Raw genomic sequence first — 56968 nt, forward strand, 5'->3', positions numbered from 1 at the left:
GGCCGGACCGACGACCAGGTCAAGATCCGCGGCTTCCGCATCGAGCCGGGTGAGGTGGAGGCGACCCTGCTCCGCCACCCCGACGTCCGCGAAGCCGTGGTCGTCGCCCGGCAGGACGACGGCCACCGGCGGCTGGTCGCCTACGTCGTGCCCGCCGCGACGACGGACCTGCGGTCGTGGCTGGCCGAGCGGCTGCCGGACTACCTGGTGCCGTCGGCGTTCGTCGGACTGGACGCCCTTCCGGTCACCTCCAACGGGAAGGTCGACCGCAGGGCCCTGCCCGCACCCGACCTGGCGGCCGACGCCGCGACCTACCGCGCTCCGCGCACACCGGTCGAGCACCGGGTCTGCCGCATCTGGGCGGACGTGCTCGGGGTGCCGCGCGTCGGGCTCGACGACAACTTCTTCGAGCTGGGCGGCGACTCCATCCTCAGCATCCGGGTCGTGTCCCGGCTGCGCGCCGAACTGGACGCCCCCGTGTCGCCGCGGGTGCTGTTCAGCTCGCCCACGGTCGCCCGGCTGGTCGAGGCCGTCGCCGCCGAGACCGGCGCGGGCGAGGACGTGATCCCGCGCGTTCCCCGTGGCGGTGTCCTGCCGCTGTCGTTCGCCCAGCAGCGGCTGTGGTTCCTCGACCAGTTCGAGCCGGGGAGCACCGACTACCTGTCGCCGTCGCTGCTGCGGCTGCGCGGCGCCCTCGACGTCGAGGCGCTGCGCACGGCCCTGACCCTTCTGGTGGCGCGGCACGAGTCGCTGCGCACCACGTTCGACGCCGTGGAGGGGCACGGGGTCCAGGTCGTCAACCCGCCGCACGACGTCGAGCTGCCGGTGCTGGACGTGGCGGGGGGCGAGGACGGGCTGGCGGAGGCGCTGGAACGGGAGAGCACCCGGCCGTTCGACCTCGGCCGCGGTCCGCTGCTGCGCCCGCTGCTGCTGCGCGTCGCCGCCGACGACCACGTGCTCCTCCTGCTGGCGCACCACATCATCACCGACGGCTGGTCCAACGGCGTGCTGACCAGCGAGCTGAACGCGCTGTACCGCGCGCTGCGGGCGGGCGAGGACCCGACGCTGCCCGAACTGCCGGTGCAGTACGCGGACTTCGCCGTGTGGCAGCGGGAACGGCTGACCGGACCGCTGCTCGACGAGCAGCTCTCGTACTGGCGGGACCGCCTCACCGGCGTTCCGCCGCTGGAGCTGCCGACCGACCGGCCCCGGCCCGCGGAGCGCACCAACCACGGCGCGATCCACGTGTTCACCGTTCCCGCCGAGGTCGCGCGCGGGCTCAAGACCCTGGCCCGGCAGCAGGACGGCACCCTGTTCATGGCGCTGGTCGCCGCGTGCCAGGTGTTGTTCGCCCGCTGGTCGCGGCAGGACGACGTCGCGGTGGGCACCGTGGCCTCCGGCCGGGAACGCGCCGACCTGGCCGGTCTGGTCGGGTTCTTCGTCAACACCCTGGTCCTGCGGTCCACCGTGGACGGCGACCGCACGTTCCGCGAGTTCCTCGCCGACGTGCGGGCCACCGCCCTGGACGCGTTCGCGCACCAGGACGTGCCGTTCGAGCGCGTGGTGGACGAGCTGCGACCCGAGCGCGACACCAGCCGCACCCCGCTGTTCCAGGCGATGGTGGTCCTCCAGAACACCCCGGAACCCGCACCGGACCTGCCCGGCCTGAGCGTCGAGGACCTGCCGCTGCCGGTGGTGGCGTCCAACTTCGACCTCACCGTGGAGTTCCAGGAGACCGAGGACGCCCTGCACGGAGCGGTCAACTACAACACCGACCTGTTCGACGCCGCGACGGTCGAGCGGATGGCCGGACACCTCGGCGTCCTGCTCGGCGGCGTGGTCGCCGATCCCGACCGGCCGCTCGCCGACCTGCCGCTGATGGACGCCGACGAGCGGCGGCACGTGCTGCACGCGTGGAACGACAGCGCCCACGCCGTGCCGGACGCCACCCTGCCGGCGTTGGTCGAGGCACAGGTGGCGCGGACGCCGGACGCCGTCGCGCTGGTGGACGGCGACGAATCCCTGACCTACGCGGACCTCAACGCCCGCGCCAACCACGCGGCGCACGCGCTGATCGCGCGCGGCGTCGGCCCCGGCCGCTACGTCGCCATCTCCCTCCCGCGCTCCGCCGACCTGGTCGTTGCGGTGCTCGCGGTCCTCAAGTCGGGCGCCGCGTACGTGCCGGTCGAGCCGGACCAGCCCGAGGACCGGGTCGCGTTCGTGCTCGACGACGCCCGCCCGGTCCTGGTGCTGGACGACCCGGAACCGCTGCGCGCCACCGACGGCCGCTCGGCCGAGAACCCCGGTGACCACGACCGGACCGGACCGCTGACCCCGCACGACCCGGCGTACGTGATCTACACCTCCGGGTCCACCGGCCGCCCCAAGGGCGTGGTGGTCGAACACCGGTCGGTGGTCAACTACCTCGCGTGGGCCTGCGAGGTCTACCCCGGTCTGCGGGGCTCGGCGGTCCTGCACTCGCCGGTCTCGTTCGACCTCACCGTCACCACCCTGCTGGGTCCGCTGCTGGTCGGCGGCCGGATCGCGGTCGACGACCTGGACGAGGACGCCGCACCGGCGGAGCGGGCCGCGTTCCTCAAGGCCACCCCCAGCCACCTGACCCTGCTGGGCACCGTCTCCCCGGACCTCTCGCCGACCTCCGACCTGGTCGTCGGCGGGGAGCAGCTGCTCGGCGCGGCGGTGGACGAGTGGCGGCGGGCCAACCCCACCGCCACGGTGATCAACGAGTACGGCCCCACCGAGACGACCGTGGGCTGCATGGAGCAGCGGATCGAACCCGGAGCGCCGCTGGACCCCGGACCCGTGCCGATCGGCCACCCGGCCTGGAACACCCGCCTCTACGTCGTGGACGCCCAGCTGCGCCCGGTGCCCGTCGGGGTGCCCGGCGAACTGTGCATCGCCGGGAGCGGGCTGGCCAGGGGGTACCTCAACCGGCCCGGCCTGACGGCGGCGCTGTTCGTCGCCTGCCCGTTCGGTGCGCCGGGGGAGCGGATGTACCGCTCCGGCGACCTGGTCCGCAGGCTCGGCGACGGCCGGATCGAGTACCTCGGCCGGATCGACGACCAGGTCAAGATCCGCGGGCACCGCGTCGAACCGGGCGAGGTCGAGTCCGCGCTGCTCCGGCACCCCTCGGTGACCGAGGCCGCCGTGGTGGCCAGGGACACCGGCCAGGGCCACGCCCGCCTGGTCGCCTACGTCGTCACCGACGAGCACCAGCGGGCCGCCGACCTGCGCGCGTTCCTCGGCGAGCACCTGCCCGCGTACATGGTGCCCTCGGCGTTCGTGCCGCTGCCCGCGCTGCCGGTGACGGCCAACGGCAAGCTCGACCGGGCAGCGCTGCCCGCTCCCGAGCCGACCGCGGAGGACGGGGCGGGCCACGTGCCGCCGCGAACCCCCGTGGAGGAGGCGCTCGCGGAGATCTGGGCGAGCGTGCTGGGCGCCGACCGCGTGGGCGTCCGGGACAACTTCTTCGAGCTGGGCGGCGACTCCATCCTCGTCATCCAGGTCGTCTCCCGCGCCCGGAAGGCGGGCCTCGCCCTGACCACCAAGAACCTGTTCCGCAACCAGACCATCGAGGCGCTCGCGCCGGTCGTGACCGAGGTCGAGACCGGACCCGCCGACACTGCGGAGGTCGTCGGCGACGTTCCGCTCACCCCGATCCAGCGGTGGTTCTTCGAGACCCGCGCGGTCGCCCCGCACCACTTCAACCAGTCGATGCTGCTGGAGCTGACCACCGACCTGGACGAGGGTGCGCTCGACCGCGCGCTGACCGCCGTGCTCGCCCACCACGACGCGCTGCGGCTGCGCTTCGCACACGTCGACGGCGAGTGGCGCCAGCACAACGCCCCGGTCGAGCCGGGTGGCGTGCTGGAGCGGCACGACCTCACCCCGATCGCGGAACCGGAGCGGCAGGCGCACCTGGTGAAGATCGCCGACGAGGTGCACGCGGGCTTCGACCTCGCCACCGGTCCGCTGCTGCGGGCCGTGCTGTTCCACGCCGACGACAGGCCGTCGCCGCTGCTGTTCCTCGCCGCCCACCACCTCGTCGTGGACGGCGTGTCGTGGCGGATCCTGCTCGACGACCTCGACACCGCGTACCGGCAGGCCGCTCGCGGCGAGGACGTGGAGCTGGGCGCCAAGTCGACGTCGTTCCGCGAGTGGGCGGAGAAGCTCGACCGGCACGCCGCCGGGGGAGCGCTGGACCACGAGCTGGACCACTGGGCGGCGGCGCTCGACGCGGCGCCCCTGCCCGTGGACCACGAGCGGCCGACACCGGGAACGCCCGCGGCGACGGTGCACGTGGTGCTGGGGGCGGAGGACACCGACGCCCTCCTGCACGACGCCCCCACCGCCTACCGCACGCGGGTCAACGACGTCCTGCTCGCCGCGCTGGCCCGTGCCCTGTCCCGGTTCACCGGGCGGCCGACCGTGTCGCTCGACATGGAGGGCCACGGCCGCGAGGACGTCCTCGGCGCCGACCTGTCCCGCACGGTCGGCTGGTTCACCACCCTCTACCCGGTCGGGCTCACCGTGCCCGACCAGGAGCGGCCCGCGTGGCGCGACCTGGTCAAGGCGGTCCGGAGGCAGCTGCGCACCGTTCCCGGCAACGGGTTCGGGTTCGGGGCGCTGCGCCACCTCGGACCGCCGGAGGCGCGGCGGCGACTGGCCGGACCGGGACCGCAGGTGGTGTTCAACTACCTCGGCCAGTCGGGCAGCACCGCGGAGCACGCCGACGGCGGGCTGTACCGGGACGTGCTCGACCCCGTCGGGCAGGACGGCGACCCGACGGACCGGGGACCGCACCTCCTGGAGGTCGTCGGCGGTGTCGCCGCCGGGGAACTCCGCTTCACCTGGTACTACCAGCCGGACCGGCACGAGGAGGCCACCGTGCGGCGGGTCGCGGAGGACTTCCTCGACGCGCTGCGCGGCATCGCCGCGGACTGCCGGGGCGACCGGTGACCGGGTCGCTGTCGCGCAACCGCGACTACCGGCTGCTGTGGGTCGGGCAGGCGCTGTCCGAGGCGGGCGCCAGCGCGTCCATGATCGCGCTCCCGCTGCTGGTGCTCACGCTGACCGACTCCGCGGCGGCGTCCGGCCTCGTGCTGGGCGTCGCCGCGGCGGCCCAGCTCGTCGTCGGTCTGCCCGCCGGAGCGCTGGTCGACCGGTGGAACCGCAGGACGGTGATGCTGGTCTGCGAAGCGGTGCAGGCGGTGGCCGTGGGCTGCCTCGTGGCGGGCCTGTGGTGGGGCGTCGCGGGCGTGGAGCACGTCGTGGCGGTCGTCGTCGTGCTCGGTGTCTGCCGCGCGCTGTCCGAGCCCGCGGAGGAGGCCGCGCTGCCCGCCATCGTGCCCGAGCGGCAGCTCTCGGACGCGGTGGCCATGAACGCGGCGCGCGGCTACCTCGGCCAGCTCTCGGGCACCGCGCTCGGCGGGCTGCTGTTCGGGTTCGGCCGCTGGCTGCCGTTCGCGGTGGAGGCGGTGACGCACGTGGCGACGTTCGTGTCGCTGCTGTTCATCCGGATCCCCGCCCGCGAGCGGGAACCCGCGCCGGTGAGCCGTTTCCACCGAGAGGTCGGCGAGGGGCTGCGGTGGGTGTGGACGCAGCCCGTCGTGCGGGTGGTGGCGTTCTGCGCGGTGGGCCTCAACCTGTTCTTCCAGGCGTTCTACCTGCTGATGATCGCCATCGCCCACCAGCGGGGCGTGTCCGCGGGCGAGATCGGCGTCATGGGCGCCATGCTCGGCGCGGGCGGCATCCTGGGCGCGCTCGTGGCGCCCCGCCTGCACCGCGCGCTCCGGCCGCACCTGTCGATCGTCGTGGTCTTCTGGGTGATCACCGCTCTCATCCCGCTGGCTCTGGTCGTGGACCCCGGCATCCCGACGGGCGTGCTGTTCGCGGCGGCGGCGTTCCTGGCCCCGACGGCGAACACCACCATCACGACCTACCAGCTGCTGCTCACGCCGGACGAGCTGCGCGGCAGGCTGAGCAGCGTCATGGGCGTGGCGCTCGGCGTCGCCGCCATCGCGGGACCCGCGGTGGGCGGTGCGCTGGTGGAGTGGCTGACGCCGACGCAGGCGATCCTGACGTGCGCGGCGGGCACGGCGGTGTTGACGGTGTTCGCCACCCTGAACCCGACGTTGCGCAGGTTCTCGCGCGAGGAGCCCGCGGCCGCCGTTGCGGAGTCGGAGGTGTAGCGGCGATCGGGTGACATCGTCGTGCGGGGGTTGGCCGGACCGTCGGGAGGGTAGCCGGACTCGTGGCCGTGACCGAGGACGCAGGCCCACGCGGGTGCTGGAACCGGCGAGGTGGTCCGGTCCGACGGTGCCCGGTGGGGCGAACTGGTGCGCGAGGAGTGCCCGCGCCACCGCTGTCGGACGCCGAGGACCGCGGAGAAGGTGGTCGGTCACCCGGTCGCCGGGTGTTCGGCAGCTCGCACCTGACCGGTGGTTTCGCGGGCAGGCGCGGTACGCGCGGGTCCGGTCGGAGACCGGACGTCCGCACGCGCCGCGCCAGGCGATCACGTCGCGCCGCGGCGGCGTGGCCTCGGTGATCGGCGGCCTGCTCGACGAGGCGGAGCGCGGTTTCGAGATGGTCGAGAACAAGCAGGAGGACCGCGAGAGGGTCGTCCTCACACCCTGACGGCCCGGCGACCGCACGCGACGTCGCCGGGCGGCCGCTGACGAGCGAGGTGGACCCCGTGCACGAACCAGACCTGATAGCCGTAGGAGTGCTGTCCGACGAAGGACTGCCGGAGCAGGTGATCACGATGATCGCCGACGAGCTGCCCGGCATCCTCGCCACCGGGGTGGACGGGCGGACGCGGTGGCGGGTGGAGCACGAGGTGGTCCAGCTCCCGCTGGACGAAGACGGTGACATCCCGATGCGCGCGCTGTCGCGGCAGCGGCGGCAGGACCGGGGCTGGGACCTGCTGGTCCTGGTCACCGATCTGCCCCGCCGCGCGGGAACGCGACCGGTCGCCGCCAGCGTCGACGTCGACCACGGTGTCGCGATGATCTCGCTGCCCGCGCTCGGGGCCGTCCTGGTGCGGCGGCGGGCGCGGGCGTTGCTGGTCCGAGTGGTGCGGCAGCTGGTGTCGCGACGGCTCGGGATCGACGGAGACCACGACGGACGGGGGGCGGCGGCGAGGTTGCGCGAGGCGCTGGCCCCCACGGAGCGGCTGCCCGATGACCGCGAGTCGTCGGCGACGCACGTCGCCCTGGTCGGACTGCGCGGCAGGCTGCGGCTGCTGGCCGGGATGGTGCGGGACAACCGACCGTGGCGGCTGGTCCCGCACCTGGCGGGCGCCACGGCGGCCGCGGCCGGGACCGCCGCCTACGGCATCATCACCAGTTCGTTCTGGAAGCTGGCGGACGCGCTGCCCCCGCTGCGGCTGGCCGCGATCACGGTGGTCACCATCCTGATCATGACGGTCTGGCTGACGGTGTACAACCACCTCTGGGACCGGCCTTCCGAGGCTGGCGAGCGACGCAAGGCGCTGCTGTACAACGTCTCCACGGCGACCACGCTGGCGATCGGCGTGGCGTTCATGTACGCGATCCTGTTCGTGCTGGCGCTGCTCGCCGCGGGCGTCCTGATCGACAGCGGCTACTTCGCCCAAACCCTGGGCCACCCGGTCGGTGTCGGTTCGTACCTGAACCTGGTGTGGCTGTGCAGTTCGGTCGGCATCGTCGCCGGTGCGCTCGGGTCGAGCCTGGAGGACGAGGAAACCGTCCGCAACGCGACCTACGGCCGCCGCGAGCGGGAACGCCGGGAACGACACCGGCGCCAGCGGGGACACCGGAGGTCCGAGGACGGCAACCAGGGCAGCTGACGGTCGTCACCCAGCCGCGTCGGACGTGGCGGCGGGTCCCCTCACCGTCGGGTCGGGTCCTCGGTGGACAGTGCGCGGCGCCAGTGGTCCGCGACGGTGCGGCGCAGTCGTTCGGTGTTCACGGCGTCGCCGTCGAGCAGGCGTTGCAGACCGATGCCCCGCAGCTGTCCGACGATCGCGACGGCGACGTCGTCCGGGTCGGCCTCGGGGCGGACCGTGCCCGCCGCGATCCCGGCGGCGACGTCGGCGCGGAGGTCGCTCCGGAAGGCCTCGTCGCGCCGGCGGAAGGTCTCGGTGAGTTCCGGCGCGGTGGACGCCTCGGCCCACAGCACCAGGAACGCCCTGTTGGTCACGCCCACCTCGGCGAGCTTGCCCACGTAGCCGTCGACCAGCGCCAGCAGGCGGTCCAGACCCGGCTCGCGGCCGTCCATGCCCGGCACGAAGCCGCTCTGCGTGGCTAGGGCGAGCGCCTCGACCAGGGCCTGCTTCGACCCGAAGTGGTGGTTGACGATCCCGCGGCTGTACCCGGCGCGTTCGCCGACCCCGGCGAGGGTGAGCGAGCGCAGGCCGGACTCGACCACGAGTTCCGCGGCGGCGGTGATCAGCGCGGACTCGGTCCGCTCGCGGCGTTCCCGCTGGGTCAGCCTTCCGGTGCTGCTGTCGACGGTCATGGCACCAGTGTAGGGCACTAACTTGCGTGTTGGTTGACAAGTATGTGAGGCTGGCGCTCCCTGGAGACCCGAGGAGAACCCGTGAACGACCTGACCGACCACGCCCTGGACGTCCTGCTCGCCGAGGACCCCGGCGGCCCCGTGGTGATGCTCAACCTGCTGCGCTTCCAGCCCGACGGCGGGCGCGAGACCTACCAGCGCTACATCGAGGCGGTGGCCGCGGGCATGGGCGCGAAGTACGGCCTGTCGGTGGACTACCTGGGCGAGTGCGGCCCGGCCCTGGTGGCCGAGGAGGGCCAGGCGTGGGACGCGGTGGCCCTGGTGCGCTACCCGAGCAGGCGGGCGTTCGTCGAGATGGCGCGCGACCCCGAGTACCTCGCGGTCGCCCACCTGCGCGACGAGGCGCTGGTGGAGTCCGTGCTCCAGGCGACGGTTCCGCGGGAGGGGTGAGCGTGGCGCACGCGGTGTTCGTGCACGGCAACCCCGAGACGGCCGCGGTGTGGGGGCCGCTGCTGGCGGAACTCGGCCGGGACGACGTGACGTGCCTGTCGCCACCGGGGTTCGGCGCACCGCTGCCGGACGGGTTCGGCGCGACGGCGGGGGAGTACCACCGCTGGCTGGTCGGTGAACTGGAGGCGTTCGCGGGTCCGGTCGACCTCGTCGGGCACGACCTGGGCGGCGGTCACGTGGTCCGGGTCGCCATGAGCCGTCCGGACCTGCTGCGCAGCTGGGCCAGCGACGCGATCGGGCTGTTCCACCCCGACTACACCTGGCACTACCTGGCCCGGCTCTGGCAGACGGCCGGGGTGGGCGAGGTGGACGTGGCGCGGCGGTTCGGCGCGTCCGCGGCCGACCGGGTGGCGACGCTCGTCGGCCGGGGCATCAGCCGCGCCGTGGCGGAGCGGATCGCGCCCGAGCAGGACGCGGCGATGGGACGCGCCGTCCTGGCGCACCACCGCTCCTCCGCCCAGCCCGCGATGGCCGACCTCGGCCGGACCCTGCCCGCCGCGGCGGCACGGCCGGGGCTCGCCGTGCTGGCCGGTGCCGACACCCTGGGCGGCACGGACGGCCAGCGCCGCGCGGCGGCGGCGCTGGCCGGGGCCGAGGTGGGGGTCCTCGACGGGCTAGGGCACTGGTGGATGGTCCAGGACCCGGCCCGCGCCGCCGAGGTGCTGACCTCGTTCTGGGCGTCGGTGCCGGACCGGCGGTCGACCGCCGACGGCTCGACTACCGGCCGCGCAGCCTCGGCGACACCAGGCCCGCGGTGCCGAGGGCGATCACCAGCACACCCAGTACGAGGGAGATGACGGGCAGCACGGCCGCCTCACCCGCCGAGACCATCCGCACGGTCGTGCTGACGGTCACGATGACCCCCACGAGCAGGCTGAGCCAGCAGGCGCGGGCGCTGGTGGGGACGACGTGCCACCGGGAACCGCCGTTCACGAGTACCTCCCTGGAGCGATGACCACTGCTCCCGGCGAGTTGCCGCCCGCGCCGCCGCCGAAACCCGACTCGTCTCGAATGGACCGACTACCGGGTCGTGACCACGATCTTCCCGGTCGCCTCGCCCGCCTCCATCCTGGTGTGGGCCTCCACGATCCGGTCGAACGGGTACACCCGGTCGACCGGGACGACGGCGCTGCCGTCGGCGACGGCGTCCAGGAACTCCTGGAGGACCTCGGCAGGCAGGTCGCTCGCGTCGCCGCCGTACGCGCTGAGCCGCACACCCCGCGGCAGGTAGCCGATGGGGTAGAAGTCCGGCACCGTCCACTCGTTCGACAGCATCCCGGCGAAGCACACGACCCCGCCCACCCGCGTCGCGCGCAGCGTGTCCGGGAGGGTGGGCGTGCCGACGAGTTCCAGGGCGGTGTCGACGCCCTCCGGCAGCACCGCGCGGACCTGCGCGGCGACGTCGCCGTCGTCGAGGAGCACGTGGTCCACGCCGAGGTCGGTCAGCGCCCGAGCCTTGGCGGGGTTCCTGGTCGTGGCGAACACGGTCATGGCGCGCCGCTGGGCGAGCACTGCCACGGCCATGCCGACCGACGACGTGCCGCCCCTGACCAGGATGGACTGTCCATCCCGGACGCCGAGGCCGACGGTCATCGAGCCGTGGGCTGTCTGGAGCATCTCCGGCACCGCCCCGAGCGTCGACCACGGCAGGTCGCTGCGGAACCGGAGCACCTGCGTCGCGGGCACGCACGTGTACTCGGCGTACCCGCCGTCGAACGTGCGGCCCATGCCGCCCATCATCGCGAACACCTGCGCGCCCACCGGGAACTCGCCGCCGGGGCAGCGCTCCACCACGCCCGCCGCCTCGATGCCGAGCACGCGGGGGAACGTGACGCCCTCCGCGAGACCGAGCCTGGTGTGCAGTTCGGACCGGTTGAGGCCGAACGCCTCGACCCTGATGAGGACCTGACCGGGTTCCGGTTCGGGGACCGGGAGTTCCCGGACGGCCAGCGCCTCCGGCGGGCCGGGGGCGTCGAGCACGATCGCGCGCATGGTGCGGTGTCCGTTCATCGTGGGGACGTGGACATGCCCAGTGCGATGTCCACGATCATGTCCTCCTGGCCGCCGACCAGGCCGCGCCTGCCGACCTCCACCAGGAGTGCGCGGGTGTCGACGCCGTGGAGCAGCGCCGCCGCCTCCGCGTGCCGCAGGAACGAGCCGTAGACGCCGGCGTACCCGAGGGTGAGGGTCTCGCGGTCGACCCGCACCGGGCGGTCCTGGAGCGGGCGCACCAGGTCGTCCGCCGCGTCCTGCAACGCGAACAGGTCGCAGCCGTGCCGCCAGCCGTGCAGGTCGGCGACCGCGACGAACGCCTCGACCGGGCAGTTGCCCGCGCCTGCCCCCTGCCCGGCCAGCGAGGCGTCCACGCGGAACGCGCCCTCCCGCACCGCCACCACGGAGTTCGCCACCGACAGCGACAGGTTCTCGTGCGCGTGGATGCCGATCTCCGTCTCGGGGCGCAGCACCTCGCGGTAGGCGCGCACCCGGTCGCGGACCCCGTCCATCGTCAGGCGGCCACCGGAGTCCGTGACGTACACGCAGTGCGCGCCGTAGGACTCCATCAGCCTCGCCTGCTCCGCGAGCTCCGGCGCGGAGGTCAGGTGGCTCATCATCAGGAACCCCGCCACGTCCATGCCGAGTTCGCGCGCGGTCGCGATGTGCTGCGCGGAGATGTCGGCCTCCGTGCAGTGCGTCGCCACCCTCACCGACCGGACGCCGAGCGCGTGCGCCTCCCGCAGGTGCGCCACCGTGCCGATCCCCGGCAGCAGCAGCGTGGTCAGCCTGGCGCGCCGGACGTTCGCCGCCGCGGCCTCGATCCACTCCAGGTCGCCGTGGCTGCCCGGCCCGTAGGTGAGGCTGCTCCCGCCGAGGCCGTCGCCGTGCGACACCTCGATGCCGTCGACCCCGGCGGCGTCCAGCGCCGCCGCGACCCGCCCGACCACGTCCGGGTCCATCCGGTGCCGCACGGCGTGCATCCCGTCCCGCAGCGTCACGTCCTGCACGAAGACCCCGGTCACGACGCCGCCATCCGCTCGGCCACCCGCAGCGCCGCCGACGTCATGATGTCGAGGTTGCCCGCGTAGGCGGGGAGGTGGTGGGCGGCACCCTCGACCTCCAGGAACACCGTCACCTGGTGGGTCGCCCGCGCCCCGCCGGTCAGCGTGCGCACGGGCTGCCCGTCCGGGACCGGGGTGATCTGCACCGGCCGCGTGAGCCGGTACCCCGGCACGTACGCGGCGACCCGCTCGACCATGGCGCCGACCGCGGCGCGCACCACGTCGTGCGCGCTCGGGTCGGGGGCGTCCACCAGGCACAGCACCGTGTCCCGCATCATCGGCGGCGGCTGCGCGGGTGTGAGGACGATGATCGCCTTGCCGCGCGCGGCCCCGCCGACGGCCTCGATCGCGCGCGCGGTGGTCTCGGTGAACTCGTCGATGTTCGCGCGGGTGCCGGGTCCGGCCGACCGCGACGCGATCGAGGCGACGATCTCCGCGTACGGCACGGGGACCACCCCGGACACGGCGGCGACCACCGGGATGGTGGCCTGGCCCCCGCACGTCACCATGTTCACGTCGACCGCGTCGAGGTGCTGCTCCAGGTTGACCGACGGGACCACGAACGGGCCGAGGGCGGCGGGCGTGAGGTCCACCATCCTCTTGCCGTGCGGTGCGAGCAGCCGGGCGTTGGTGCGGTGCGCCTCGGCGGAGGTCGCGTCGAACACGATCCCGATGTCGGCGAACCCGTCCACGGCCAGCAGCCCCTCGACGCCGCGGTGGGTGGTCGCGACCCCCATCCGCGCGGCGCGGGCGAGACCCTCCGACGCGGCGTCGATGCCGACCACCACCCCCACGTCGAGGGTCTTCGACAGCCGGGTCACCTTCACCACGAGGTCGGTGCCGATGTTGCCCGAGCCGATGACGGCCACCTTCATGCCCGGTCCTCCCGCGTCGTGAACGAGGCGCTGACGTCGCCGAGACCGGTCAGGTGCGCCCGGAAGGCGTCGCCGCCGCGGACGGCGACCATCGGACCCAGCGCTCCCGACAGCACCACCTGCCCGCCGAGCAGCGGCGACCCGGTCTCGCAGGCCGTCACCGCCAGCCACCGCAGCGCCGCCAGCGGATCGCCGAGGCAGTCGGCACCGGTGCCCCGCGAGACCACCTCGCCGCCCCGCGTCATGACCATGCGCGTGGCGACCGGGTCGAACTCGGCGAGCGGGACCTTGGCGCGACCGAGGACGAAGAGCCCGCTGGACGCGTTGTCCGCGATCGTGTCGCCGAGCGTGATGTCCCACCCGGCGATCCGGCTGTCCACGACCTCCAGCGCGGGCGAGGCGTAGGCGACGACCCCGGCGAGGTCCACGTCCGGGTCGTCCACGTCGTCCGACAGCACGAACGCGACCTCGGCCTCGATCCGGGGTTGCAGCAGCAGGTCCAGGGGGATCGGCCAGTCCTCGGTCATCGCCATGTCGTCGAGGAGGACCCCGAAGTCGGGGCTGTCCACGCCGAGCTGCGTCCGCACGGCCTCGGACGTCAGACCGATCTTGCGGCCCACCACCGCCGCCCCCGCTGAGCACCGGGCGGCGGTCACCAGGCGCTGCACCTCGTAGGCGGTGACGACGTCGGCCGCGCCGATCAGGTCGCGCACCGGGGCGCACGGCACCCGGTCGCGGTGCGCGCCGAGGAGCAGGTCGGCCGCCAGCCGCTCCATCACGTCACGACCTCCAGGAACGCCTGGTCGATCTCGCGGTGGGTGTGGTTGATGCCGCGCGCCGCCTGGTCCATCGTCCAGGTGATCGGCCGGAAGTCCGGCCCGGTGCGGTAACCGCCGGAGAAGACCTCGTTGCGGTTGCCGGACGGGTCGAAGAAGTAGATCGTCCCGCCGCGGGTGATGCCGTGCCGGGTGGGCCCGAAGTCGATCGGCACGTCGTCCATCGACATCACGTCGCCCGCCCGCAGCAGCGCGCTCCAGTCGTCTACCTCGTAGGCGAAGTGGTGCAGCTTCCCGTTGGCGCCCTTGACGAACGCGATGTCGTGCGGCTGGTCGCCGCAGTACATCCACGACCCGACCAGGTCGGAGTCCTCGTCGCCCGCCACCAGCCGCTCGGCGGGCCGGAACCCCAGCGCCTCCTGGAAGAACCGCTCCAGCAGCGCCGGGTCCTCGGTGGTGATGAGCGCGTGGTTGATCCGCGGCACCCCGATCCCGCGCAGCCCCCGCGGCCACGGGTCGGGGTTGAGCTTGCCGACCTTCGTGCCCAGGTGCTCGACCTCGGAGTAGAGCTCCAGCACGTGGTCGGACGGCAGCGTGACGCGCAGCCCGTCGCCCACGCCCGCGTTGTCCCCCTCGGACATCCGCTCGCAGGTGGCGCCGAACGCGCGCACCCGGTCCTCGACCGCGTCGAGCGTGCCGTCGCCGGTGACCTTGTAGCCGAACTTGACCAGGCCGACACCGCCCTCCTCCAGGACGACCGAGTGGTGGTCGTCCTCGTCCCACGACTTGAGGTAGACCCGGCCGCCCTCCTCGTGCACGACGTCCATCCCGAGCGTCTCCCGGTAGTGCCGCCGCGCCTGCGCCAGATCCGTGACGCGCACGTGCACGTACCCCAACCTGATGACCGCCATGGTCACCGTCCTTCCTCGTCCGCGAGCGCTGTGCTGACCAGAACCGCGCGCAGCGGTGCGGGACCGAGGTCGACCACGACGTCGGTGACGGGCTCGGCGCGGCAGGGCAGGCACAGCCCCGCCGCCCGCTCGGCCGCGTCGAGGACCGAGTCGGCGACCGGGTGCGCGTAGCGCACGCGCCCCTCGACCAGCCGGGCCTTGCACGCCCCGCAGCCCCCGCGCCGACACCGGTACGGGCTCCGCCAGCCCGCCCGGCGCAGCGCGTCGACCACCGACTCACCGGTCCGCGCCTCGGCGCGGACGTCGTGCGGCACCACGGTGACGCTGGGCATCGCGTTGGCCTCCCGACCGCTTGTTGCGCAAAGTTCCACTAGTTCGGCAAGTGTATGACCAGCTCTGCCGATTGTTCAAGTCTGAACTTCCTAGAATCTTCCAGATTCTTGTGGAACTATCGAGCGATGGGTGAGAACAACGACGAGATCGGCCGGACCGTCGCCGTCGGCGGCGTGGCGACCAACTACCACGACCTCGGTGGAGGGCCGCCGGTCCTGCTGGTCCACGGGTCCGGTCCAGGGGTCTCGGCGTGGGCGAACTGGCGCACCGTGCTGCCCGAGCTGTCCCGGCACCACCGCGTCGTCGCGCCCGACGTCCTCGGATTCGGCTACACGCAACGACCTCCGGACGTCGCCTACGGCCCCGACGTCTGGCTCGACCACCTGCTCGGCTTCCTCGACGCGCTGGACCTGCCCGTGGTCTCCGTGGTGGGCAACAGCTTCGGCGGCGCGCTGGCGCTGCGCCTGGCGGCCAGGGCCCCGGAGCGGGTCGACCGGCTCGTCCTCATGGGCAGCGTCGGCGTCCCGTTCGACCTCACGCCCGGTCTCGACGCCGTCTGGGGGTTCGAGCCGTCGCTCGACGCGATGCGCGACCTCATGCGGGTGTTCACCCACGACGGGGCCGCGGTGGGCGACGACCTCGCGCGCCTGCGCCTCGACGCGGCCACCCGCCCCGGCGTGCACGAGGCCTACTCCCGCATGTTCCCCGCTCCCCGGCAGGACGGCGTCGACGCGATGGCGCTCGACGAGGAGGTGATCGCGGCCCTGCCGCACGAGACGCTCATCGTCCACGGCCGCGACGACCGGGTGATCCCGATGGCCACCTCGTTGCGGCTGCTCGACCTCATCGACCGCTCGCAGCTGCACGTGTTCGCGCGGTGCGGCCACTGGGTGCAGATCGAGCACGGCGCGCGGTTCGCCGCGCTCGTGGAGGGCTTCCTGGCGGAGGGGTCAGGCGCTGCGGCCCGGTGACCGCGACGGCTCGGAGATCCGGACCAGGTCGGCCCGGTGCTCCACCAGCGCCTTGGCGAGCGCGCCGTGGTCGCGGGTCGTGATCGCCCTCGCCAGGCGCGCGTGCACCTCGACGTTGCGGTCGATCACCTCGCACACGTCCGGGCCGGAGAACTCGGCCCGGACCAGCGTGCCGCGCACCAGGGTCACGATCGACTCGTACATGCCCGCCAGCACCGGCACGCGCGCCGCCCTCGCGACGGCGCTGTGGAAGCGCATGTTCGCCTCCAGGTAGGCCCTCGCGTCCTCCCGCGCGTTCCGCAGCTCCTCCAGCGCCCACGCGAGGTCGCGCGCGTCCTCCGGCGTCGCCCGTTCCGCCGCCGTGCTCGCGAAGCCGTCCTCCATCAGCGACCTGGCCTCGAAGAGGTCGACGGCGTCCACGAGCAGACCGCGGAACCACAGGTCGATCACGCCCAGCCGCACCTGCGGGGGCGGCTGGGAGATGAACACCCCGCCCTGCGCGCCCGGTTTGACGTGCACCACGTCCCGCTCCCGCAGGATCCGCAGCGCCTCGTTCATCGCGTTGGCGCTGACGCCGAAGCGCTCGATCAGCTCCGTCCTGAGGGCGAAGCGCGCGCCCGAGTCCAACCGCCGCTCCAGGATCTCCTGTTCGAGGTCGGCGGCGATCCGTTCGGGGATGGACGACATGGCCGGAGTCTCCCACAACCGCGGGTCCGGGCGGTCGAGGTCGTCCGTGTCGTGGGGCGTCGGGAGCCGCGGATCGGCCGTGCGGTGGGATGGCGGTCGGCATCGCGGTGCGAGGGGGAGGAACACATGACTGACGCGTCGGCCGAGGGGCACGGGGTGCGCGGCGCTGTGGTCGGGTGCGCGGTCTACGTCGACGGTGAGCGGCTGCCGGGGGAGTGGACCTACCGGGGCGCGGCGGCCGAGGTGCGCCGGCGGGGGACCGGGTTCGTGTGGCTCGGGCTGCTGGAGCCCACGGCCGAGCAGGTGCGGTCGGTCGCCGAGGTGTTCGGGCTGCCCGCGCGGTCGGTGCGCGACGCCGTGGCCGGGTACGTGCGGCCGAAGGCGGCGCGGTACGGGGACGTCACGTTCCTGGTGCTCAAGACGGCGCGGCACGTCGCCCACCCCGCACCCGGCGGTGGCGGGGAGATCGTGGAGACCGGCGAGGTGATGGCGTTCCTCGGGAACGACTTCGTCATCACCGTCCGGCACGGGGCCCATTCGAGCCTGCACGGGTTGCGGGAGGAGCTGGAGGCCTCGCCCGAGCGGTTGGCGCTGGGGCCGTCGGCCGTGCTGCACGCCGTCGCGGGGCACGTGGTGGACAGCCACGTCGAGGTCGTGTCGGCGTTCGAGGGGGACATCGACGCGATCGAGGCGCTGGTGTTCGCGCCCGGCGTGCTGGTGGGGGCCGAGCAGATGTACCTGATGAAGCGCGAGGTCGTGGAGCTGAACCGGTCGGTCACGCCGCTGGCCGTCGTGCTGCGGGAAGCGGTGGAGAGCCCGGAGGTGGTGGGGGAGGTGCGGGAGGGGTTCCGGGACCTGCTCGACCGGCTGGCCGTGGTGTCGGAGCGGATCGAGTCGTTCGACCAGCTGCTGACGAGCCTGCTGTACGCGACGCTGGCGAGGATCACGCTGCGGCAGAACGACGACGTCCGGAAGATCACGTCGTGGGCCGCCATCGTCGCGCTGCCCACGATGGTGTTCGGGTTGTACGGGATGAACTTCGAGCACATGCCAGAGCTGGGGTGGGAGTACGGGTACCACGGGGTGCTGGGGTTCGTGGCGGTGGGGTGCCTGGTGCTGCACCGGACGTTCAAGCGGAACCGGTGGTTGTGACCGCGCGGAGGATCAGGTCCGTCAGGTCGTCCAGGTAGGTCGGTTCCACCGGGAAGCCCCGGACGCTCAGGCGCCAGTAGACCGGCGCGGCCAGGAGGTCCTGGAGCAGTTCCAGGTCCACGTCCGCGCGCAGTTCGCCGCGCTCCACCGCCCGGTGCAGCATCACGGCCGAGCGCTCGCGCCTCGGTGTGCCGATCATGTTCTTCATGAACGCGCACAGCTCCGGGTTGCGGGTCGCCTCCGCCGCGAGGTCGGGCATGATCCTGGAGAAGCTGGGGTCGGTCAGCCAGGTGAGCACGCTGTCCAGCGCCTCGCGCAGGTCTCCCCGCAGTGAGCCGGTGTCCGGGGTCGCGGCCAGCGCCACGCTGAAGTCGGCCAGCACCGCCATCGCCATCTCCTGCTTGGAGGGCCAGCGGCGGTAGAGCGCGCTCTTGCCCACGCCCGCCCGCTTGGCGACCGACTCCATCGACAGCCTCGCGTAGCCCTGCTCGGCCCACTCGGCCAGCACGGCGTCGGTGATGGCCTTGGTGACACCGGGTTGCAGCAGGGCCGCCCCGGTGGGCGCGCGACGGGTCATGCGAAGAGTGTAGCGACGAGACGGTGCCGTCCCGTCCTGTGCTACGTTGGTCGGGACGCTACCGTCTCGTCCTATTTAGGAGATCGTCAGATGACACCCCAGGAACTCGTCGCCCACGCCACGGAGCTGCTGCTGAAGGGCGACACGGCCGCCTTCGCGGACCTGTGGGCCGAGGACGGCGTGCTGGAGTTCCCGTTCGCCCAACCCGGTGCCCCTCGGCGGCTGGACGGTCGCGCGGCCGTGCGGGAGTACCTGAAGGGGTACCCGGACGTGCTCGACATCCGCGAGATCCCCGAGCCGGTCGTGCACGTGACCACCGACCCGGAGGTGGTGGTCGCGGAGTTCACGGCCAACGGGGTCGTGGTGCCGACCGGCAAGGCCTACTCGATGTCGTACATCGCGGTGATCACCGTGCGGGACGGCGAGATCCGGCACTACCGCGACTACTGGAGCCCGGCCGCCGCCGCCGACGTCCTGAGCGGCGCCGGGGAGACCGCGGGCGCGTTCGCCGGGAACGCCGATGTCTGAGGTCCTGGTGCTCGGGGCGACCGGCACGACCGGCTCGCGGGTCGTCGAGTTCCTCCAGCGCCGAGGTACCCCGGTCCGGCGGGCCACGCGCACGCCCCGGGAGGCCGGGCAGGTCCGCTTCGACTGGGCCGACCGGTCCACCCACGCGGCGGCGCTGTCCGGGGCGTCGGCCGTCTACCTGGTCGCGCCCATCGGGGTGGTCGACCCCGTGCCGGTGGTGGAGCCGTTCCTCGCCGACGCGCTGGCGGCGGGGGTGCGGCGCGTGGTGCTGCTCAGCTCGTCGGCGATGGAGGAGGGCGACCGGCCGCTCGGCGCGCTGCACTCCCTCGTCCGCGCCGAGGTTCCGGAGTGGACGGTGCTGCGGCCGTCCTGGTTCATGCAGAACTTCACCGGTGCCCACCAGGTGGGAGCGGGTGTGCGGACGGGGGAGATCGTCAGCGCGACGGGCGGTGCCAGGGTCGCGTTCGTCGACGCGGGCGACATCGCCGCCGTCGCCGGGCACGCGCTGACCGACGCCGTGCCGCACAACACCGACCACGTGCTGACGGGGCCGGAGGCGGTGAGCTACGCGGAGGCCGCCGAGATCATCGGGAAGTGGACCGGCACCCCCGTGCGGCACCGGTCGCTCAGCACGGAGGAGCTCACCCGGCACCTCGCGGCGTCGGGGCTGCCCGCCGAGTTCGCCGCGTTCCTCGCCGCGCTGGACGAGGACGTCCGGGGCGGGTCGGAGGACCGGGTCACCGACGCCGTCGACCGCGTGACCGGGCGGCCCGCCCGCGCGTTCCGCGAGTTCGTGGAGGCGGAGGTCCCCCGACCCGGCCGTGCCTAGCCCCCGCGGGGTGTGGATAACGCCGCTCCGGAACCTCAGGATTCGTTGTGGGACAACGAAATCCGGAGGCTGATGTGGACGAGATCACGGTGGGCGACGTCGTGGTGGCGCGCGTGGAGGAGATGCACGGGCCGGTGGGCATGACACCGGACCAGTTCTTCCCCGGCTCGCCCGAGAAGGCGTGGCGGGACCGGCACGACCTGCTCGTGCCGGACCACCTGAACCCCGCCGACAACGTCGTGCAGGTCGCGATGCAGACGTGGCTGCTGCGCAGCGGGGGCCGCACGATCCTGGTGGACACGGGCGTCGGCAACGACAAGTCGCGGCCCGCCGTCGCCTGGTGGGACCACCTGGACCTCGACTACCTCGGGAACCTCGACCGGGCGGGCGTGCGGCCGGAGGACGTGGACGTCGTGGTGAACACGCACCTGCACGTCGACCACGTCGGCTGGAACACCCGGCTGCGCGACGGCGAGTGGGAGCCGACGTTCCCGAACGCCACGTACCTGGTGCCGAAGGCGGACTTCGAGTTCTGGAACCCCGCGAACAACCCCGCGGTCGCGGGCGGGGTCAACGAGAACGTGTTCGAGGACAGCGTCGCGCCCGTGCACGCGAACGGGCAGGTGGTGCTGTGGGAGGACGAGCACCGGATCGACGCGAACCTGACCCTGGAGGCCGCACCCGGCCACACGCCGGGGTCGAGCGTGCTCAAGCTCCGCTCCGGCGGCGAGCAGGCGCTGTTCGCGGGCGACCTGGTGCACACGCCGTGGCAGGTGGCCGAACCCGACCACAACAGCTGCTTCTGCGAGGACGCCGCGGGGTCGCGCCGGACGCGGCGGCACCTGCTCGCCTGGGCGGCCGACCAGCGCGCGCTGGTGCTGCCCGCGCACATCAGCGGCCACAGCGCGTTCACCGTCGAGCACCGGGGTTCCTCGTTCGCCATCTCCGGGTGGGCCCCGTTCCCGCGGTACGGCGCGTGATGGGCACCCCGGTGGTGCGCACGACCTCGGGGCCGGTGCGCCGCCGGAGAGCCGCGCACGGCACGGAGTTCCTCGGTGTGCCGTACGCGGCACCCCCGGTCAGCGCGCTGCGGTTCGCCCCGCCCCGGCCGCACGAGCCGTGGACGGAGGTCCGGGACGCAGGCACCACGCCGTTCAGCCTGGTGCTGGACCAGCAGCCCGCCGACGCCGTGCGCGGCGGGATCGACCTGCTCATCGGCACCAACCTCCACGAGGGGAGCCTGTACCTGCGGCCCGCCGAGGACGTGCCGACCCTCGCGGCCCGCTTCCACGAGCGACCGGACGACGTGGTGCGGCGGCACCGGGCCGAGCGGCCGAACGCCGCGGAGTGGGAGCCGCGGACCGCCGTCCTGGGCGAGGGCCTGCTCGGCGCGGGAACGCGGCGCCTGGCCGACGCGCACGCCGCGACCGGCTCGCCGACGTTCGTCCGCGAGTTCACCTGGCGGTCCGACGCCCTAGACGGCCGGTTCGGCGCGGGCCACGTGGTGGAGCTGCCGTTCGTCTTCGACCGCGTCGACCTGCCGTCGCCGCACGGGCCGAACGCCCTGCTCGGCACGACCGCCCCACCCGCCGACCTCGCCACCCGGACGCACCGGGCGCGGGTGGACTTCGCCACGACCGGCGATCCGGGCTGGCCCCGGTCCGAACCGGGCAGGCGGGTGGTGCGGCGGATCGGCTCGACCTGGGACCTGGTCGGCCAGCCGCACCACCGCCCGGTGGCTCGACGACGACCGCTCGACGTTCCCCACGGGGACGCGGGCACACCGACGATCGCGGCGGCCGAGGTCGTCGGGCCGGTGACCTCCGGGGGTGTGCCCGCCCTGGTGGACCCCTGCGCCGCGCGTGGCCTCGGTGTCCAGGTGCGGACCCGGCCCGGCACCACCGTCGAGGAGCCGGGTGAGGACCGAGAGCCTCGTCGGTGGTCGTGGTCCGGACGAACCGGTGGCCGATTCCCGTGCCGGGAGTCGGTCCCGCGCACCGACGTCGGTGCGCTCCTAGCGCTGGGCCAGGTCGGGTACCTCGGCGATGAGCGACTCGGGCGCGGACAGCCGCCACGCCTCGAACACGAGTTCCGTGAGTTCGTCCACCTCGATCCCGTCGAGGTGGACGACCACCCAGCCGAACCCGCCCGAGGTGAACTGCGGCTCGAACACGTCCGGGCGTTCGGCCACGAGGGCGAGTTGTTCGGACACGGTCTGCTTCAGGCCGACCGTGCGCGTGCGCGGCCAGTGGTAGCCGAACCGCTTGCCGCTCACGCTGAACGAGCTGTACTGCTCGCCCTCCGCGCGCGTCACGTCGACGAGCCCGCCGACGACCTCGAAGAACTCGTCACTGTCCACAGCCACCGCGACCCCCAAAGTACTGGGAGCGCAGTATAGGCCGCCGCGTCAGGGACGCTGGAAGCGCTGGAAGAACTGCCACATCAGGGAGTTCGCCGAGATCTCCCGCGTGGTGGAGCCGTTGCCCGCCGACCCGGTCGGCGAACCGGGCCACGTGTGCCCGCCGTCGGAGACCGAGTAGAGGACGACCTCCACGCCCGCCCCGCAGCCGGTGTAGGCGGACCGGCCCACGTGCGCGGAGACCTGCGTGGTGGTCGGGCTCGCGCCGCAGCCGCCGAGCACCGCCCACCGCTGCTGCGCCGCGGGCACGGAGTACCGCCACACGTCGCCGCCGCCGCCCGCGTACGGGTTGGTGGCGTCCTGCTGACCGTGGAACGCGATCACGGGCACACCGCGCCCCGGTTGGCAGGAACCGGCTTCCGGCCGGGAGGCGTCCTGCGGGTCGGGACGGCCCGCGCGCAGCCCGGCCACCGGCGCGACGGCGGCGATCCGGTCGGGACGGGCGCAGGCGTAGGCCGAGATCATCCGGCCGCCGCCGGAGTACCCGGTGCCGTGGACGCGGGTCGTGTCGGCGCACAGGGGACCGGCCAGGGTGGCGACGACCTGGTCCAGGAAGGCCACGTCGTCCCGAGCGCCCGCGGGAGGGGAGCCGACACCGGGCACGTTCCACACGTACCCGCCGCCGCTGGGGATCGCGCCGCTCGGCGCGACCACGAGGTACCGGTCTCGGTCCGCCGCGGCCTTCATGTCGCTGTAGGCGAGCTGGCCCGCGCCCGTTCCGGTGCTGCCGTGCAGGTTCAGCACCAGGGGGAGGGTGCCGTCGGCGCCCGCGGGCACGTACGCGGTGACCTGGTAGGTGGTCCCGGCGAACGTGACCGGCAGGATCCGTTCGCCGGGACCGACGGCGCGCGTGCACCGCGCCGAACTCCCCGGCAGCACCCAGTTCTGGTTGGTCTGCCCGTTGCAGGTCCAGATCTGCAACGGGGTCCGGTCGGCGCTCGACTGCCCGGTGGCGTCGAGGCACTTCCCGGTCTCGGGGTTCACCAGGGTGCTCCCGTTCGCCGTCCACCGCTGGTGCTCGTTGCCCGCCAGGCAGGTCCAGAGCTGCACCCCCGTGCCGTCGGCGTTGATGCCGCCGTTGACGTCCAGGCACCCGCCCAGCGCCCGGACCGTGCCGTCCGCGCCGACGGTCCACTGCTGCGCGCTGCCGCCGTCGCACGGGTAGAGCTGCACCCTGGTGCCGTTCGCCGGGTTGGCGCCCGCGACGTCGACGCACTTGCCCCCGAGACCGGTGATCGGGCCGACCCGCGCGCCACCGCCCCCGCCGCCCGCCGGAACGGTGAACTCGCCGCGGTTGAGCACGCGGGGGGAGAAGTACGACGCCTGCACGGCGGCGTTGTTGTTGTACGCCGGGTCGGTGAGCCACTCCGCCCACACCATCCACCACGCCCAGCGCGGCTGCGCGTCCATCAGCGCCGGGCTCGGCACGCGGCCGACCTCGGCCAGTGCGATCGGCTTCCCGCCCGCCACGGCGAGCATCGCCTGGTAGTCCGACGCGCTCGGGTCGTACTTGGCCCACACGTCGAGGCTGGCGACGTCCACGTAGGACGCTCCCGGCCAGTACTCCCCGATCGAGCCCATGTTCACGTCCTTGACGTTCCACACCCACACCAGGTTCGTGAGGCCCTGGGTCCTGGTGTAGAAGTCGTGGGCGATCTGGTAGAGCTTGCGGCTGCCCGCCGCGCCGGGCTTGCCGCCCCACCACGACCAGCCGTCGTTCATCTCGTGGATCGGCCGCCACAGCACGGGAACGCCCGCGTTCTGGAGCTGGCGCAGGTAGGGGACGGCCTCGTTCAGCCGGTTCTTGTACGCCGTGTTGAGCGCGCTGCCGTCGGTGACGATCTGGCTCCACTGGCCCGCGTCGAGGCTGGAGTTGATGTCGTTGGCCCAGTCGCAGGTGGACCCCTTGGTGGGCGGGCAGAGGTGCCACGTCAGCGCGACCACGGAGCCGCCGCGCCACTGCCGGATCGCCTCGTCGACCATCGACTGGCGGTGGTTCACGTCGTCCGGCAGGAACAGGAAGTCACCGCCCCACAGCCCCGGCGTCTGGCCGGTGATGCCCTGGGCGACGCGGGTGTACTTCGTCGGGTCGGAGTTGGGTTCGCGGTTGTGCTGGCCGGACAGCGTGTACCGGCCGGAGATGCCGGACAGGTAGTCGATCAGGGCCGCGCGGGTGGAGGCGGGGAACGCCCGCGCCGACAGGGGGGTGAGCAGGGACGTGACCAGCAGGAGCACGGCGACGGTCGCGAACCGCCGCCGGACCGGTGGTCCTCGGTGTTCTCCGGGGTTTCGCTGGGTGGAGCGCATGGGACGGCCTCCTTGGTTCACAGGGGGTGGTGACCGTGTTGCTTAACCGGATAAGCATCTGGACCATAGGAGCATTCTCGCTGTCTGTCAACGTTTCATGACTCAGGGTTGATGTCACGAAGAGTCCTGTTGCTTAACCGTGAAAGTGACGTATCGGCCAGCGGCCGCTGGGCCGAACGGCGTCGTCCTGGTCGGCGGGGATCTCCGGGGCTGGTCGACCTGGCGGTTGACGGCTGTGACGCCGATCACTTAACTTCGTCGTGCCAGCGGAATTGAAACGTTTTAATCGATCGGGTCCCTGCCCTCGACATCCCGCGGAGCCCAGCATGCGACGCGCACCAACCGCACGGCGAGGACGTCTCCACGTCCTCGTGGCGAGCCTCGTCCTCCTCCTGATCTCCACCACCCTGGCCGGGCCGACCGCCTCGGCCGCCGCCATCCCCGTCAGCCTCGGCGGAGCCCACTGGGTCTGGTTCCCGGAGGGCAACCCCGCCGTGTCCGCCCCGGCGGGCGACCGGTACTTCCGCCGGACGTTCACCGTTCCGACCGGCGCGGTCGCGGAGGCCCAGTTCGTCGTCACCGGCGACGACACGGTCGACGTCTGGCTCAACGGCACGCCACTGGCCTCCTCCGCCCGCGAGGTCGACTCGTGGACGAAGGCCCTGCACGTCGACCTGCGGTCCGCGCTGACCACCGGCGCGAACACGCTCGCCGTCGTGTCGCGCAACTCCTCCGCAGGGCCTGCCGGCCTGCTCGGACGGGTGCGCGTCGTCACGGCGGGCGGCACGGTCGACCTCACCACCGACGGCGCCTGGAAGGTCTCGCGCACCCCGGAGGACGGCTGGGAGATGCCCGGCTTCGGCGACGGCCCCTGGTCGGCGGCGGCCGACCTCGGGGCCAACGGCACCGGACCGTGGGGCAACCGGGTCACCGCACCCGACCCGAACGCCCCGTCACCGCTCGGCGTCGGCGCCACGACCACGGAACGCCGGGTCGACCCGCTCGGGATCGACACGCCCCGGCCCCGGTTCGGCTGGAAGCTGACCGGTGGCGCGGGCCAGGCGCAGGGCGCCTACCAGGTGCTCGTCAGCACCGGTCCGAGCGCCGCGACCGGCGACGTGTGGGACAGCGGGCCCGTCGCGAGCGGCCGGTCGGTCGACGTCGTCCACGCGGGCGGCGCGCTGGCGTCGCACACCCGCTACTTCTGGCGCGTCCGGATCTGGGACACCCAGGGACGGGCGAGCGGCTGGAGCGCCGTGCGGTCGTTCGAAACCGGCCTGCTGGCCCCGGCGACGGAGTGGCGGGGGGCGTTCATCGGGCAGCCCGGCACCCCGCAGGGCCTGGGCGGGGCGAACTGGATCTGGTACTCCGAGGGCGATCCGGCCGCGGGCGTGCCCGCCGCGACCCGCTACTTCCGCACCACCGCCACCCTCACCTCGGCGCCGCGGGTCGCGAGCCTGGTCGTCACCGGCGACGACACCGTGGACGTGTGGATCAACGGCACGCAGGTCAGCACCTCGCCGCGGGTCGTGGACTCGTGGAGGACGGCGGCCGTCGTCGACGTCGCGAGCAGGCTGCGCGCGGGCGCCAACACCATCGCGCTGTCCGGCCAGAACACCAGCCAGTCGCCCGCGGGCGTCATCGCCCGGCTCGTGGTGGCCGGCACCGCCGTCGCGGACACCGACGCGAGCTGGAAGTCCTCCCGGTCCGCGCCACCCGGCTGGGAGCAGCCCGGCTTCGACGACTCGGCCTGGCCCGCGGCCAAGGTCGCCGCGGCCTACGGCACGGGGCCGTGGGGGAGCGGGGTCAGCGTTCCGCAGACCACCCCGTCCCCGTTGCTGCGCAAGGCCTTCACCGTCGGCAAGCCGATCGCCGAGGCCCGGCTGTTCACCACCGCGCTCGGCCTGCACGAGACGAGGCTGAACGGCGCCAAGGTGGGTGACGACGTGCTCGCGCCGGGCTGGACCGACTACCGGAAGCGCTTGCAGTACAAGGAGTACGACGTCACCGACCGGATCGTCCAGGGGACGAACGCGCTCGGCGCGTGGCTGGGCAACGGCTGGTACGCGGGCACCGTCGCCTGGTACGGCGGCGGCAACTACGGCCCCAAGCCGTGGTACTCGGCCCAGCTCCGGCTGACCCACACCGACGGCACCACCTCCGTCGTCGCGACCGACGGCAGCTGGAAGTACACCGCGGGCCCGATCACCGCCGACGACATGCAGATGGGCGAGCGCTACGACGCCCGCAAGCTCCCCGGCGGCTGGGACGGGGCGGCGTTCGACGACAGCTCCTGGGGCGCGGTCGGCGTGCGCGCCGAGGCGCCGCCGAATCTGGTGGCCCAGGTCGACGAGGGCGTGCGGGTGCGGCACGACCGGACCCCGGTCGCGATCACCCAGCCCAGGCCCGGTGTGTGGATCTTCGACCTCGGGCAGAACGCCACCGGCTGGAACCGGCTGCGCGTCGCGGGCCCGGCGGGCACCGTGGTGACCATGCGGCACGGCGAGATCCTCAACGCCGACGGCACGCTGTACACCGAGAACCTGAGGATCGACGGCCTCGGCACGGACACCTACACGCTGTCCGGCAACGGGACGGAGACCTACGAGCCCCGGTTCACCGTGCACGGCTACCGCTACGTCGAGGTGACCGGCTTCCCCGGCACGCCCACCGCGTCCGCCGTCACCGGCCGCACCGCGTGGACGGCCGCGCCGGAGGCGGGCACGCTGAGCACGTCCAACCCGATGCTCAACAGGGTGCAGCAGGCGATCGTGTGGGGCCAGCGCTCCAACATGCTGTCCCTGCCGACGGACTGCCCGCAGCGCGACGAACGGCTGGGCTGGACCGGTGACATCGCGGCGTTCGCGGCCACGTCGACGTTCAACATGGACATGTCGACGTTCCTCGACAAGTTCACCGACGACCTCACCGACGCCCAGCACGCCGACGGCGCCTTCACCAACACCGCCCCGGACCTCGGTGCGGGACAGGGGATCGCGGGCTGGGGCGACGCCGGGGTGATCGTGCCCCACACGCTCTGGCAGCGCTCCGGCGACGTGCGCGTGGTCGACGAGAACTTCTCGGCGATGACCCGGTGGGTCGAGTACCTGCGCTCCACCGCGGACGCGAACCTGATCCGCGACGACGGCGGCTTCGGGGACTGGCTCAACGTCCAGGACGACACGGCCCGCAACATCATCTCCACGGCGTTCTTCAGCTGGTCGGCGCGGCTCGTGTCGCGGATGGCCGAGGCGACCGGGCGGACCGCCGACGCCGCGCGGTACGGCGCGCTCGCCGACCAGGTCGCGGCGGCGTTCACCTCGCGGTTCGTGGCGGCCGACGGCACGGTGTCCGGGAACACGCAGACCGGGTACGTGCTGGCGCTCGCGTTCGGGCTCGTGCCGCAGAACCGCGTGCAGTCGTTGGTGGACAAGCTGGTCGCGAGGATCGGCGCGTCCGGCGGACACCTGACGGTCGGGTTCCTCGGTGTGGAGAACCTCCTGCCGGTGCTGGCCGACCACGGTCGCGCCGACGTCGCCTACCAGGTGCTGCTCCAGCCCGACTACCCCGGCTGGGGCTACATGGTGAACAGGGGAGCGACGACGATCTGGGAGCGCTGGGACGGCATCCGGCCGGACGGGAGCCTCCAGGACAAGGGGATGAACTCCTTCAACCACTACGGGTTCGGCTCGGTCGGCGACTTCCTCTACCGCCAGGTCGGCGGCCTCGGCCCGGCGTCGCCGGGGTACCGGTCGCAGCTGGTCGCGCCCAAGCCCGGTGGTGGGCTGACGTCCGCCAGGTCCGCCTACGAGACGCCGTACGGGAAGGCGGTCAGCGACTGGTCCGTCTCCGGTGGCGTGCTGACCCTGCGGGTCACGGTGCCCGCCGGGACGTCGGCGACCGTTCGGGTCCCCGCGGCGTCGGCCGCGGCCGTGACGGCTCCGGCCCAGGCCGTGCCGTTCGGTTACGGCGGCGGCTCGGCCGCCTACCGCCTGCCCGCCGGTAACCACACCTTCACCGCTCCGGCGTAGCCGGCGGAGGGGAGGGCGCCACCGGTGCCCTCCCCTCGGGCAGGTCGCCGAACGCGGCCCGGACGGCGCTCGCGGTGGCGAGCAGCCGGGCGTCGTCGAAGGGGCGGCCCTCCAGGCGCATCCCCGCGGGCGGTCCGGCACCGGTCGTCCCGGCGGGCAGCGACACCATCGGCAGGCCCGCGACGGTGCCCGACCCGGTGCCGCGGGTGGCGGTCGCGAAGACCGGCACGGCGCGGCCGTTCAGCACCACGGTCTCGCTCTCGCCCAGGAGGGGAGGCGGGATCGGCGCGGTGGGCCCGATCAGGACGTCGACCTCGGCCCGCGCGAACGCCGCGCCTCAGCCGCCGGCGCGCCTGCCGTGCGGCCCGGCAGCGCTCGGGCGTGACGGGGAGGACGCCATCAGCTCCACGAGCGCGCGGACGTCCGGCGACCCGACCAGCTCCGCCCGCTCCCGCACGGGCGCGGTCGCCAGCGGTGCCGCGAGTCCAGGGCGGATCAGCCCCGCCGCCTCGAACAGCACCAGGTCGACACCCGGCCCCGCGCCCACCGCGAGGTCGTCGTGGACGTCCGGGTCGACGAGCCGGGCACCCGCGTCCGCCGGCGCGGCACGCGCGACCTCGGGGCGACGCTGATCCACTCGCCGCGGGTCGGCGACCTCGCCCGCTCCAGGCACTCGTCCAGTCGCTCCACCCCACCGACGCCAAGGACACCCGCGGTGGAGTCAGTTGCGCGGTCGGCGAGTTCTGGTTCACCGGCGCGCACCGCCCGGTCCGCCGAGGACGGCCCTACCCCCGCCACTCGGGCGCGAGGACGGACCAGACCTCGATGTCGTGCCGCTCGCCCCGGTGCGGGTAGCTCTGCCGCAGCACGCCCTCCCTGGTGAACCCGAGCCGCTCGGCCACGGCGGTGCTGGCCGTGTTCCCCGTCGCCGCCCGCCACTCCACCCGGTGCACGCCCCGCTCGTGGACCGCCCAGTCGATGATCACCCGCGCCGCCCTGGTCACGAGTCCCCTCCCGGTCGCCGACGGCTCCAGCCAGCACCCCGCCTCGGCGAGGCCGAGCGACAGGTCCATCGTCCGGAACAGCACGCCGCCCACCAGGACGTCGTCCACCCAGATGCCGTCGATCCGGCCGGTGCCTGCCGCCGCCCTCTCCGCGTACGACCGGAGGTAGGCCCGGCTCGACGCCAGGTCGGTGACGGCGTCCGGCAGGCCGACGTACCGCCCGACGTACTCGCGCCCGCGGTCCACGTGGGTGAGGAACTCCTCGGCGTGCCAGGGGGTGAGCGGCCGCAGTTCCGCGCCGTCGTCGCCGAGGGACTTCGCGTACACAGGCAACCTCCGCGGTCGAACCCGATCAGCCGGGCGCGATCTTCGCACGCGCCAGGGCCTCCAGGCGTCGAACGACGTCGTGCGGGGCCGCGGAGGCGTCGACCTCCGCGGTGGCGGTCGCACGCGGCAGCGGTTCCGCGGCGGCGAGGTCGGCCGGTGCCTTCGCCCTCTCCTCCGGCCGCTTGCCGCAGGGGTTGTCGGTGCGGGCCGCGATGCGGGCAGGCAGCACGTCGGCGGGGCGCTCAGCAGGACGACGTGGTCGAACAGCGGGGAGGAGGCGCCCTGGTCGGTCCGGCACCCGGCGACGAAGAGGTGATCGCCGTCGTGGCCGGTGAGCAGGTCGGTCATCGCCTCCTCGCGCCACACCCGGTCCGGCGAACCGTCCGGCCCGGTGGTCCCGCGGCTCCACCGGTCGGTGTCGGTGTCGACCGTCCGGTGACCGCGCGGGACTGGCAGCCGCGGGGCCGTCGACCCGCCGGTGCCCGACGCGCCCGTGATGAGGATCTTCGCCATCCCGAGGACCCCGAACGGACCGACCAGTCCTGGGAGCGGTCCCAGTTCCGCGCCGTCGTGTCTCCACTGGTCTGGACCGCGCTCGTGCCACGGTGGATTTCGTGGCCGTCGGCCGAATCCTGGGTAATACTGGGGTCGGTCGGGGTCCGAGTCCCCAGCGGGCACAGCGCGGAGGTGGCTGACGAGTGGCGTTGCGCGATCAGGAGATACGGCAACTCGCCGAGATCGAACGGGGGTTGACCGAAGGCGATCCCCGGTTCGCCGCCACGGTGCGCAAGCTGAACGGGCGCACGTCGCGGGTTCCCCGTGCGGTCCGGGGCGTCCTCGTGCTGCTGGCGACCTACCTGGTCGGACTGGCCGTGATCGTCCTCGGCACGTGGTGGTCCTCGGTCGTCCTCGTGGCGGTGGGCGCGGTCGTGACCGCGAGCATGCCCGCGCTGGTGGCCTACCGGGCCTACCGCGCGTGGCGGCGGGAGCGGGCGGGCTGACGCCCGGCCCGTGACGCGGGCGGCCGTCGACCGCGGTCGACGGCCCGCGCGCACCCCGGGCCGACCATCGTCGAGACGGCATCGACGATGGCGCGGCGCGGAGACGTGCGCTGACCCGGCCCTCACCCGGCCCCGGTCAGCTCCGCCACCGCCGCGAGCAGGCGGTCGACGTCCTCGCGGTTGTTGTAGTGCGCCAGCCCCGCCCGCACCGCGCCCCCGGAGTCCCGCAGGCCGAGCGCGCCGGTCAGCTCCCACGCGTAGCTGTGCCCGTGCCACACGTTCACGCCGCTGACCGCCAGGTGCTCCGCCACCTCGGCGGGCGTGCGGCCCGCGACGCGGAAGTACGCGATGGCGGTCCGCCGGGCGGGCTTGCCGTACAGCGTCACGTCGGGCAGGCCGCCGAGTCCGCCCAGCAGCACCTCGAAGAGTTCGCCCTCGTGCGCCGCGACGGCGTCCATCGACACCCGCAGCCGCTCGCGGCGGGACAGCGACGGCAGCGGGAGCGCCAGCCCGGCCAGGTGCTCGACGGCGGCCGTGACCCCGGCCAGGTCGGCGAACGGCGAGGTGCCCGTCTCGAACCGCTCCGGCACCCGGTCCGGCGACGGCACCAGCTTCTCCGGGTGCAGGGTCTCCAGCAGCGCCGGGTCCGCGACGAGGGCGCCGATGTGCGGGCCCGCCCACTTGTAGGCGCTGGTGATGAAGAAGTCGGCGCCCAGTTCGCGGACGTCGGGCAGGTCGTGCGGGGTCGAGTGGACACCGTCGACGAACGTCAGGGCGCCCGCGGCACGGGCCTTGGCGGTGATCGCGGCGACGTCCGGCCGGGTGCCGAGGATGTTGCTCGCCGCCGTCACGGCCACCAGCCTGGTGCGGTCGCCGAGCAGCGCGTCGTACTGGTCAGCGGGCAGCTCGCCGGTGTCGACGTCGACCTCCGCCCACCGGACCACGGCTCCCGCGCGGGCCGCCGCCTGCACCCACGGGCGGACGTTGGCGTCGTGGTCGAGCCGCGACAGGACGATCTCGTCGCCCTCGCGCCAGTCCGCGGACAGGGTGTGGGCGAACCGGTAGACCAGCGTCGTGCTGTTCGGCCCGAGCACGACCCCGGACGCCTCCCCGCCCACCAGGTCGGCCACCGCCTGCCGCGCGTCGGCGACGATCGCCGTCGACCGGCCGCTCGCGGGGAACGGGCCCCCGACGTTGCCGATGCCCACCCGGTAGGCGGAGGAGATGGCGTCGATCACGGAGGTCGGCGTCTGCGTGCCCGCCGCGCCGTCGAGGTAGCTGTACCCGTCGCTCAGCGCGGGGAACCGGGAACGGACGGCGGCGATGTCGAAGGTCATGACGGCCAGCCTCGTCCAGTCGAGGCTCGCGCGGAAGTGGCGATCCGGGCGAAGGGATGTCACAGGACGTGAAGTTAGGTTAGCCTTCGCTGTCTTTCCGGTGGTCAACGGTGTGAAGGAACAGCTCATGGGTGATGACCCGTTCACAGTCCGTGTTCTCACGGTCGACGACGTGGTGCCGCTGCGCCGCGTCCTCGCCGGTGCCTTCCTCACCGACCTGGACGAGGACCGGCCCGAGCGGGTGGAGCACGTGATCGAGTTCGACCGCGCCCGCGGCGTCTTCCACGGCGACGAGATGGTCGGCGTCGGAGCGGTGCTCACCCGCGAGATCACCCTGCCCGGAGGCGTCGTGGCGCCCGCCGCGGCGCTGACGGCGGCCGGGGTGCGGCCCGGCTACCAGCGGAGGGGAGCGCTCAACCGGCTGGTGGCGAGCCTGGTGGACGGCGTGCCCGAGGCCTTCGCGGTCCTGTGGGCCTCCGACGGGGCGATCTACGGCCGCTTCGGCTGCGGTTCGCTGGCGTCGGACCTGGTGCACGTCGCCCTCCCGCACGGCGCGGCGTTCCACGCGGGCGTCGACGTCGGCGACGCGGTGGTCCGCGAGGTCACCCGCGAACAGGCGCTCCCGGTGCTGAAGGAGGTCTACGAGCGGGTGCGGACCTCGCGCGTCGGGTGGCTCGGCCGGACGGACGGCTCGTGGGAGTTCCACCTCGCCGACGAGGACCGGTACCGCGACGGGCTCTCGGCGTTCCGCTACGCCCTGCACCCGCGGGGGTACGTCGTCTACCGGGTGAAGACCGCGTGGGACGAGCGCGGGCCGCGCGACGAGCTCCACGTGCACGAGCTGGTCGCGGAGACCGACGTCGCGCACGCCGCGCTCTACCGCCACCTGCTCGACCTGGGCCTCGGCGGCGAGGTCACGCACCACACGGCGGCCGACGACCCGATCCCGCACCTGCTCGCCAACCCGCGCGCCGCGGTCCGGCGGCGCCACGACGCGCTGTGGGTGCGGCTCGTCCACCTCGACCGCGCGCTGGAGCAGCGGCGCTACCTGTCCGACGTGGACGTGGTGATCGAGGTGGACGACCCGCTCCTCCCGCGCAACGCGGGCCGGTGGCGGTTCACCGTCGAGAAGGGCCGCGCCTCGGTGCGCAGGACGGACGACGAGCCGGACGTCAGCGCGGACGTGGCCGCGCTCGGGTCGGCCTTCCTCGGCGGCACCCGCCTGAGCGTGCTCGCCCGAGCGGGCCGGGTGCGCGAGCACACCTCCGGGTCGGTCGGCGCGCTGTCGGTCGCGTTCCTCGCCGAGCACGCCCCGCACTGCCCCGAGCTGTTCTGACGGGCACCACCCCGGTGGGCTGGTGGCACGCCCGCGGTCACCGCTCGGCGCTGGCTCCGCCGCGGCGGGTGCGCGTCGTCTTCCGGTAGGCGCCGACCACCTCGGTCGCGATGCGGCTCCACCCGTAGCGCGTCCGAGCGCGGTCGGTACCCGTGAGCGCGCAGACGTCCCGCTTGATGGGGTCCTCCAGCAGCCTGCGCACCGCCCTGGCGACCGCCACCGGGTCGCGGGGCGGGACCAGCACACCGGTGAGGTCGTCGATGACGATGTCGGTCAGGGCGCCGACGGCGGAGGCGACGACCGGGACGCCGCACGCCATGGCCTGCATCGCGCCCGCGCCGCACGGGTCGTGCCACGGCACGCACGTGACGACGTCCGCCGAGCGCACGAGCGCGGGCAGGTCGTCGGGAGCCACCAGGCTGGTGAAGCGCACCCGGTCGGCGACGCCGAGCTTGCGCGCGTGGCCCACGAGCCGCGCGACCTCCGGGTCCTCGCGGGGCGTGGCGGACCGGATCGGGCCCGCGATCACCAGTTCGGCCCTGGGCACGGTCGCCAACGCGGTGATCGCGGTGTGGAAGCCGTTGTGCGGCAGCACTTCCCCCAGTGCGAGCACCCGGCGCAGGTCACCGCGCGGCGCGACGGGGCCGTCCGGGCTGAACCGCTCCGCGTCGACACCCCACGGCACCAGCGACATCTTCCTCCTGGGCACGCCGAGGCGCACCAGCCCGAACAGCTCCTCGCTGCTGGTCGCCACGACCCGGTCGGCGGCCAGGGCCACCAGCCGCTCCAGGTCGGTCCGCCCCCGCACGACCAGCCGGTGGAGGCGGTGCTCGACGAACTTGAGGCCGTGGAACGACTGCACCAGCGGGGCGGGCGACTCGCGCACCGCGAGCCCGGACATCCAGGAGTGCAGGTGCACCACGTCGGGCGCGTTCCTCGCCCAGTCGCGGTCGAGGAAGGTCGCGAACTCGTCGAGGTGGTGGAGCAGTTCCACCCTCGACAGCGGGACGGGCGGCCCCGCGGGCACCCGCACCAGGTCGTAGCCGCGCCGGGTGCGCTCGACGTCGGGGAGGTCGGGGGTGTGCCTTCGGACGTGGAGCGTGACCTCGTGGCCCTGCCTGCTCAGCGCCGCCGCGAGGTCCTCGACGTACGCCGCGTGCTCGGCGGGCTCGGCCTCCCACGCCGCCGCCACCATGTCGACCCGCATCCCCGCCGCCGTCACGCGTGCCGGGCTCTGCTGTTCGGGTGCCCGGTGCCGGGCGCGGGGGAGCGGTCCACGACGCGCAGCACCGACAGCGCGTCGCAGGCGGTCAGCGTGCGGAGGACGGAGCGGTGGGACACCACCACCCAGAGCGGTACGCCGCGGCGGAGCGACCGGTGGTGCGCGGCCACGAGGACGCCCACGCCCGCGGCCGAGAGGAACGTGACCCCGCTCAGGTCGACCACGACGGAGCGGGGCGGGACGACCAGCTCGTCGGCTTCGACGACGCGGTCGTCGAGCAGGCCCGCCGTGCTGAAGTCCACCTCGCCCCTCGCGACGACCGCCACGCCCCCGGTGGGGGTTGGCGCGTTCTCCACGCTCAGCAGCATCTCCATGACCGCTTCCCTGTCGTTCCGAGGTGTGTCCTTGGCGACCACGACCGATCGGGCGACGGCTGGCTGCTCGACCGCATTGTGGTTGTCGTACCACCGCCGGTAGGGGAGCTGCACTGACGTGGACAGGGATTTCACTCAGAAGAGTGACAAGGTATTTGCCGCATCAACCAGAAATGAGTGTTATGAGGACCTCGGCGGTGCCACGGGTACCGCCGGCCGGGGCACGGTCGTGCGCATCGGGTGACTCGGAAGACGGTGCGGGGAAAGGGATCGAAGCATCGGTGGCCGATGCTTCGGTGTGGGGCGGTGACGTGCGGGCGGACCTCGGAGCCGGGCCTCCTCGGCACCGTCGTGGCGCGCCGAGTCCGCCACGACGACGTGCGGGGCCCGTTGCGGAGCGGGGCTGCTCGGCGTGGCTGCCGCCGGCCACCGGGAGGGGGCGGCACCCCTTCCCGGTGGCCGACGGCTCAGCCTCGCGCGCTCACCGCTTGAGCCCGTGCGCGCGGGCGGTCAGCCGGTGCGCGAACGACCGGGGCGTGAGGCGGCGGACGGCGAAGACCAGCGGGGCGCGGCTGCCCACCGCGTACAGCGGTCGCGGCGACGCGGCCCGCACCGCGCGGACGATGGTCTCGGCGACCTTCTCCGGCGGGATGCCGGACTCCTCGTTCGCGTCCAAAGTGGACAGCATCGTGCGGTAGTCGTCCCCGTAGGGCGAGTCGTCCGCGATGTACTTCGTGCGCCTGCCGCTGATGCCCGTGTTGATCGAGCCGGGTTCCACGGTCGTGATGCCGACGCCGAACGGCGACACCTCCAGCCGCGCCGCGTCGGCGAACCCCTTGATCGCCGCCTTGGTCGCCACGTAGGAAGACCGGTAGGCGAGCGGGAAGCTCGCCAGCATGGACCCGACCATGACGATCCGGCCGCGGCGGCGGGCGCGCATCCCCGGCAGGACGAGCTGGGTCAGGCGCACCGGCGCGAGCACGTTGAGCCGGAACACCTCCTCGATCGCCGAGGTGGGCAGTTCCTCCAGCGGTCCGACCTGGCTCTCGCCCGCGTTGTTGACGAGCACGTCCACGTCGGCCAGCACCGGCGCGAACTCCTCGACGGCCCGCGCGTCCATCAGGTCGAGCGCGCGGTACTCCACGCCCTCGACCCGCTCGGCGGGCGCGATGGCGTCGGGGTTGCGGCTGGTGCCGATCACCCGGTAGCCGAGCGCGACGAGGGCGGCGGCGGTCGCGCGGCCGATGCCGGACGAGGCGCCGGTGACCAGCGCGGTACCCGTCACGACAGCGTCCTGGCGAGCGCGCGGCCCGCGGCGCGGCCGGAGAAGATGCAGCCGCCGAGGAACGTGCCCTCCAGCGCGTTGTACCCGTGCACGCCGCCGCCGCCGAACCCGGCGACCTCGCCCGCCGCGTACAGGCCGGGGAACGGCTCGCCGTCGGGCCGCACCACCTGCGAGTCGAGGTTGGTCTGGATGCCGCCGAGGGTCTTGCGGGTGAGGACGTTCAGCCGCACGGCGATCAGCGGGCCGTGCGCCGGGTCGAGGAAGCGGTGGGGCTTGACGGCGCGCGCGAGCTTGTCGCCGATGTAGCGGCGGGCGTTGCCGATCGCCATCAGCTGGAGGTCCTTGGAGTACGGGTTCGCGACCTCGCCGTCACGGGCCTCGATCTGGCGCCGCAGCTCGGCCTCGTCGACCTGCGGGCCGCGCGACAGCTTGTTCATGCCCTGCACCAGTTCCGGCAGCGTCCGCGCGACCACGAAGTCCACGCCGTGCTGCTTGAACGCGTCCACCGGGCCCGGAGCGCCCTTGCTCACCCGGTTCCCGATGGTCTTCTTGAGGTCCTTGTCGGTGAAGTCGGGGTTCTGCTCCGACCCCGACAGCATGAACTCCTTCTCCAGGATCGTCTGGGTCAGCACGAACCAGGAGTAGTCGTGGCCGGTGGCCAGGATCGCCTTCATCGTCGTGTTGGTGTCGAAGCCGGGGAAGTTCGGCGCGGGCAGCCGCTGCCCGGTCGCGTCGAACCACATCGACGACGGGCCGGGGATGATCCGGATGGCGTGGTCGGGCCAGATGGGGTCCCAGTTGTGGATCCCCTCGGTGTAGTGCCACATCCGGTCGGCGTTGACGACGTTCGCGCCCGCGCCCTGCGAGATGGCGATCATCCGGCCGTCGACGTGCGCCGGGACGCCGGAGATCATCGTCGTCGGGCACGCGCCGAGCCGCTCGGTCGGCCAGTTGCGGCGGATCAGCTCGTGGTTGTGGCCGATGCCGCCCGACGTGACCACGACGGCCTTCGCCCGCAGCTCGAACTCGCCCGCCTTCTCCCGCGAGGACGCCTTGCCGCGCTCCTCGTCGCTGGGCACGAGGACCGTGCCGCGCACGCCCACCGCCGCGCCGTCCTCCACGACCAGGTCGTCGACCTGGTGCCGGAACGCGAACCGGACGAGGCCGCGCTCCTCGCCCGCCAGCACGGGTTCGGCGAACACGCGGACGACCTCGGGCCCGGTGCCCCACGTGAGGTGGAAGCGGGGGACCGAGTTGCCGTGGCCCGACGCGCTGCCGCCGCGCTCGGCCCACCCGACCAGCGGCGTGATCCGCAGGCCGAGGTCGTGCAGGTACTTGCGCTTCTCGGTGGCCGCGAACCGCACGTAGGCCTCGGCCCACTGCCGCGCCCAGTGGTCCTCGTCGTCGCGGTCGAAGCCCGCCGACGCCGTCCAGTCCCGCATCGCCAGCTCGTAGGAGTCCTTGATCCCCAGCCTGCGCTGCTCGGGGCTGTTCACGAACATCAGCCCGCCCAGCGACCAGAACGCCTGCGCGCCCAGGTTCGCCCGGTTCTCCTGCTCGACCACCAGCACGCGGCGGCCGCTCTTGACCAGCTCGTGGGTCGCGACGAGGCCGGCCAGGCCCGCGCCGACGACGATGACGTCGGGTTCGAAAGTCATGACCGTCCCTTGGTCTCGGTGCTGTAAGCCGTGATGACGTGCGTCGCCAGATCGGCGCGGCGCTGCCGCACGGCGGGGTTGTCCGGTTCCATCAGGCACTGCACGGCAGTGCCGTCGTGCACGGCTATCAGGGCCTGGCCGAGCGCGGCCCGGTCCGGGACCTCGCGGCCGATCCGCGCGAGGAGGTCCTCCACGAACGGCGCGGCGGCCTCCACGATCGCGTCCTCGCGGGCGGTCATGACCCGGCGCAGACCGGGGTTGCGCAGGGCGTGCGCGGTGAACTCGGCGCTGACGCGGAACCAGACGTCGTCCACCGGGATCGCGGGCAGCAGGTGCTCCACGACCGACCGCACGTCGCTGACGTCCGCGCTCCCGGCGTTCTCGAACGCCGTCCGCATCGCCTCCACCAGGTCGTGCGACCGCTGCTCCCACATGGCCAGGAACAGCTCGTCCAGCGACGCGAAGTTCGAGTAGAACGCCCCGCGCGTGAACCCCGCCCTGCCGCACACCTGCTCGACCGTCGACCGGCCGAAGCCCTCCTCGGCGAACACCTCGGCGGCGGCGTCCAGCAGCCGCCTCCTGGTCTCGGTGCGCCGCCTGGACGGGCGCGAACCCGTCTCGGCAGCCGACTTCGTCACGGGCGCACCTCCGGTGTCGGGGGGAAGGTAGCAGATACACCGGCGTATCGGATGCAGAAATGTATCGAACGGGCGACACTGGTCGGATGAGAGTGGTCGTCCTGTCCGACACGCACGCGCCCCGCTACTGGAAGTCGTGCCCGCCCGCGGTCGCCGAGCACCTGCGCGGCGCCGACCTCGTGCTGCACGCGGGTGACGTCTGCGTCGCACCGGTGCTGGCGGAACTGGCGGAGTACGCCCCGGTGCGCGCGGTGCTCGGCAACAACGACGGGCCGGACGTGGCCGACTGGGGAGCGCCCGAGACGCAGGAGCTGGAGGTCGAGGGCCTGCGGGTGGCGATGGTCCACGACAGCGGCCAGGCCACCGGCAGGACCGCGCGGATGCGCCGGAGGTTCCCCGACGCGGACGTGGTCGTGTTCGGGCACTCGCACATCCCGATGGACGTGACCGGTGACGGCGTGCGGATCTTCAACCCCGGCTCGCCGACCGACCGGCGGCGGCAGCCGCACGGCACCGTCGGCCTCTGGCGGGTCGAGGACGGCGAACTGGTGGAGGCCCGGATCGTGCCCGTCACGTGACCCGGCGGAGGACGTCGCCGACCGGCCGGTGGTCGGTCTCGGTCGCGGCGTGTCGGTGAGGACGCGGTACGGCTCGTCCCACGGGTCCTCGGGCCCGAAGCCCCGCCGCGGGTCCTCCACGCGGCCGAGCCGGTGCCACCACGGCCCCACGACTGGCTCCCCGACCCTCGTCGCGTGGCCGCGCTCGCGTTCGGCCTGGTCACGGGCCCGGTGCGGGCCGGGTACCAGCCCGTTGGCGGTCCACCGCCGCCGCGACCCGCCGTGGCACGGGCGCGGTCGCCGCGCGGGTGGACGGCGAGGTCCGCCCCGACGTGGCCGCGAACACCGCGCTGGACCTCGTCTTCGCGCCCCCGCGCCACCGGCTGCCCGTGCCGCGGGCACCGGTCGACGCCCGGTGCGTCGACGCGGCCGTCGACCTCCGCCTGGCGGGACCGGTTCCGCGACCGCCGGACGCGTCACCCCGTCGGTGACGCCCCCAGCGCGATGGTCAGCTCCAGCACGGTCGTCGGGTCCTCCAGCCGGTCGCCGTACAGCTCGCGCAGCTGGCTCATGCGGTAGCGCACGGTCTGCGGGTGCACGAACAGGTCGGCCGCGATCTCGTCGCGCCGCCCGTGGTGCAGCAGCCACGACCGCAGCGTCTCGACGAGCTTGGCCCTCGGTCCGGGGCGCAGTCCGCCGAGCGGGGCGAGGACCTGGGCGCGCAGGTCCTCAAGCGCCTCGACGTCGGAGCGCAGCACGAGGTCGGCCAGCCGCTGCTCGGTGTCCAGCGGCGCGTCGTCCGGCGTCGTCAGTCCCAGCCGCACGGCCCGCCGGGCGCGCAGGTAGGACGACCTGACCAGCGTCCACGGCCGCGCCGGGCCGACCACGGCGTCCACACCCCGCAGGGCGCCGGTGAGCGACGGGCGGGAGCGGCCCTCGGCGTCGGGGACGAGGAGCACGGTCATCCGCCCCTCCGGCTCGTCCTCGACCGCCTCCAATGTGCGCGGGTGGAGCCGCACGAGCGCGCCGCGGGCCCTCGCCTCCGGGACGACCACGGCGGTCAGCGAGCGCGGCGGTTCCCACGTCGCGCGCTCCGCCGCCGCCACGAGGTCGTCCGGCTTCCCGCCGGTCAGCAGGCCCTGCGCCAGCCGTTCCAGGTAGTGCTGCCGGACCCGGCCCGTCGTGGCCAGCTCGTCGGCGTGCCCGGCCACGCTGAGCGCGGACAGCTGGTCGATGTAGGCGAACAGCAGCTCGGCGAACCGGGCCATCTCACCCGCCGACAGGTCGCCGGGCGCGGCGATGGCGCTCAGCTCTCGCCACGCGATCCGCGCGCCCACCCGGTACGCGGCCAGCAGCGCGTCCATCGACCGCCCGCTGCGGGCCTCACCCCGACCGAGCGCGTAGGCGCCGTCGAGCGCCGGGCCCAGGGGGGTGCCCGCGTCCGTGCCGCCGGTGCCCGCCGTCAGCTCCAGGAAACCCGCCAGCGCCAGCTCCACGGCCCGCTCGATCGTCCTGCCCGTCCCGCCGGTGAACACCTCGGCGTAGGCGGGCACCTCCTGGACGACGGCGGCCACCGTGTGCTCGGCGACCGACGCCAGACCCGCCCGCATCGCCGCCGCCACCGACTTGGGCAGGCGAAACTCACCCAAGTTCGACGAATTGTTCGCGGAAGACAAAGAAGTGGTCTCGATTCACGTCAGGGGCACAGGAATTTACCTCCTGATGTTGACACGCTGGAGGCATGGCGACAACACGGACACCGGCTCGGAGCTCGTTGCGCTCCCGCGCGCGCCGGTTCGTCGAGCTGGCCACCACGCCGCTGGTGCCCAGCGACTTCTGGGAGGTCCTCGACCCGCTCCGGGGCGGGGCGAACCCGCGCGGGCGGATCGTGGCCGTGCGGCCCGAGACGCGGGACGCCGCCACCCTGGTCATCCGGCCGGGACGCGGCTGGGCCGGTCACACCGCGGGCCAGTACGTGCGGCTCGGCGTCGACGTGGACGGCGTCCGGCAGTGGCGCTCGTACTCGCTGACCTCGCCGCCGCGCCCCGACGGCACCATCACCGTCACGGTGAAGGCCGTGCCGGACGGCGTCGTGTCGAGCTTCCTGGTCCGCCGGGCCGCGGTCGGCACCCTCGTGCACCTCGACCAGGCGCAGGGCGACTTCACCCTGCCGCTGGTCCGGCCCGCGAAGGCGCTGTTCGTCACCGCGGGCAGCGGGATCACCCCGGTGGTGGGGATGCTCCGCGACGGCGCGGGCGGGCTCGACGACGTCGTGCTGGTCCACTCCGCGCCCCGCCGGGAGGACGTCATCTTCGGCGCCGAGCTGCGCGGCCTCGCCGAGCGCGGCGGCCTGCGCCTGGTCGAGCGCCACACCGCCACCGAGGGGCGGATCACCCCCGAGCAGCTCGCCGAGCTGGTGCCGGACATGACGTCGAGGCAGACGTGGGCGTGCGGCCCGAACGACCTGCTCGACGCCCTGCGGGAGACCTACGACGCCGCCGGGCGCGGCGACCGGCTGCGCACCGAGCGGTTCCGCCCCGCCGTGGTCGCCGTGGGCGAGGGCGGCACGGTCACGTTCGCCGACTCCGCGGTGACCGCCGACGCCGACGGCGCCACCTCGCTGCTCGACACCGGCGAGGCCAACGGCGTGCTCATGCCGTCCGGCTGCCGCATGGGCATCTGCTTCGGCTGCGTCATCCCGCTGCGCGAGGGCTCCGTGCGGGACCTGCGCAACGGCGCGGTGACCACCGCCGTCGCGGGCGACGACATCCCGGTGCAGACGTGCGTCTCCGCCGCCGCGGGTCCCTGCCGACTCGGCATCTGACCCCACCCGACTTCTTCGAGGACACCATGACGACGATCCAGAAGCAGGACCACAACCCGATCGCGCACCTGACGGCCGAGGACATCGCGAACCTCGGTCGCGAGCTGGACGCGTTGCGGGAGAAGGTGATCGCGAGCCGCGGCGCGAGCGACGCCGCCTACATCCGCAGGGTCATCAAGACGCAGCGGGTGCTGGAGATGGGCGGCAGGGCCGTGCTGCTCGCCTCCCGCTACAAGCCGGCGTGGTTCGTCGGCACCGCCGCGCTGTCGGTCGCCAAGATCCTGGAGAACATGGAGATCGGCCACAACGTCATGCACGGCCAGTGGGACTGGATGCGCGACCCGAAGATCCACTCCACGACCTGGGAGTGGGACCACGCCTCGCCCGCCGAGCAGTGGAAGCACTCGCACAACGAGCTGCACCACACCTACACCAACGTCCTGGGCAAGGACAACGACCTCGGCTACGGCATCATGCGCGTCGACGAGGGCCAGCGCTGGCACCCCGCGCACCTCGGCCAGCCGCTGTGGAACCTGATCAACGCCATCTTCTTCCAGTACGGCATCGCCGCCTACGACCTGGAACTGGGCAAGAACCTCGCCACCAGGAAGCGCCGCCAGAACCCCGCGTTCAAGGCGCGCCTGTCCGCGACGCTGCGCAAGGTCCGCCGCCAGGCCACGAAGGACTACGTGGTCCACCCGCTGCTGTCCGGCCCGTCGGCACCCACGACGCTGGCCGCGAACCTGACCGCGAACCTCATCCGCAACCTGTGGACGCACTCGGTGATCATGTGCGGCCACTTCCCCGAGGGCGTCGAGACCTTCGAGCGCACGTCCATCGAGGGCGAGACGCGCGGCGAGTGGTACCTGAGGCAGATGCTGGGGTCGGCCAACATCAGCGGCGGTCCGCTGATGCACCTCATGACCGGGAACCTGTCGTTCCAGGTGGAGCACCACCTGTTCCCCGACCTGCCCAGCAACCGGTACCAGGAGATCGCGCCGCACGTGCGGGACCTGTTCGAGCGGTACGGGCTGACCTACACGACCGGGTCGCTGCCCAAGCAGGTGGTGTCGGCGTGGCGGAAGGTGATCCGGTTGGCGTTGCCGAACGACTTCCTGGCCAAGGCGCCCGCGTCGGCGCCGCCCGCGCGCCCGGCCGCCCGTCGTGAGGTGGCCGAGCCCGCGCGGGTGGCGGTCGCCGGGTCCTGACCGGGGGTCTCCGCGGTCAGCTCCCCGTGCAGGTCGGTGTCGGGGTGGCGGGTGTGCCCGCGGTCGACCCGAGGAACCCGAACGTGGTGGCGGCGCCCGCCGCGACCGACCCGTTGTGGGCGGCGTTGCGGGCGGTGGCCGTCGTGCCCTGGGTCGTGACGGTCGCGTTCCAGGACTGGGTGATGGCCTCGCCGCTCGCGAGCGGCCAGGACACGGACCAGGAGCCGATGGCCGACGAGCCCGCCGTGACCTTGACCTCGCCCTGGAAACCGCCCTGCCACCTGCTGGTCACCGTGTAGGTCGCGGTGCACCGCGACCCGCTCGGCGGCGGGGTGGTGGTGGTCGTGGTCGGGGGAGTGGTCGTCCCGCCGCCCCAGCCGGAGGTCGAGTCCAGCCACGCCGTGCGCCGCGTCATCCAGTCCTTCAGGTACTGGACCTGGCCCTGCCAGGTGGACGCGGTCGGCGTGATGAACGGGCCGATGTACTGCGTCGAGAGGTTCGGCCAGCGCTGGAAGTTGCGCTGCGCGGCGTTGGTCAGCGGCCGGGCCAGCGCGTCGGCCCTGCCCAGCAGGGCGGAGTCGGCGAGCAGGCCGCGGCGCAGCGTCTGCCAGCGGGTCTTGAGCTGGTTGACGAACGCGGGGTCGCGCAGGAGCTGGGCGTACCAGTCGTTGGCCGTCGGCTGGCGGGTCTGCTGGTGCTGCCAGCCCGACGTCTGCTCGTTCTGGAAGTACCCGCCCACGCCGAACGTGAGGTCGAAGTCCCACAGCGGACCGGCGAAGATCTTCGAGTCCCGGTCCTTGTAGAAGTGGGCGCTGCGCACGTAGGCGTCCATCCCGCGCCCCAGCTCGTTGATGATCATGTGGTCCACGAACGACCCGACGTCGATGTACTTCTGGTAGCCCGTCACGGGATCGGCGTGGTTCGGGGCGCGCAGGACGTCGTGGAACTCCTGGACGTGTCCGCGCAACCAGTCCCGCTGCGCGGAGTTCAGCGGTGACGGGTCGGCCACCTCCAGGTAGTTCCAGCAGGTGTTCGACGGGCCGGTGCACGGCAGGGTGGGCTCCTCCGCCGCCATCCACTCGAACTTCCAGATGTACCCGCCGCTGATCTTCGGCAGGGTGGTGTCGGCCTCGTCCAGCTTCTTCAGGTCGAGGCGGTTCTCGGTGTTCTTGATCGTCTCGACGATCATGTAGACGCCCATGTAGTCGCTCGCCGCCACCGGGCTCGCGTCGGTGTTGAGGTAGAACTCGGCGAACGAGTACCGCGGCGCCTGGAGTCCCATCTCGCGGCCGAGGTCGTAGAGCAGCGCCTCCCGGATCAGCGCCTTGTCGGTGAACGGTCCGCGCAGCACCCAGTCGGAGTCGGCGGGCATCCCCAGCACCGGGTGGTCGGCGTCGTCGTCGGTGTTGTCGCGGAACTCCAGCCGGTACGGCGTCTTCTCGAACGTGGCCGACGACTGGCCCCGCAGCTTGAACCCGGCCCGGGTCGCCACCGCGGGCGTCGCGGCGAGCGACGTCGTCCCCCCGGCGGGTGGCTGGAAGATCATGGTGGTGGCGTCGACGTACTCCCGGCCCGGTTTGCCCGCGCCGTAGGAGTCGATCAGGACCACCGGCAGGTCGTGGGCGGTGGAGGTGGCGCGGGCGGTGTACATCGCCGTCCCCGGCGCGCCGGACGCGGTCTGGTCGACGAACGCCTGCGCCCGAAGCTGCGTCGTGCGGGTGAACTGGAGCGGCGCGTCCTGGTAGAGCGGGGACGACGCGGTGGGTGGCGTCCCGTCGGTGGTGTAGCGGATCCGGGCCCCGGCGACCGCGGTGCTCAGCGACACCGACACCTGGCCCTGGAACGTGCCGCTGGGCACGGAGAAGACGATGTCGCCCACCAGGTCGGCCGCGGAGGCCGCCGCGGTGGCGGCGTCGGCCGCCGTGGTGCCGGCGGGCGCGGCGTGGGACACCGGCGCGGTGCCCGCGACCAGCGTGAGCGGGACGAGGAGTCCGGCGAGGAGCACGGCGACCACCGCGACCCCGGTGGTGCGGCGGGTCGACGCGGCGCCGTCGCCGCGAGAGGTCAGACGCACGATGGCTCCTGTTCGGGTCGGTGGGAGGCGGCCGCCGTGGCCGCCCGTGCGACGGTGTCGCGGAAGTGGCGGCGCAGCGTCCGCCGCCACGGCACGTCCGGCAGGGTCAGGCGCAGGGCCGCCAGACCGGTGGCGTACTTGGAGATGCGCGTCGGCCGCACGCCCGCCTGCCACAGCATCCGGTCGACCGGTGTGGCCGCCGAGGTGCTCTTGGTCTCGACCACGGCCAGACCGGGCAGGCGCAGCACGGAGTCCGCGTCCCGCCAGGTGAGCCCGGTGTCGACGGTGACCCGGCTCGCGGTGTCCGGCAGCAGCAGGGTGGTGCGGTCGTACGCGGTGACCAGGACCTCGTCGAAGCGCTCGCCCGCGGTGCCGAACGACTCGCGGGCGAGCGCCTCGTCGACGAAGTCGCGGCCGGGGCGCACGGTGCGGCGGTCGCTCGGGTGGTGGGGCAGGCGGTGCTTGGTGACGCTGTCGCGCGCACCGCTGATCTTGACCTCCAGCCAGCACTGGTCGGAGTCGAGGTAGGTGCGGGTGCGCACCTTGAACCGCCTGCGCCTGCGGTGCGCCGCGCCGTGGTAGCTGGCGAGCCCCGGCGTGTCGAAGTACACCGACTCGTAGCGGAAGGTCCGCACACCGCCGATGTCCAGCACGCGGGCGCACGGCACGAGCTGGTCCAGCAGGCGCGGCAGCGCGGAGGTCGGGACGAGGTACTTGCGGTCGACCCTCGTCTGGAGGGCCGCGCGCTCGACCAGTTCGGCCAGGCCGACGGGGGCCAGGCGCGACACCGGGTCCGCGCTCATCGACGGGCTCCGGCGTGCGCGGGCGTGCCGGGTTCGACGGCCGCGCGGCGGTCGGTCAGCGCGTACCGGACGTCGACCACGGTCGTCTCGTTGGCCAGGTCGATCCGCTGGACGGTCACCACGTGCACCCTGGCGTCGAGCAGCCGTTCCAGGTGCGCGAGGAGCGCGGTGTGGTCCGTGACGGCCGAGTCGAGCACCAGCACCTGGTGCCGGTACTGCCGGAACAGCCGCCGGTGGTCGCCGAGGTACATCACGGTGATGATGAGCGCCATCAGCCCGCCGCTGAGCCACACCGAGGTGGTGCTCAGCGCGCCGAGGATCCCGAGCGCCAGCGCGGAGAAGTAGTACGCGACCTCGTGCTGGTCGAGTTCCGTCGAGCGCAGGCGGATGATCGACAGCACGCCGAACAGCGCGAGTCCCAACCCGAGTCCGGCGCCGACGTTGCTGGAGCTGAGCGCGCTCGCCACCGCGAGGACGCCGACGTTGACCCCCAGGTAGGCGACGACCAGGTCGCGCCGCCGGTGCCGGGGGAAGTAGAGCCCGAAGACGAGCAGCACCACCGCGCAGATGTCGATGGCGAACAGGATGATCCGTTGCATTCGTGCGTTCCTCCTGAGCCGCTACAGGGTCGGCCGAGCGCCGTCACTCCCCGGCAGGAGGTCCGAAATGCGGTTCCCGAAACTTTCGGCATATCAGGTAAACTTTCGGGAACCCAGGGAAAACAATAGGGGCTGTCGCGGTGTCGCGTCAATGAATTCCACGGCGTGGTCGCGTATCACTTGGCGGGGAGTTTCCTGCCTGGAGGCGAATTCCTGTGGCCTTCGTCGTGGAGAGGGGGCGGAGGCGTGGGATGGTCTTTTCCAGGACAAATTATCGAAACTTTCGGCCAGTCGGCGATCAGTGGCCTGACGCTGGGTCACGACTCGTCCTGCGGAACCCGGTTCAGGTGCTCCCGGGACGCCCGCCAGGTCACCGGCCCCTCCCCGCCGGGCTTCACCGCGCCTCCGGCACGGCGGGCCGCGCCGTCGGCCCGGTCGCCCGTGCCGGATCCCCGAAGGGCTGCTTCTCCGTGGTCGCCGTGCCGGGGGCGCTACGACCCGACGTGGCGCCAGGAGCTCGCGGACACCGTGCCTCAGCGCGGGTCCCGGCCGCCCAGCGACTGCTCCAGGAGGGGGAGCAGTCGGTCCCAGTGGCGGCGCAGCGCGGCGGCGTCGAACGCGTCGGTGTCGGACATCGTGAAGCCGTGGACCGCGTCGGGGTAGACCTCGCACGCGTGCTGGACCCCCGCGGCGTCCAGGGCCCTCTCCAGCACGCCGAGCGCCTCGGGCGACAGGTCGTTCTCGGCCAGGCCGAGGTGGACGCGGGCGGTGAGGTCGCCGACGCGCAGGTGCGGGCTGTCCGGCTCGTCGGTCACCAGCGCGCCGGGGTGGAACCCGGCCAGGGCGGCCACCCGGTCCGGGTGGGCCGTCGCGGTGCGCATCGCGAGGACGGCCCCCATGCAGTAGCCGACCGCGGCGACCGGTCCGGCGGCGACCTCGGGCCTGCTGGAGAGGAAGGACAGGTAGGCGTCGGCGTCGCGCAGGGCGTGCTCGGTGGTGTGCGCCCGCATCAGCGGCACCAGCCGGGCGAACAGCTCGGGCCTGACCTCGGCGGTGATGTGCTCGGGGAGGTCCACCACGGGCGTCGGGCCGTGCCGGTAGTACACGTTCGGGACGAGCACGTAGTACCCGTGCCCGGCCAGTTCGCGGGCCAGGTCCAGCAGCACGGGCCGCACGCCGAACGCGTCCATGTGCAGCAGCACCCCCGGGTGCCGCTCGCCGTCGTCGGGGAACGCGGCGAACGCGTCGGCCCGGCCGTCCTCGGTGGGGATCAGCAGCGTCGTCTCGGTGGGCATGGCAGGTCCTCCCTGGCGTTCCCCCGCACCCGCGCACGACCTCCACCGGGTCGGGTCCGCCGAGGACGGGGGCTGGAGCCACCAGCGTATTCGATCTTCCGCGGCACCACCGGGCGCCGGGTCACGAGAAGTACCGCAGCCAGACGTACACCCACGCCATCGCCGTGCTCAGCGCCGTGACGACGATGCCGTACCTGGTGAACTGCCAGAAGCTGATCGGGTGACCGGTGCGGGCGGCGATGCCCACCGCCACGACGTTCGCGCTCGCCGCCACGGCCGTGCCGTTCCCGCCGAAGTCGGCCCCCAGCGCGAAGGACCACCACAGCGCCTCGCCCGTGGCCGCGTCCGGGACGCCCGCGACCATCCCCTCGACCACGGGTGCCATCGTCGCCACGTAGGGGATGTTGTCGAAGAACGCGCCGAGGACGCTCGACCCGAACAGCAGGGCCGTGGCGGCGAGGAAGTGGTCGTCGCCGAAGGCCCCGGCGGTCCAGCCGCCGATGGTGCCGATGACGCCGGTGTGCACGAGCCCGGCCACCATCACGAACAGACCCATGAAGAAGACGAGCGTCGGCCACTCGACCTCGGCCAGCACGTCCGCCACGTCCACGCGGGTGACGAGCAGCATGACGCCCGCGCCGACGAGGGCGACGACCGCGGGGTCGACGTGGACCACGGCGTGCAGGCCGAAACCGAGTACGACGCCCGCGAACACCACCAGGCAGCGGCGCAGCATGACCGGGTCGGTGATGGCGCGCCGCTCCTGCAACGCCATCACCGAGGCCACGTGCTCCTCGTTGTGCTGGAAGGACTTCCGGAACAGGAACTTGGTCAGCAGCACGAACGCCACGAAGACGACCACGACCACCGGTGTCATGTGGACGAGGAAGTCGACGAAGGTCAACCCGGCCCGGCTGCCGATGATGATGTTCGGGGGATCGCCGATCAGCGTGGCCGCGCCGCCGATGTTGGACGCCAGCACCTCGGCGATCAGGTACGGCTGGGCGGGGATGCGCAGCCGGTCGCACACCACGACCGTCACCGGGGCCACCAGCATGATCGTGGTGACGTTGTCCAGGAACGGCGACGCGACGGCGGTGATGCCCATCAGCATCACCATGAGCCGGTACGGCCGCCCCCTGGCCCTCTTGGCCGCCCAGATGGCGAGGAAGTCGAACACGCCGGTCTGCTTGACGATCCCGACGATCACCATCATCCCGAACAGCAGGAAGATGACGTTCCAGTCGATCCCCTCGTGCTCGGAGAAGAACACCTCGGAGCCGGGGACGAGGCCGAGCACGGCCATCAGCCCCGCGGCGACGAGGACGACCTTGACCTTGTCCGCCTTCTCGGTGGCGATGAAGAAGAACGCGACCAGGAAGATCGCGAGCGCGAGCAGGGCGGTCACGGCGGGCCGGGGGTGGCGGCGGAGCGCACGGGCGGGACCTCCGAACGAGGGGTGTCACCGCCCGCGGCACGGCAGCGGGCGGCGACGTCGACAGGTGGTCGGGAGGGTCAGTCGTCGGAGTTGAACACCGCGAGGCTGGTGATCAGCCGGTCGAGGGTGATGGCGCCGACGAGCACGCCGGAGTCGTCGACGACGGCGACGAGCGGGCTGTGCTGGCGGGCCATGAGCGCGGCGACCTCCAGCAGCGTGGCGTCGGCGCGGACGGTGACCGGTTTGGTCAGCCTCCGGGACGCGCAGTCGCCGACGGTGCGGTCGGCCAGCTCCTGCCAGAACACGTCGGCGTGGTCCTCGTCGACCGTCCTCACGAGAGCCGGGTCCTCCTGGTAGGCGCCGGGCACGGCCAGGCGCAGCACCTGCGTGCCCGGCAGCACGGCCCACGGCCGGGACAGCTCGTCCACGACGACCAGGCCGGGGAGCCTGCTCACGGCCATCACGCGCACGGCCTTCGCCACCGGGTCGTCGACCGTGACGGTCGGGACGTTCACGGCGATGTCGCGTGCCTGCATCTCATCAGCCCGTTCGGTGCGCCTGGCCAGTCGTCCCGGTGAGGTCATGGTGTCGGGTCCTCCGTTCCGAGCCGGCGTTGCGTGGTCACCACGAGCCTCGCCCGTCGGGGGCCGTCCGGACCATCGGTGGCGACACCAAGGAGGGGTGGGAGCACCATGCAGTCAGCGGCTGCCGCCGAGGCCGGTGGAACCCGCCAGGATCAGGCCTGCGGCGATGAGCAGCGCGTGCGGGACGACGACGCCCGCGATCAGCAGCGCCACCGCGACCGCGACGAGGGTCCACGTCGTCCTGGGCTTGCGTCGGATCGGCTGCGGGTGATCGTGTCGGACCACGTGGCTCCTCCTGGTCTCGGGGGTGTGGTTCCACGATGTCCCTCGGGAGGGGGTCCGGACCATCGGGCGGCACGCCCATTCCCGGCGGGTGCCGCCGTCCACCCGCCGCGTGGCGGGAGGGGCGGATCGCGACGAACATGGGTGTTGCCACGGATGGACACGGCGCGGATTTCGGGCGACCCTCGCAGGCGTGGCGGGAAGTGATCACCAGGAGGCAATGCGCGTGTCCTTGTTCGGCAGGATCTTCCTGCTCAACGCCGTGGCGCTGGTCGCCGCCGCCGCGCTGCTGGTCCTGGGCCCGCTCACGGTGTCCACGCCCGCCCTGTTCACCGAGATCCTGATCCTCACCGCCGGGCTGGCGGTCCTGCTGGTGGCGAACGCCGCCCTGATCAGGCTCGGGCTGGCACCGCTGGAGCGGCTGACGAGGGCGATGACGACGATCGACCTCCTCAAGCCCGGCCCGCGGCTCAACGCGACCGGCCACGGCGAGATCGCCGACCTGATCACGACCTTCAACGGGATGCTCGACCGGCTGGAGACCGAGCGCGGGTTCAGCTCGGCCCGCGCGCTGTCCGCGCAGGAGGCCGAGCGGCGTCGCGTCGCCCAGGAGCTGCACGACGAGGTGGGCCAGTCGCTGACGGCCGTGCTCCTGGAGCTGAAGCGGGTCGCCGACCACGCGCCCGCCCCGGTGCGCGACGAGCTGCCGCAGGTGCAGGAGACGGTGCGCAGCACGCTGGACGAGGTGCGGCGGATCGCGCGCCGCCTGCGACCCGGCGTCCTGGAGGAGTTGGGCCTGGTCAGCGCGTTGAAGGCGCTCGTGTCGGAGATCTCCGAGCACGCCGACGTCGTGGTGCGGCGCACCTTCGACCGGCACCTCCCGGACCTGGACAAGGAGACCGAGCTGGTCGTGTACCGCGTCGCGCAGGAGGGGCTGACCAACACCGTGCGGCACTCCGGCGCCCACCAGGTCGAGCTGCTGCTGCGGTCGACGTCGGCCGGGGTCGAGCTGTGCGTCCGCGACGACGGGCGGGGGATGGGCGACTCGGCGGAGGGCTCGGGGATCCGGGGGATGCGCGAACGGGCGCTCCTGGTCGGAGCCGATCTGACCGTCGGGCCCGCGCCGCGGCGGGGCACCGAGGTCAGGCTCGTCGTGCGGCCCGCGGGGGAGAGCCGGTGACACCCGTGCGCATCCTGCTCGCGGACGACCACGCGCTGGTCCGGCGCGGGGTCCGGCTGATCCTCGACAACGAGCCGGACCTGACCGTGGTCGCCGAGGCGGGCGACGGCGCCGAGGCGATCTCGATGGCCCGCGCCGAGCGGCCCGACCTGGCCATCCTCGACATCGCCATGCCCCGCCTGACCGGCCTGCAAGCCGCGCGCGAGCTGTCGCGCCTGCAACCGGACCTGCGCATCCTCATCCTCACGATGTACGACAACGAGCAGTACTTCTTCGAGGCGCTCAAGGCGGGCGCCTCCGGGTACGTGCTCAAGTCGGTCGCCGACCGCGACCTGGTGGAGGCCTGCCGCGCCGCGATCCGGGGCGAGCCGTTCCTGTACCCCGGCGCGGTGGCCTCGCTGATCCGCAACTACCTGGACCGCGTGCGCGACGGCGAGAGCATCCCCGCCAAGGCGATCACCGACCGCGAGGAGGAGATCCTCAAGCTCGTGGCCGAGGGCAACTCCTCGAAGGAGATCGCCGACCTGCTGTTCATCAGCGTGAAGACGGTCGAGCGGCACCGCGCCAACCTGTTGCAGAAGCTCGGGCTGAAGGACCGGCTCGAACTCACCCGGTACGCCATCCGCGCCGGACTCATCGAACCGTAGACCCCGCGTGCAAGTCCCTGTGCGAAAAGAGGAACGACCAACCGTGAACGTCGAAGTGACGCCGCTGCCCGGCATCGGGGTCCGTGAGGACTTCGTCATCCGCGCGGGCCGCCGCGTCGGAGTGATCTCCTACCGGGACGGCAAGTTCGAGCTGATGGTGTCCAAACAGGACGACCCGGACGCGGCGGGCGTGTCCATACCGCTCACCCCGGAGGAGGCGGGCACCCTCGCCGGTCTGCTCGGCTCCCCGCAGCTGGTCGCCCGGCTGAGCGAGCAGCACCGCGACATCAGCGGGATCAGCACCCGCCAGCTGCCGGTCACCGCGTTCGCGCACCGCACGCTGGGCGACACGGCCCTGCGCACCCGCACGAGCGCGTCGGTCGTCGCCGTGATCCGCGTGGGTGTCGCGCACCCGTCGCCGGGGCCGGAGTTCCTGTTCGAGAACGGCGACCTCGCCGTCGTGGTCGGCACGGTGGAGGGCCTCGACGCCGCCGCCGACATCCTGACAGGCGGCTGAGCGCGTGCCGGAGACCACAATCGCGCTGATCCAACTGGGTGCGGTCTTCTTCGGGCTCGGCCTGCTCGGCAGGGTCGCCTGGAAGTTCGGGATCTCGCCCATCCCGCTCTACCTCGTCGGGGGCCTCGCCTTCGGCTCCGGCGGGCTGGTCCCGCTGCACGGCATCGAGGAGTTCGCGCACCTCGCCAGCGAGATCGGCGTGGTGCTGCTGCTGTTGCTGCTCGGGCTGGAGTACTCGGCGTCCGAGCTCACGACCGGCCTGCGCAAGTCGTGGATGGCGGGCGTGCTGGACATCGTCCTCAACGCCGCGCCGGGCGCCGTCGCGGCGCTCCTGCTCGGCTGGGGGCCGGTCGGCGCCCTGGCGATGGCGGGCGTCACCTACATCTCGTCCTCGGGCATCATCGCCAAGGTCCTGGGGGACCTCGGCCGCCTCGGCAACCGGGAGACACCGGTCATCCTCTCGGTGCTCGTGTTCGAGGACCTCGCGATGGCGGTGTACCTGCCGGTGCTGACGGCGGTGCTCGCGGGCGCGAGCTTCCTCGGCGGCCTGACGTCGGTGGGCATCTCGCTGCTCGCGGTCACCATCGTGCTGGTGGTGGCCCTGCGGTACGGCCGGTTCATCTCGGCCATCGTGGACAGTCCCGACCACGAGGTGTTCCTGCTCAAGCTGCTCGGCTCGGCGCTGCTGGTCGCGGGCATCGCCTCGCAGCTCCAGGTGTCCGCGGCCGTCGGGGCGTTCCTGCTGGGCATCGCGATCTCCGGTTCGACGGCGGAGAACGCGACCCGGATGCTGGAGCCGCTGCGCGACCTGTTCGCCGCGATGTTCTTCGTCGTGTTCGGCCTGAACACCGACCCGAAGACCATCCCGCCCGTGCTGGGCGTCGCCGCCGCGCTCGCGGTCGTCACCACGGTCACGAAGATCGCGACCGGCTGGTGGGCGGCGAAGCGCCAGGGCATCGCCGCGATGGGCCGCGCCCGGACCGGTGCCGCGCTGGTCGCGCGCGGCGAGTTCTCCATCGTGATCGCCGGGCTCGCCGTCGCGTCCGGGCACGTGAGCGGTGAACTCGCGGCGCTGGCCACCGCGTACGTGCTGCTGATGGCGATCATCGGTCCGATCGTCGCGAAGTACGTGGAGCCGCTCAGCGAGTTCCTGCTGCGGAAGCGGACGGCGACCGCCACGCCGTGACGGTCGGCCCGCGCCGCCGCCGCAGCGGGGCCCGGACCCCCCTGGGCACCCCCCCGGACACCGGCACCGGGGGGTGCCCAGGGGGGTCACCCCGGGGCGAACCGCCCTGCTCCGGTCGCATGCTGTGGTCACCGGGAACCGAACGGGACCCGGTGGGCGGAGGAGCTGATGATGGTGGACTACAAGGTCGAGATCGTTGTCCTGCCGGTGTCGGACGTGGACAGGTCGAAGGAGTTCTACAGCAGGCTCGGCTTCCGCGAGGACGTCGACCTCACCGGTGCCGACGGCCTCCGGGTCGTGCACTTCACCCCGCCCGGCTCGTCGGCGTCGATCATCGTCGGCGACGGCGTCACCGACGCGGCGCCCGGCTCGGTGCGCGGTGTGCACCTGGTCGTGGACGACATCGTCGCGGCGCGGGCCGACCTCGCCGCCAAGGGCGTGAAGACCAGCGAGGTCTTCCACGACCGCGGCGGCGTGTTCCACCACGCGGGTGAGCTGGCCCGCGTCGAGGGGCCGCACCCGACGCGGCAGTCCTACGGCTCGTTCCTGTCCTTCGAGGACCCGGACGGCAACGAGTTCGTGCTCCAGGAGGTCACCGAGAGGCGGCCCGGCCGGATCAGCCACGTCGTCCACGGCTCGGTGGCCGAGCTGGAGCAGGCCCTGCGCGACGCCGCGGCGGCGCACGGCGAGCACGAGGCGGAGCTCGGGCACGAGGACGAGGACTGGCCCGCGTGGTACGCCGCGCACATGGCCGAGGCGGCCGGGCTCCTGCCCTGAGGCGGCGGTTCTCCCGCCCGGCGGAGATCCAGCTCCGGTGTAGCCTCCGCTGGGAGGAAAAGGTGCGGAGCGACAGCGGGAACCCGGTGCTGCGCGGCAGGCGGCGCGAGCGCGAGGCGCTCGACGGCCTGCTGCGCGACGTCCGGTCCGGCCGGAGCCGGGTGCTGGTGCTGCGCGGCGAGGCCGGCGCGGGCAAGACCGCGCTGCTGGACCACCTGGCCGAGCACGTGCGGACCGGGCGGGTGGTCAGGGCGGCTGGCGTCGAGCCGGAGACCGAGATCGCCTACTCCGCGCTCCAGCAGCTGTGCGCACCGCTGCTGGGGCACCTGGACCGGCTGCCCGAACCGCAGCGGGCCGCGCTCTCCACCGGGTTCGGCCTGAGCCCCGGCAACCCGCCGGAGGCCCTCCTCGTCGGCCTCGCGGTGCTGGGCCTGCTCGCCGAGGCCGCATCGGAGCAGCCCCTGGTCTGCGTCGTGGACGACGTGCAGTGGCTGGACCGGATGTCCGAGGTGATCCTCACCTTCGTCGCCCGCAGGCTGGACGCCGAGTCGGTCGCGCTGGTCTGCGCCGCCCGCAGCCCCGGTGACGAGGCGATCCTCGCCGGGCTTCCGGAACTGCGCGTCGACGGGCTGCCCGCGGCGGACGCGCGGGTGCTGCTCGACTCGGTGCTGCCCGGACCGGTCGACGACCGCGTGCGCGACCGCATCGTCGCCGAGACGCGGGGCAACCCGCTCGCCCTGCTCGAACTGCCGCACGGCCTCACGGCCGCGGAGCTGGCGTTCGGGTTCGGCTCGCCCGGCGCGACGCCCGTGGTCGGTCGGGTGGAGCAGGAGTTCGGGCGGCGCGTCACCGCCCTGCCCGAGGACACCCGCCTGCTGCTGCTCACCGCCGCCGTCGAGCCGACCGGCGACGTGACGCTGCTGTGGCGCGCGCTCGACCGGCTGGGTGTCGGACCGGAGGCGGCCGAGGCCGCGGAGACCGCCGGACTGGTCGAGTTCGGCGCCGCGGTCCGCTTCCGCCACCCGCTCGCGCGCTCGGCGAGCCGCCGCGCGGCCGGGCCCGCGGACCTGCGCCGCGCGCACCGCGCGCTGGCTGACGTGACCGACCCCGACCAGGACCCCGACCGCCGCGCCTGGCACCGGGCGCACGCCGCGCTCGGCCCGGACGAGGAGGTCGCCGCCGAACTGGAGTCGTCGGCCGACCGGGCGTTCGCCCGCGGTGGCCGCGCCGCGGCGGCGTCGTTCCTGGAGCGCGCGGCCGAACTCACGCTCGACCCGAAGACCCGCGCCGCGCGTGCGCTGGCCGCCGCGCGGGCCCGGTTCGACACCGGAGCCCTCGACCAGGCGACCGGCCTGCTCGCCGCCGCCGAACTCGGTCCGCTCGACCCGCTGGGGCGCGCCGGGGCGGAACGGCTGCGCGCCCAGATCGCGTTCGCGCTCAACCGGGGCGCGGCGGCCGGTCCGCCGCTGCTCGCGGCCGCGCGCCAGCTCGAAGAGCTGGACCTGGCCGCGGCGCGGGAGACCTACCTCTCGGCGCTCGGCGCCGCCGTGCACGCGGGTCGGCTCGGCGGCGACCCGCGCGAGGCCGCCCGCGCCGCCCGCGGCGTGCCCGAGGGCGAGGAACCCGCGGGCGCGCTGCTGACCGGCCTCACGGCGTGGACCCTGGACGGGTACGCGCCCGCCGTCCCGCTCCTGCGCCGCGCGCTGGCCGGGGACGACGACCCGCACCTGCTGTGGCTGGCCGCGCCCGCCGCGGTCGAGGTGTGGGACGACGCCGCCTGGCACCGCCTGACCGAGCGGGCCGTCGCCGTCGCCCGCCGCACGGGCGCGCTGTCGCTGCTGCCCCCGGCACTGGCCTTCCGCGCCGGGGCCCTGGTGTTCGCGGGTGGGTTCACCGCCGCGTCGGACCTGGTGGACGAGGCCACCGCGCTCGGCCAGGCCACGGGACTGCCCCTCGACCCGTTCGCCCCGCTCGTCCTGGCCGCCCACCGGGGCCGGGAACTGCCCGCGATGGCGGTGATCGACACGACGGTGGGGGACGCCGAGGCGCTCGGCGAGGGGTGGCAGCTCGGCGTGGCCGGGTACGCCAGGGCGGTGCTGGCCACCGGCCTCGGCCACTACCCGGCCGCCGTGCGGGCCGCCCGCACGGCCGTCGAGCACGCGGACCTGGCCGTCGCCGGGTGGGCGTGGGGCGAACTGGTCGAGGCCGCCGCGCGCACCGGTGAGACCGCGCTGGCCGCCGAGGCGCGCGACCGGCTCGCGGAGCGGACCCGTGCCGCGGGCACCGACTGGGCGCTGGGCGCCCAGGCCGTGGCCGACGCGCTCGCGGGTCCT

The 56968-nt window shown here is 73.4% G+C and carries 52 protein-coding genes and 2 pseudogenes (1 of these 54 cut by a window edge); 24 read left to right on the forward strand and 30 right to left on the reverse strand.

The genetic code is table 11. From position 1 onward, the window contains the following. The 3 genes from AC156L_RS21815 to AC156L_RS21825 all read left to right on the forward strand — a co-directional run. A partial coding sequence (locus AC156L_RS21815) for an amino acid adenylation domain-containing protein (protein ID WP_484407211.1) occupies window positions 1-4980 on the forward strand: 4980 nt, incomplete at its 5' end. After that, the gene (locus AC156L_RS21820; protein WP_330874819.1) at window positions 4977-6212 is read left to right on the forward strand and encodes an MFS transporter; all 1236 of its coding nucleotides are present in this window, start codon (window positions 4977-4979) and stop codon (window positions 6210-6212) included. The genes AC156L_RS21815 and AC156L_RS21820, both read left to right, overlap by 4 nt. A 503-nt stretch (window positions 6213-6715) precedes the next feature. Then, window positions 6716-7849: a hypothetical protein gene (locus tag AC156L_RS21825; RefSeq protein WP_330874820.1), complete on the forward strand. Its 1134-nt coding sequence runs from the start codon at window positions 6716-6718 to the stop codon at window positions 7847-7849. Window positions 7850-7890: 41 nt separating this feature from the next. Here the strand turns inward: AC156L_RS21825 and AC156L_RS21830 are convergent, their stop codons facing one another. Beyond that, window positions 7891-8520, reverse strand: coding sequence for a TetR/AcrR family transcriptional regulator (locus tag AC156L_RS21830; RefSeq protein WP_330874821.1), 630 nt, complete (start codon window positions 8518-8520; stop codon window positions 7891-7893). Window positions 8521-8601: 81 nt separating this feature from the next. On the opposite strand from AC156L_RS21830, the gene AC156L_RS21835 reads away from it, so the two are divergent. Together AC156L_RS21835 and AC156L_RS21840 are read left to right on the forward strand one after the other, a co-directional pair. After that, a complete protein-coding gene (locus AC156L_RS21835) occupies window positions 8602-8970 on the forward strand; it encodes a DUF1330 domain-containing protein (protein WP_330874822.1) in 369 nt (122 codons plus the stop codon). Further along, window positions 8967-9827 (forward strand): alpha/beta fold hydrolase, encoded by an 861-nt coding sequence (locus tag AC156L_RS21840; RefSeq protein ID WP_330874823.1) that lies wholly within the window; start codon window positions 8967-8969, stop codon window positions 9825-9827. The genes AC156L_RS21835 and AC156L_RS21840 overlap by 4 nt, the downstream gene beginning before the upstream one ends. On the opposite strand, the gene AC156L_RS21845 is transcribed toward AC156L_RS21840, so the two are convergent. The 7 genes from AC156L_RS21845 to AC156L_RS21875 all read right to left on the reverse strand — a co-directional run bounded on the left by AC156L_RS21845 (window position 9748) and on the right by AC156L_RS21875 (window position 14980). Continuing rightward, window positions 9748-9963: a hypothetical protein gene (locus AC156L_RS21845; RefSeq protein ID WP_330874824.1), complete on the reverse strand. Its 216-nt coding sequence runs from the start codon at window positions 9961-9963 to the stop codon at window positions 9748-9750. The two genes, AC156L_RS21840 and AC156L_RS21845, sit on opposite strands and share 80 nt — an antisense overlap. Before the next feature lie 87 nt (window positions 9964-10050). Continuing rightward, window positions 10051-11022, reverse strand: coding sequence for a zinc-binding alcohol dehydrogenase family protein (locus AC156L_RS21850; protein ID WP_330874932.1), 972 nt, complete (start codon window positions 11020-11022; stop codon window positions 10051-10053). A 14-nt stretch (window positions 11023-11036) separates the two neighbouring features. Next, window positions 11037-12047, reverse strand: a complete 1011-nt coding sequence (gene dmpG / locus AC156L_RS21855) for a 4-hydroxy-2-oxovalerate aldolase (protein ID WP_330874825.1) — start codon at window positions 12045-12047, stop codon at window positions 11037-11039. Then, a complete protein-coding gene (locus tag AC156L_RS21860; protein ID WP_330874826.1) occupies window positions 12044-12961 on the reverse strand; it encodes an acetaldehyde dehydrogenase (acetylating) in 918 nt (305 codons plus the stop codon). The genes dmpG and AC156L_RS21860 overlap by 4 nt, the downstream gene beginning before the upstream one ends. Beyond that, window positions 12958-13737 carry a 2-keto-4-pentenoate hydratase gene (locus tag AC156L_RS21865; protein ID WP_330874933.1) on the reverse strand — a complete coding sequence of 260 codons (780 nt, stop codon included), beginning with the start codon at window positions 13735-13737 and terminating at the stop codon, window positions 12958-12960. Before AC156L_RS21865 ends, AC156L_RS21860 begins: the two co-directional genes overlap by 4 nt. Then, complete coding sequence (locus AC156L_RS21870) at window positions 13737-14648, reverse strand: catechol 2,3-dioxygenase (protein WP_330874827.1); 912 nt, start codon at window positions 14646-14648, stop codon at window positions 13737-13739. The genes AC156L_RS21865 and AC156L_RS21870 overlap by 1 nt, the downstream gene beginning before the upstream one ends. Before the next feature lie 2 nt (window positions 14649-14650). Beyond that, on the reverse strand, window positions 14651-14980 hold the full coding sequence (locus AC156L_RS21875) for a 2Fe-2S iron-sulfur cluster-binding protein (RefSeq protein WP_330874828.1): 330 nt from the start codon (window positions 14978-14980) through the stop codon (window positions 14651-14653). Between the two features lie 126 nt (window positions 14981-15106). On the opposite strand from AC156L_RS21875, the gene AC156L_RS21880 reads away from it, so the two are divergent. Next, window positions 15107-15952 (forward strand): alpha/beta fold hydrolase, encoded by an 846-nt coding sequence (locus AC156L_RS21880; protein WP_330874829.1) that lies wholly within the window; start codon window positions 15107-15109, stop codon window positions 15950-15952. On the opposite strand, the gene AC156L_RS21885 is transcribed toward AC156L_RS21880, so the two are convergent. Further along, window positions 15932-16639, reverse strand: a complete 708-nt coding sequence (locus tag AC156L_RS21885; RefSeq protein ID WP_330874830.1) for a FadR/GntR family transcriptional regulator — start codon at window positions 16637-16639, stop codon at window positions 15932-15934. The two genes, AC156L_RS21880 and AC156L_RS21885, sit on opposite strands and share 21 nt — an antisense overlap. Window positions 16640-16765: 126 nt before the next feature. On the opposite strand from AC156L_RS21885, the gene AC156L_RS21890 reads away from it, so the two are divergent. Beyond that, window positions 16766-17791 carry a magnesium and cobalt transport protein CorA gene (locus AC156L_RS21890; protein WP_330874831.1) on the forward strand — a complete coding sequence of 342 codons (1026 nt, stop codon included), beginning with the start codon at window positions 16766-16768 and terminating at the stop codon, window positions 17789-17791. Here AC156L_RS21890 and AC156L_RS21895 read toward each other — a convergent pair. Continuing rightward, entirely contained in the window at window positions 17769-18368 is a 600-nt protein-coding gene (locus AC156L_RS21895) for a TetR/AcrR family transcriptional regulator (RefSeq protein WP_330874832.1), read from the reverse strand. The two genes, AC156L_RS21890 and AC156L_RS21895, sit on opposite strands and share 23 nt — an antisense overlap. 90 nt (window positions 18369-18458) lie before the next feature. On the opposite strand from AC156L_RS21895, the gene AC156L_RS21900 reads away from it, so the two are divergent. From AC156L_RS21900 to AC156L_RS21915, 4 genes and pseudogenes are all read left to right on the forward strand, one after another. Further along, entirely contained in the window at window positions 18459-18896 is a 438-nt protein-coding gene (locus AC156L_RS21900; RefSeq protein WP_330874833.1) for a nuclear transport factor 2 family protein, read from the forward strand. After that, on the forward strand, window positions 18889-19725 hold the full coding sequence (locus AC156L_RS21905; protein WP_330874834.1) for an NmrA family NAD(P)-binding protein: 837 nt from the start codon (window positions 18889-18891) through the stop codon (window positions 19723-19725). The genes AC156L_RS21900 and AC156L_RS21905 overlap by 8 nt, the downstream gene beginning before the upstream one ends. A gap of 74 nt (window positions 19726-19799) precedes the next feature. Then, entirely contained in the window at window positions 19800-20705 is a 906-nt protein-coding gene (locus tag AC156L_RS21910) for an MBL fold metallo-hydrolase (protein WP_330874835.1), read from the forward strand. Beyond that, window positions 20705-20863, forward strand: a pseudogene (locus AC156L_RS21915) (carboxylesterase family protein); the annotation flags it as partial. The gene AC156L_RS21910 and the pseudogene AC156L_RS21915, both read left to right, overlap by 1 nt. A gap of 876 nt (window positions 20864-21739) precedes the next feature. On the opposite strand, the gene AC156L_RS21920 reads toward AC156L_RS21915, so the two are convergent. Together AC156L_RS21920 and AC156L_RS21925 are read right to left on the reverse strand one after the other, a co-directional pair. Beyond that, the gene (locus tag AC156L_RS21920) at window positions 21740-22090 is read right to left on the reverse strand and encodes an MmcQ/YjbR family DNA-binding protein (RefSeq protein WP_330874934.1); all 351 of its coding nucleotides are present in this window, start codon (window positions 22088-22090) and stop codon (window positions 21740-21742) included. Window positions 22091-22132: 42 nt separating this feature from the next. Beyond that, the gene (locus tag AC156L_RS21925) at window positions 22133-24451 is read right to left on the reverse strand and encodes an extracellular catalytic domain type 1 short-chain-length polyhydroxyalkanoate depolymerase (protein ID WP_330874836.1); all 2319 of its coding nucleotides are present in this window, start codon (window positions 24449-24451) and stop codon (window positions 22133-22135) included. Between the two features lie 371 nt (window positions 24452-24822). Here AC156L_RS21925 and AC156L_RS21930 point away from each other — a divergent pair, with 371 nt between their 5' ends. Then, the gene (locus AC156L_RS21930; protein ID WP_330874837.1) at window positions 24823-28482 is read left to right on the forward strand and encodes a family 78 glycoside hydrolase catalytic domain; all 3660 of its coding nucleotides are present in this window, start codon (window positions 24823-24825) and stop codon (window positions 28480-28482) included. Here AC156L_RS21930 and AC156L_RS21935 read toward each other — a convergent pair. The 4 genes and pseudogenes from AC156L_RS21935 to AC156L_RS21950 form a co-directional block, all read right to left on the reverse strand. Then, window positions 28466-28789: pseudogene (locus tag AC156L_RS21935) on the reverse strand (amidase family protein); the annotation flags it as partial. The gene AC156L_RS21930 and the pseudogene AC156L_RS21935 overlap by 17 nt on opposite strands. Window positions 28790-28819: 30 nt before the next feature. Further along, complete coding sequence (locus AC156L_RS21940) at window positions 28820-29119, reverse strand: hypothetical protein (protein ID WP_330874838.1); 300 nt, start codon at window positions 29117-29119, stop codon at window positions 28820-28822. A 148-nt stretch (window positions 29120-29267) separates the two neighbouring features. Then, window positions 29268-29813: a GNAT family N-acetyltransferase gene (locus AC156L_RS21945; protein WP_330874839.1), complete on the reverse strand. Its 546-nt coding sequence runs from the start codon at window positions 29811-29813 to the stop codon at window positions 29268-29270. Between the two features lie 25 nt (window positions 29814-29838). After that, window positions 29839-30042 carry a hypothetical protein gene (locus AC156L_RS21950; protein WP_330874840.1) on the reverse strand — a complete coding sequence of 68 codons (204 nt, stop codon included), beginning with the start codon at window positions 30040-30042 and terminating at the stop codon, window positions 29839-29841. A gap of 469 nt (window positions 30043-30511) precedes the next feature. Here AC156L_RS21950 and AC156L_RS21955 point away from each other — a divergent pair, with 469 nt between their 5' ends. Further along, window positions 30512-30814 (forward strand): DUF3040 domain-containing protein, encoded by a 303-nt coding sequence (locus AC156L_RS21955; protein WP_330874841.1) that lies wholly within the window; start codon window positions 30512-30514, stop codon window positions 30812-30814. Between the two features lie 122 nt (window positions 30815-30936). Here AC156L_RS21955 and AC156L_RS21960 read toward each other — a convergent pair whose 3' ends face one another. After that, window positions 30937-32151, reverse strand: a complete 1215-nt coding sequence (locus tag AC156L_RS21960) for a cysteine desulfurase-like protein (RefSeq protein WP_484407214.1) — start codon at window positions 32149-32151, stop codon at window positions 30937-30939. A gap of 127 nt (window positions 32152-32278) precedes the next feature. On the opposite strand from AC156L_RS21960, the gene AC156L_RS21965 reads away from it, so the two are divergent. Next, window positions 32279-33487 (forward strand): GNAT family N-acetyltransferase, encoded by a 1209-nt coding sequence (locus AC156L_RS21965; RefSeq protein WP_330874843.1) that lies wholly within the window; start codon window positions 32279-32281, stop codon window positions 33485-33487. A 37-nt stretch (window positions 33488-33524) separates the two neighbouring features. Here the strand turns inward: AC156L_RS21965 and AC156L_RS21970 are convergent, their stop codons facing one another. The 5 genes from AC156L_RS21970 to AC156L_RS21990 all read right to left on the reverse strand — a co-directional run bounded on the left by AC156L_RS21970 (window position 33525) and on the right by AC156L_RS21990 (window position 38664). Beyond that, complete coding sequence (locus tag AC156L_RS21970) at window positions 33525-34709, reverse strand: glycosyltransferase (protein ID WP_484407216.1); 1185 nt, start codon at window positions 34707-34709, stop codon at window positions 33525-33527. Further along, window positions 34706-35083 (reverse strand): STAS domain-containing protein, encoded by a 378-nt coding sequence (locus tag AC156L_RS21975; protein ID WP_484407217.1) that lies wholly within the window; start codon window positions 35081-35083, stop codon window positions 34706-34708. The genes AC156L_RS21970 and AC156L_RS21975 overlap by 4 nt, the downstream gene beginning before the upstream one ends. 481 nt (window positions 35084-35564) lie before the next feature. Continuing rightward, window positions 35565-36368 carry an SDR family oxidoreductase gene (locus AC156L_RS21980; protein ID WP_330874846.1) on the reverse strand — a complete coding sequence of 268 codons (804 nt, stop codon included), beginning with the start codon at window positions 36366-36368 and terminating at the stop codon, window positions 35565-35567. Next, window positions 36365-38026, reverse strand: coding sequence for an FAD-binding dehydrogenase (locus AC156L_RS21985; RefSeq protein ID WP_330874847.1), 1662 nt, complete (start codon window positions 38024-38026; stop codon window positions 36365-36367). Before AC156L_RS21985 ends, AC156L_RS21980 begins: the two co-directional genes overlap by 4 nt. After that, the gene (locus AC156L_RS21990) at window positions 38023-38664 is read right to left on the reverse strand and encodes a TetR/AcrR family transcriptional regulator (protein ID WP_330874848.1); all 642 of its coding nucleotides are present in this window, start codon (window positions 38662-38664) and stop codon (window positions 38023-38025) included. The genes AC156L_RS21985 and AC156L_RS21990 overlap by 4 nt, the downstream gene beginning before the upstream one ends. 86 nt (window positions 38665-38750) lie before the next feature. Here AC156L_RS21990 and AC156L_RS21995 point away from each other — a divergent pair, with 86 nt between their 5' ends. Together AC156L_RS21995 and AC156L_RS22000 are read left to right on the forward strand one after the other, a co-directional pair. Next, complete coding sequence (locus AC156L_RS21995) at window positions 38751-39242, forward strand: metallophosphoesterase family protein (RefSeq protein ID WP_330874849.1); 492 nt, start codon at window positions 38751-38753, stop codon at window positions 39240-39242. Between the two features lie 287 nt (window positions 39243-39529). Then, a complete protein-coding gene (locus AC156L_RS22000; protein WP_330874850.1) occupies window positions 39530-39712 on the forward strand; it encodes a TetR family transcriptional regulator C-terminal domain-containing protein in 183 nt (60 codons plus the stop codon). Here AC156L_RS22000 and AC156L_RS22005 read toward each other — a convergent pair. Beyond that, window positions 39698-40870: a PucR family transcriptional regulator gene (locus AC156L_RS22005; protein WP_330874851.1), complete on the reverse strand. Its 1173-nt coding sequence runs from the start codon at window positions 40868-40870 to the stop codon at window positions 39698-39700. The two genes, AC156L_RS22000 and AC156L_RS22005, sit on opposite strands and share 15 nt — an antisense overlap. 92 nt (window positions 40871-40962) lie before the next feature. On the opposite strand from AC156L_RS22005, the gene AC156L_RS22010 reads away from it, so the two are divergent. Together AC156L_RS22010 and AC156L_RS22015 are read left to right on the forward strand one after the other, a co-directional pair. Beyond that, window positions 40963-42045 (forward strand): ferredoxin reductase, encoded by a 1083-nt coding sequence (locus AC156L_RS22010; protein WP_330874852.1) that lies wholly within the window; start codon window positions 40963-40965, stop codon window positions 42043-42045. Between the two features lie 26 nt (window positions 42046-42071). Further along, window positions 42072-43253: a fatty acid desaturase family protein gene (locus AC156L_RS22015; protein WP_330874853.1), complete on the forward strand. Its 1182-nt coding sequence runs from the start codon at window positions 42072-42074 to the stop codon at window positions 43251-43253. A 16-nt stretch (window positions 43254-43269) separates the two neighbouring features. On the opposite strand, the gene AC156L_RS22020 is transcribed toward AC156L_RS22015, so the two are convergent. The 7 genes from AC156L_RS22020 to AC156L_RS22050 form a co-directional block, all read right to left on the reverse strand. Then, window positions 43270-45327, reverse strand: coding sequence for a CotH kinase family protein (locus AC156L_RS22020; protein WP_330874854.1), 2058 nt, complete (start codon window positions 45325-45327; stop codon window positions 43270-43272). Continuing rightward, complete coding sequence (locus AC156L_RS22025; protein ID WP_330874855.1) at window positions 45318-46130, reverse strand: polyphosphate polymerase domain-containing protein; 813 nt, start codon at window positions 46128-46130, stop codon at window positions 45318-45320. The genes AC156L_RS22020 and AC156L_RS22025 overlap by 10 nt, the downstream gene beginning before the upstream one ends. Beyond that, on the reverse strand, window positions 46127-46729 hold the full coding sequence (locus AC156L_RS22030) for a DUF4956 domain-containing protein (protein WP_330874856.1): 603 nt from the start codon (window positions 46727-46729) through the stop codon (window positions 46127-46129). Before AC156L_RS22030 ends, AC156L_RS22025 begins: the two co-directional genes overlap by 4 nt. A 533-nt stretch (window positions 46730-47262) precedes the next feature. Further along, entirely contained in the window at window positions 47263-48024 is a 762-nt protein-coding gene (locus tag AC156L_RS22035; RefSeq protein ID WP_330874857.1) for a dienelactone hydrolase family protein, read from the reverse strand. A gap of 121 nt (window positions 48025-48145) precedes the next feature. Beyond that, entirely contained in the window at window positions 48146-49432 is a 1287-nt protein-coding gene (locus tag AC156L_RS22040; RefSeq protein ID WP_330874858.1) for an ArsB/NhaD family transporter, read from the reverse strand. Window positions 49433-49539: 107 nt separating this feature from the next. After that, window positions 49540-50046, reverse strand: coding sequence for a CBS domain-containing protein (locus tag AC156L_RS22045; RefSeq protein ID WP_330874859.1), 507 nt, complete (start codon window positions 50044-50046; stop codon window positions 49540-49542). A gap of 114 nt (window positions 50047-50160) precedes the next feature. Then, window positions 50161-50331 carry a hypothetical protein gene (locus AC156L_RS22050; protein WP_330874860.1) on the reverse strand — a complete coding sequence of 57 codons (171 nt, stop codon included), beginning with the start codon at window positions 50329-50331 and terminating at the stop codon, window positions 50161-50163. A 217-nt stretch (window positions 50332-50548) separates the two neighbouring features. Between AC156L_RS22050 and AC156L_RS22055 the strand changes: the two genes are divergently transcribed. The 6 genes from AC156L_RS22055 to AC156L_RS22080 all read left to right on the forward strand — a co-directional run. Continuing rightward, window positions 50549-51508, forward strand: coding sequence for a HAMP domain-containing sensor histidine kinase (locus AC156L_RS22055; protein ID WP_330874861.1), 960 nt, complete (start codon window positions 50549-50551; stop codon window positions 51506-51508). Further along, window positions 51505-52155, forward strand: coding sequence for a response regulator transcription factor (locus AC156L_RS22060; protein WP_330874862.1), 651 nt, complete (start codon window positions 51505-51507; stop codon window positions 52153-52155). Before AC156L_RS22055 ends, AC156L_RS22060 begins: the two co-directional genes overlap by 4 nt. A 43-nt stretch (window positions 52156-52198) precedes the next feature. Then, complete coding sequence (locus AC156L_RS22065; RefSeq protein ID WP_330874863.1) at window positions 52199-52672, forward strand: cation:proton antiporter regulatory subunit; 474 nt, start codon at window positions 52199-52201, stop codon at window positions 52670-52672. A gap of 4 nt (window positions 52673-52676) precedes the next feature. Beyond that, a complete protein-coding gene (locus AC156L_RS22070) occupies window positions 52677-53858 on the forward strand; it encodes a cation:proton antiporter (RefSeq protein ID WP_330874864.1) in 1182 nt (393 codons plus the stop codon). A 171-nt stretch (window positions 53859-54029) separates the two neighbouring features. Beyond that, on the forward strand, window positions 54030-54635 hold the full coding sequence (locus tag AC156L_RS22075) for a VOC family protein (RefSeq protein WP_330874865.1): 606 nt from the start codon (window positions 54030-54032) through the stop codon (window positions 54633-54635). Between the two features lie 62 nt (window positions 54636-54697). Next, window positions 54698-56968, forward strand: the 5' portion of a protein-coding gene (locus tag AC156L_RS22080; protein WP_330874866.1) for an ATP-binding protein. 441 nt of this gene lie beyond the right edge of the window; only the first 2271 of its 2712 coding nucleotides appear in the window; the start codon lies at window positions 54698-54700; its stop codon lies off the right edge, out of view.

It is taken from the genome of Umezawaea sp. (assembly GCF_057122925.1).

Bases quoted from the DNA above. Each gene is read 5' to 3' on its own strand.
- AC156L_RS21830 (WP_330874821.1), bottom strand. From the start codon at position 8,520: ATGACCGTCGACAGCAGCACCGGAAGGCTGACCCAGCGGGAACGCCGC.
- AC156L_RS21850 (WP_330874932.1), bottom strand. From the start codon at position 11,022: ATGCGCGCGATCGTGCTCGACGCCCCCGGCCCGCCGGAGGCGCTGGCC.
- AC156L_RS21860 (WP_330874826.1), bottom strand. From the start codon at position 12,961: ATGAAGGTGGCCGTCATCGGCTCGGGCAACATCGGCACCGACCTCGTG.
- AC156L_RS21865 (WP_330874933.1), bottom strand. From the start codon at position 13,737: ATGGAGCGGCTGGCGGCCGACCTGCTCCTCGGCGCGCACCGCGACCGG.
- AC156L_RS21870 (WP_330874827.1), bottom strand. From the start codon at position 14,648: ATGGCGGTCATCAGGTTGGGGTACGTGCACGTGCGCGTCACGGATCTG.
- AC156L_RS21875 (WP_330874828.1), bottom strand. From the start codon at position 14,980: ATGCCCAGCGTCACCGTGGTGCCGCACGACGTCCGCGCCGAGGCGCGG.
- AC156L_RS21880 (WP_330874829.1), top strand. From the start codon at position 15,107: ATGGGTGAGAACAACGACGAGATCGGCCGGACCGTCGCCGTCGGCGGC.
- AC156L_RS21885 (WP_330874830.1), bottom strand. From the start codon at position 16,639: ATGTCGTCCATCCCCGAACGGATCGCCGCCGACCTCGAACAGGAGATC.
- AC156L_RS21890 (WP_330874831.1), top strand. From the start codon at position 16,766: ATGACTGACGCGTCGGCCGAGGGGCACGGGGTGCGCGGCGCTGTGGTC.
- AC156L_RS21895 (WP_330874832.1), bottom strand. From the start codon at position 18,368: ATGACCCGTCGCGCGCCCACCGGGGCGGCCCTGCTGCAACCCGGTGTC.
- AC156L_RS21900 (WP_330874833.1), top strand. From the start codon at position 18,459: ATGACACCCCAGGAACTCGTCGCCCACGCCACGGAGCTGCTGCTGAAG.
- AC156L_RS21905 (WP_330874834.1), top strand. From the start codon at position 18,889: ATGTCTGAGGTCCTGGTGCTCGGGGCGACCGGCACGACCGGCTCGCGG.
- AC156L_RS21925 (WP_330874836.1), bottom strand. From the start codon at position 24,451: ATGCGCTCCACCCAGCGAAACCCCGGAGAACACCGAGGACCACCGGTC.
- AC156L_RS21960 (WP_484407214.1), bottom strand. From the start codon at position 32,151: ATGACCTTCGACATCGCCGCCGTCCGTTCCCGGTTCCCCGCGCTGAGC.
- AC156L_RS21965 (WP_330874843.1), top strand. From the start codon at position 32,279: ATGGGTGATGACCCGTTCACAGTCCGTGTTCTCACGGTCGACGACGTG.
- AC156L_RS21975 (WP_484407217.1), bottom strand. From the start codon at position 35,083: ATGGAGATGCTGCTGAGCGTGGAGAACGCGCCAACCCCCACCGGGGGC.
- AC156L_RS21985 (WP_330874847.1), bottom strand. From the start codon at position 38,026: ATGACTTTCGAACCCGACGTCATCGTCGTCGGCGCGGGCCTGGCCGGC.
- AC156L_RS21995 (WP_330874849.1), top strand. From the start codon at position 38,751: ATGAGAGTGGTCGTCCTGTCCGACACGCACGCGCCCCGCTACTGGAAG.
- AC156L_RS22010 (WP_330874852.1), top strand. From the start codon at position 40,963: ATGGCGACAACACGGACACCGGCTCGGAGCTCGTTGCGCTCCCGCGCG.
- AC156L_RS22015 (WP_330874853.1), top strand. From the start codon at position 42,072: ATGACGACGATCCAGAAGCAGGACCACAACCCGATCGCGCACCTGACG.
- AC156L_RS22025 (WP_330874855.1), bottom strand. From the start codon at position 46,130: ATGAGCGCGGACCCGGTGTCGCGCCTGGCCCCCGTCGGCCTGGCCGAA.
- AC156L_RS22030 (WP_330874856.1), bottom strand. From the start codon at position 46,729: ATGCAACGGATCATCCTGTTCGCCATCGACATCTGCGCGGTGGTGCTG.
- AC156L_RS22035 (WP_330874857.1), bottom strand. From the start codon at position 48,024: ATGCCCACCGAGACGACGCTGCTGATCCCCACCGAGGACGGCCGGGCC.
- AC156L_RS22045 (WP_330874859.1), bottom strand. From the start codon at position 50,046: ATGACCTCACCGGGACGACTGGCCAGGCGCACCGAACGGGCTGATGAG.
- AC156L_RS22055 (WP_330874861.1), top strand. From the start codon at position 50,549: ATGCGCGTGTCCTTGTTCGGCAGGATCTTCCTGCTCAACGCCGTGGCG.
- AC156L_RS22075 (WP_330874865.1), top strand. From the start codon at position 54,030: ATGGTGGACTACAAGGTCGAGATCGTTGTCCTGCCGGTGTCGGACGTG.